Here is a 55981-nt window from a genome sequence, read left to right on the forward strand (position 1 = left end):
AACGATGCTGTCCAGCGCGGTTCCCATCGCCACCAGCATCGGCACGCCGAGCCCGGCGGCAAGGATTGCAACGTGTGAGGTCGGCCCGCCGTTTACGAGACAGATCGCAGCAAGCCGGTCTGGATCCAGCGCCATGAGCTGCGAGGGGAGCAGATCCTCGGCCACGAGCACGGCGTCTTCCGGTAGCGCGAAGCCTGTGGCATCGCCGCCAATTAGCGCAGCCAGCACCTGACGTTCGAGATCGCGCAAGTCGTCCACACGCTCGGCAAGGCGGGGATCGCCGGAGCGCAGCAGGAGATCGACCTGAGTGCCGATGGCAAGCCGCCAGGCCGCGCCAGCGCTCTCGCCCTTCACGATAGCCTCATGCGCCGCCGCCAGCAGGTCCTCGTCCTCCAGCATGACCGCATGGGCCGCGAGTATCGAGGCCGCATGGGCCGGTGCGCCTTCGCTTTCCCGCGCGATTCCTTCGCGCAGTTGAGCCAGCGTACCGTCCAGCAGGACGCGCTCGATGGCGGGATCGCCCGAGCCTTCGGCAACCTCCACCTGACCCAGCCGGTAATGGACGGCCCGGCCTACCGCCACGCCGGGCGCGGCAATGACACCTGCCAACATCCCGTTCGCGTCAAGTTCCGTAATCCGCCGCTGGACGGGCGAGGCAACCGCCGAGCGACCTGGCTGCGAGACGACCGGCTCGTCCCCATGTGCCAGCTCACCCATGCCGCTCGCAATCAGAGCCTCCAGCGCATCCAGCACTTCACCGGCCTCGGTGCCACGGGCATGGAGCGAGATACGGTCGCCATGCCTGATCCCCAGGGCCAGCACACCGACGGGGCTGCGCAGGCTGGCGGACTTGCCCGAAATCTCCATGCGCACCACGGCATCGAACGCGGTCGCGACCTGCCGCAGGCGCGCGGCCGGACGGGCATGAATACCATGGCGCAGCGGCACGGACATTTCGCGCACCCGTTCCTCTTCCAGCGATGCCGGTTCTTCGGTCACAGGGGTGTCGTCCACGTCCTGGCGGCGCAAAGTCATCAGCCTCTCGCCGACCTTGACCGGACCTGGCTCACGCTTGAAATCGAGCGTCCATTCCTCATTGGCCAGCAGGAGCACCGGTGTCATCGCGCTGGCCGCGCTCGTCACCACGGCGTCGAGATCGAAGCGCACCAGGGCGTCACCGGCCGCCACTTGCTGCCCCTGCGTCACAAGGGGCGTAAAACCGCGGCCGCCCATCGCCACGGTATCGACACCGAGATGCACCAGCAGCTCGGCCCCGCCTTCGAGACGCAAGGTAACGGCATGGCCGGTGGCGGCGAGAGAAGCTACGGTGCCGGCGCAAGGCGCATGAAGAACCGTGCCGGTCGGATCGATCGCCAGGCCGTCACCCAGCATTCCGCCCGCGAAGACCGGATCGGGAATCTCGGTGAGCGGCGCCAGCCAGCCGTCCAGCGGAGCCTGGATGACGATGACGGACTCCGAGGATGTCATGGGCGATTCGACAGTCGTTGAAGAAGGAAAGGAGGCAGTCATCGGATGGGCTTGTCTCCAAAGATCGGTATCAGAATACCCGTTCACCGGCGATCCAGGTCGCCTGCGGCGCCATCGCGCGGTCGAGCCTGACGAAATCCGCGCTGCGGCCGGCGGCGATCACGCCTCTTTCCGAAGCGAGGCCGAGGAATTCGGCGGGTTGCACACTGGCCATGTCGACCGCCTGTGCCACCGACAGTCCCGCCATCTCCACGGCGTTACGCACGGCGGCGGCCATGTCGAGCGAAGCGCCTGCCAAGGTTCCGTCCGCGCCCACGCATCGCCCGTCCGCAACGACGATCTCACGGCCGTCGAGCTCGAAACTGGTCTGGTCCGAACCTACGCAGGACATCGCGTCGGTCACCAGCACGAAACGATCGAGCGGTCGGCTCGCCAGCGCGACGCGCATGGCGGCGGGATGGACGTGATAGCCGTCGGCGATCAGACCGCACCAGGCCGACCGGTTTTCCAGCGCCGCGCCGACCATGCCGGGATTGCGATGATGCAATCCCGACATCGCGTTGAACAGATGCGTCACGCCGGTCACGCCCATGTCGAAAGCGGCGCGCGCCGTCTCGTAGTCGGCATCGGAGTGGCCCATCGCCAGCACGACCCCGGCATCGATCAGCGCTTTCGCCTGATCGGCATGGAGATACTCGGGCGCGATCGTGAAGAGCACCTTGCCTGCACGCGGTCGTACGAGCAGGTCGACCATCTCGTCGTCCAGCTTGCGCAAATGGTTTTCGGAGTGGATCCCGCGCCGCTTGGCGTTGAGCACCGGTCCTTCCACGTGGATGCCGATGCAACCGGGCACGCCCAGGGCAATCGCTTCGTCCGTGGCGTCGAGCCCGCGCGCTATCACGTCCGGCGTGGCGCTTATGAGCGTGGGCAACAGGCCCGTCGTGCCGAAACGCGCATGGGCGGAAGCGATCGTGGCGATGCCTTGTCGGGTCGGCGCATCGTTGAGCAGAACCCCGCCACCGCCGTTCACCTGAACGTCGATGAAGCCCGGGACCAGCAATCCGCCTTCGAGATCGACGACTTCGTCGGCCTCGTTTCCATGTTCCGAAACGCCTGCATGCGCCTGGACGATACGGCCCTGTTCCACGCACACCACGACATCGCGCGCCCAGGCGCGGTTGAGATAGACGTCGCCGTTGACGAAGGCGATTTCCATCAGAGGGTCTCGGTTACCTTGCGCAAGTGCGCTGGATTGTCCGGGTCGAAGCCGCGCGCAAGCGAAAGGGCATTCACTTGCGGATAGAAGGCCTGGATCATGAGCATCGGCTCCAGCGCGGCGTGACCGGCGAGAGCGGCGAGCGTCGTTTCTCCGAACGGCTGAAGGGCATCGAGAAGCGCAACATCGGCGCCGCGTCCCGCGAATTCGGCGGCAGCCCCGCGCACGCTATCGCCGCTGGCGTCCGAAGTCGCGAAGGCGACGATGGGAAAGCCCTCGTTGATGATCGTCATCGGGCCATGACGCACTTCCGCCGCGCTATAAGCCTCGGCGTGGAGCCCACAGGTTTCCTTGAGCTTCAGCGCGCCCTCCTGCGCAACCGCGAAACCGTATCCACGGGCGATCACGAAGAGGTTGTTCGCCTCGGCAAGCTGCCCGACGAGATCGAAAGGCGCTATCTTCGAAGTGGTTTCCAGCGCGTCGGGCAAGGCTTCCAGGGCAAGGTCGAACGCGGCATCCCCGGCCCAGTGGGCCACCAGGGCAGCGACCCCGGCCAGCGAAGCGATGAAGGACTTGGTCGCCGCCACCGATTTCTCGGGGCCGGCATGGAGCGGCAGAACCCAGTGCGCCAGATCGGCAAGCGGCGCCGTTTCGTCGTTGACCAGCGCAACGACGCGCGCGCCCGCGCGGCGATGTGCCTCGACCGCCGCCAACAGGTCGGGGCTGCGTCCACTTTGCGAGATCGCCACCACGAGCACGCGGCCGGGTTGCATCTCGGCACCGAAGACCGATGACACGCTGAGCGCGGACGACGATACCGGAATGCCTACAAGGGTCTCGATCAGATATTTGGCATAAGTCGCCGCATTGTCCGACGATCCGCGCGCGCAAGTGACGACGACGGAAGGCGGCTCCTCGCGCAACTCCTGCGCCAGACGCGTAAGAATCGCGCGGTTGTTCGTCAGGAAGCGGCGTACCGCCTGCCCTGCCTCGGCGGCTTCACGATCCATGAGCGAGGACTGTGTCGGGGCTGGCGGGGAACCCGCGGTTTCGGACTGCATTGCGGCAAAATCTCCTGCGCGTCGTACCGGTCGGCGGAAGCCGCCAAGAGGGACGAAGGCTTACCAATACTCACATAAGTTCTATATTGGTATCTTCCAAGTTCAGGCAATACGCAATCGCTTTCGAACGGAGCCACTGCCTTACAGCCACGTCAGGCTGCGAGTTTTCGGCCGAAAACCGATGCTACCTACGTCAGATGTGCGCCATAGCGGCCTTGAGACGGGCCACTTCCGCAGCGTCCGTCACCAGCCGCGCTCCTTTTTGGAAACCCAGTTCCTCCAGCCTCGCGCTTTCGCCCGCATCCGATGTGCCGCCGGCAACCCGGCACGAAGCGTGAAACTCCGCGATGCCGGTGGAGCGCAGCAAGGGAACAGCCTCGACGGATACGCCCGATCCCGCGAGAATGACAATTCGGCCTGCAGCGCGTTCGTGAAGATGCGCGAGCATGGCAGCGCCTTCAGGTGCGCGGGTCGCGCCGCCCGAAGTAAGGATCCGGTCGAAGCCCATCGCTACGGCTTGCTCCAACCCGCTCTCCATATCGTCAAGCAGATCGAAGACCCGGTGCAAGGTTACCGACAAGCGCTTACCGCGCGCGCTGCCGACCCGGCGGGCATGATCAAGCCAATCGGCCAAGACCCCATGGTCAAGCCCCTGCACGCCCCCTGCCCCGATGACGATGCCCGCGAGGCCGGATTCGGCAGCCAGATCGATATCGTCCCGCACCTGAGCGACTTCCGGCTCCGCATAGTGGAAGTCCCCCTCGCGAGGGCGGCAGAGCATGTGGACGGGTATCGGGGCTGCGGCGGCAAGCCGGACCAACGCCCGCGAAGGAGTCAAACCACCCAGCGCCAGAGCGCTGCAAAGCTCGATGCGGTCGCCGCCACCCGCAATAGCGGCAGCCAGACCGGCAGCATCTTCAACGCAAACTTCGAGCATTGAGCCCTCCCCTTTAGACGCCGCCTAAGGCCGACATACGATTCGTGATGCGCGAATTGGACATACTTTGGCTCTGTATGCCAGCCTACCACGGCTTTGACGCTACCTATCGCTTTGCAGGCGAGGCGTTTAAATCCCTGAAATCTTGAAAAATCCTTTTCCAAAAAGCCTTTTTGTCGGGTGGGGGAGAATTTATGGGATGGACATCAGGATCTATTTTGGTGACATTCCAACCCGAAATTGGAATGGCATTGGAATTATTACAGGAAGCCGTCGACGCGCATTCCACAGGGACAAAGACGGAAGCGCTCCGGGATCGGGTGTATGAGGCAAACAATGAATAAGTTCTCACGGGCCATGGCCACGACTGGCCGTCTGAACGCGTCGGCTTCCACAGACAGGTACCACCAACTTGGCGCGACCGCCTTCCACAACGACGGTTGCGCCTTCACCGCCACCGCTCTGTCCAGCTTCTAAGTCCCGTGAAAAAGCGTGCAGGTCCCCCTCCTCCTCCTATGATCTGCATGCACACGGGCCGGCGCCTGTCCCAGGGTTCCTGACCCTAAGGACAGGCGTCGTCCTTTTTCCAGAACAGCGCGTTATAGAGCAGGGGATGCCATTCATGACCGCCTTCAGCCGTCGCCGCCTGATGTCCGGCTCCTGCCGTGTCGCCCTGCTGGCCGCCGCACTGCCGGCCGGAACGTCACGGGCGCTTGCCAGCGAAGCCGCCGCGAAGGTCGATCCCTTTATCGGCACCGGCGGCGACGGCCACACGTTCCCCGGCGCCACCCTGCCTTTCGGCATGGTCCAGCTCAGCCCCGATACCGACACCGCGCGCTGGGACACCTGCTCGGGCTACCACCATGGCGATCCGTCGCTGCTCGGCTTTTCGCACACGCACCTGTCCGGCACCGGCATCGGCGACATGCTGGACGTGCTCGTCGTGCCCTGCCGGGGTGACGTGCGCCTGCAACCCGGACCGCTCGACCGCCCGGACGAAGGCTATCGCCTGCGCTACAGCGACGAAGCGGCCGAGCCCGGCTTCTACCGGGTCCAGCTCGAAAACGGGGTTGTCAGCGAACTTACCACGACATTGCGCACCGGTATCCAGCGGCACGTCTATCCGGCAGGTCATGGCCACCTGCTGATCGATCTGTCGCATCTCGTGCGCGACTCCTCGGACAAGCATCCGCTGATCGACGACGCGGAAATGACGCTGGACGCGGACGGCACGCTCACCGGCCAGCGACGCGTGTTCCGTTGGGCCAAGGGCCGCCACATCTATTTTGCAATGCAGTTCTCCCGTCCGCCCAGCCGGGTGGAATTCTTCGGCGACCATGACGCCCCGCAACCTTCCGGAAGCAACCAGGTCAAGGGCAGACGCGTGAAGGCGGCGATCCACTTCGACGATGCCGGAACCGCGCCGATCGTCGTACGCACCGCCGTCTCGGCCGTGGACGTCGCGGGGGCCCGTGCGAACCTCGCGGCGGAAGCGACGCACTTCGACTTCGACGACTATCGTCGGGCCGCGTCCCGCGCATGGGCTGACGAGATGTCACATGTCGCGGTGAGCGGCGGCAGTGTCGAACAGCGCACGATCATGGCAACCGCCCTCTATCATGCCGCGATCGGACCAACGCTGTTCTCGGACGTTGACGGCCGCACTATCGGGCTCGACCGCAAGGTACACCAGCTTCCCCCAGGCCAGAGAGCCTATAGCGCCTACTCGCTCTGGGATACTTACCGCGCCTTCCACCCGTTGCAGACGCTGATCCGGCCGGCGCGGGTAGAGGAGTTCGTCGCCGATCTCATTCGCCAGACCCAGCAGAGCCCCTATGGTCCGCCGGTCTGGCCGCTCCAGGGCGTGGAGACCGGCTGTATGATGGGCTGGCACTCCGTGCCCGTCCTGGCGGAAGCCATGGCCAAGGGCATTCCCGGCGACTACGCCGCGGCCTGGCCCAATATCCGCCGCCGCTCGTTCGACTTCACGATGCCCGTGCTCGACAATTCGCGGGGAATCCCGGAATACGATGCCAAGGGCTATGTTCCGGCCGACAAGGTGTTCGAGAGCGTCAGCCGGACGCTGGAATATGCCTACGACGACTATGCCGCCGCCCGGATCGCCACGGCGGCAGGCGCCGCGAACGACGCCGCACGGCTCAAGGCCCGTTCGGGGAACTGGAAGAACGTGTTCGACACGCGAACCGGCTTCGCTCGGCCGCGCCTTGACGACGGCTCCTGGACCGAGCCCTACGACCCCGTCGAACTGGGCCATTCGGACAAGTGGCGCGATTTCACCGAGAGCAACGGCTGGCAGGCGACCTTCCTCAACCAGCACGACGTTCACGGGCTGGCCGACGCGCTGGGCGGTCCGGCCGGTCTCGAGGCCAAGCTCGACGCATTGTTCAACGCGCCGTCGACGCTGCCGAAGAACGCACCGCCGGATATCAGCGGCATGGTGGGCCAATACGCGCACGGCAACGAGCCGTCTCACCACGTTGCCTATCTCTACGCCTGGACCGGCGCGCACTGGAAGACGCAGGCCATGGTTCGCCGCCTGCTCGCCCTGATGTATCGCGCCAGGCCGGCCGGCGTGATCGGCAACGACGATTGCGGGCAGATGAGCGCCTGGTACGTGCTCTCCGCGCTCGGCTTCTATCCGGTCGACCCGGTCAGCGGCATCTACATCCTCGGCAGTCCGCTGTTCGAGGAAGCGCGCGTGAAGCTCGGCAATGGACGCGAACTGATCGTCAGCGCGCCCGGCAATCGCTCCGACCGGCCCTACTACGGTCGTGTCGATTGGAACGGCAAGGCGCATAGCCGCTGCTGGATCAGCCACAAGGAACTCATGAAGGGTGGGAAACTGACCTTCCACATGCAGAACGTGCCAGAACCGTCATTCGGGCGCGATCCGCATGACCGGCCGCCGAGCCAGGGTTGAGGCTGGGCATGGCTGATCCGGAACCTTGCAGTGAGCGGCCGTCCAACAGGCTCTCCCTCCACGGCGCTTGGACAGAAGCCTGAAACGATACCAATTTGATACATCTTTCAGGGTCAATCGCAAAAATGTAATGCCAATTTGATTTTTGGGTTTGAACTTATTCAAGACCTATGACAGCTTTGTTGCATAGAGTCTCTGGGAGGAGGGCGGCTTCGGCTGTCACCTACCCAGCGATCGCACGGGCTTGGGACGATTGGGCATGGGAATTTCGCGCCGCGATACCTTGGGGTTTGCCTTAGCCGGCGCGGCTACCGCCGGTACGGCGCGCGCCGCCCCAGCTGCTGTAAAGAGCGCTGCAGCAAAAAGCATGGCCTCCGGCGCGCTCGTCGTCTCGACATGGGACTTCGGAGCAGCCGCTAATGCCGCCGCCTATAGCCGTTGGAAAGCCGGAGGCACGCTGATCGATGCCGTAGAGGCCGGCGCGAAAGTACCGGAGGCGGACCTTTCCAACCACTCCGTCGGCATGGGCGGCTATCCGGACCGGGACGGCCACGTCACGCTAGACGCCATCATCATGGACGACCGCGGCCATGCCGGCGCGGTGGCGGCTCTGGAGGGCTATGTCCATGCGATCTCGGTTGCACGGCGTGTCATGGAGCGGACTCCGCACACCATGCTGGTAGGCGAAGGCGCGGCGCAATTCGCCCGCGAACAGGGATTTTCTTCGCAGAACCTGCTGACTCCCGAAGCCGAAGCGGCCTGGAAGGAATGGCTTAAGAAGGCCGAATACAAGCCGGTCGCCAATATCGAGAACCAGCGTGGTTCTTCGCTAGACCATGACACGATTGGTATTCTCGCGCGGAGCCCGGACGGCCGCCTGGCAGGCGCCTGCACGACCTCCGGCATGGCTTTCAAACTGCGCGGCCGGGTGGGCGATTCGCCGCAGGCGGGATGCGGGCTCCTGGTCGAACCCGGCGTCGGCGCGGCGACGGCCACGGGGGTTGGCGAGGAAGTGACCCGCATCGCCGGCGCAGCCCGCGTGATCGGATCGATGCGCATGGGACTCTCGGCGATGGCTGCCTGCCGCGAAGCGGTCGAGCATATCGTCAGGTTGCGCGGGGACGCGGTCAAGGACGCCCAGGTCGCTTTCCTGGCGATCGACAAGCAAGGCCAGGTTGGCGCCTTCGCCATCCAGCCCGGCTTCACCTACGCAGTCACCGATGAAAGCGGACACACAGAGGTGCGCCCATCGCAAAGCCTACGCCGCGCCTGACGGCGCGGGTGGCACACGTCATTTACGCAGAAGGACATGCCGGCAACGATCGGCAAGATGAAGTCAACCAAAACACGCGGCTCGAAGGATTGCGGGCCGGCATCTTCAGGGAAGAAAAGGGGTTCTCGATGAGGAAGATTACCAGGATACTCTTGGCCACGACCTGCATTAGCGGTCTTGCCACACCGGCACTGGCGCAGGGCCAGACGCCGGGTGAAGCCGAAGCAGGCAGCGGCGGTTCGGCAGGTTCGATCGTCGTGACGGGTTCGCGCATCAATCGCCCGAACTCCACCGCCGCCGCACCGATCACCTCGGTCACCAACGACGCGATCCGCGCCCAGGCAGCGGTCAATATCGAGGAAGTGCTCAATCGCATTCCTCAGATCGCGCCGGACAGCCAGCAGAACTATTCGGATTCCGACGGCCGCCAGCGGATCAAGCTGCGCAACCTCGGCTTCGAACGCACCCTGACCCTGATCGACGGCAAGCGCGTGGGCACCATGAACGGCGTCGACGCCAACATGATCCCGACCTCGCTGATCAAGCGCGTCGACGTGCTGACCGGTGGTGCTTCCGCCGTCTACGGTTCGGATGCGGTCGCCGGCGTCGTCAATTTCGTCATGGATGACGATTTCGAAGGCATCCAGCTCAACGGCAACTACAACTTCTACCTGCACAAGAACAAGCGCACGCTGATCTCGGACGTCGCCAGCCAGTACGGCTTCGACCAGCCCGCGCGCGGAACCGCCATCGACGGCGGCCGTTCCGACATCTCGCTGACGGTCGGCAAGAAGCTGTTCGACGGCCGCTTCCACATCAGCGGCTACGTCAACTACCGCGAAGCGGCGCTGGTACCGTTCTCCTCACGCGAGACGGCGGGTTGCGAACTCATTCAAACCGTCAAGGACGGCCCGCTGGGCTGCACGACCTCGACCTACACGCCCAACGGCTACATTTCGCCCCGTTCGGGAGCAGCCGACGGCCAACAGTTCGTGAACAATCCGGACGGCTCCCGCACTCTCCTGCCTTATGGCGACGCCTATGCCGCCAATCCCTTTGACGGCTACTCCTTCCAACGCGCCAACAAGCGCTGGAATGCAGGCGGCTTCACGTCCTTCGAACTGTCCGACGCCGCCGAACTCTACGGCAGCGTCATGTGGTTCCGCGACCGCTCATCCAATCCCTATCCGGCGCGCGTGCTGAATGCCGAGACTTATGGCGAAGGCACGACGTATCTCGTCAACTGCAACAATCCCTTGATGTCGGCCTCGCAAGCGCAGACCATATGCGGTGCCGATGCAGGTACGGGCACTCTCGCCCCGCTCGACGTCCGCTACCGCTTCAACAATGCACGCCCCATCTCGGATTCGTACCTCAACCTGGGCCTGCGCGCGACCGCTGGCGTGCGCGGCCAGATCGCAGAGGGCTGGAGCTACGACGTGGGCGGCGTCTACGCCCGCAACCGCATGGACACGACCTGGGGGCGCCCCAACTACGACCGTGTCAACAACGCGCTCAACGTCGTCAGCGTCAACGGCCAGCTCCAATGCGCCGCCGGCTCGGCCGACGGCTGCGTTCCCTTCGACGCCTTCAGCGCCAACTCGGCCACCAACGGCCAAGCGCTGTTGGACTACCTGACAGAGTTCGGCACCAGCACCACGATCAACACCCTCTACAACGTAGTCGGCACCGTTCAGGGCGACCTCGGCACTTACGGCATCCAGTCGCCATGGGCCGATCAGGGCGTGGCGATCGCGATCGGCGCCGAGTTCCGCGAGGACAAGCTGAAGAGCTACGCCGACGACGTCTGGCGAAAGAATTGGGGCGGAACGAACAGCAACCTTTCGCAGAATGCCTGGGAAGGAAACGTAGAGCTTCAGGTCCCGATTATGGAGCACAAGCCCTTCGCTGAACTACTCCAGTTCAACGGTGCGTTCCGTTTGTCGAAGTACAGCTCCAACCCGGACACCTTCTCGACCTGGAAGGCCGAGGCGATCTGGTCGCCTATCTCGGACATCACCTTCCGCGGCTCGATCAACAAGGCCCAGCGCGCGCCGACCGTGGTGGAAGCCTTCCAGGGCTCCAACATCAGCTACGACCGGATCACGCCGACCTACAACGACATCTGCGCCCCCACCGTCAGCTACACGACCGGGGCCAATGGCCAGCAGGTTCCCGTCTACGGCGCTCCCGCCGCCTCGCGTGAAGTCTGCGCGGCAACCGGTCTGGCCGACAGCCTCTACGGCAGCCCGACCTTGGTCTGCCCCACCGACGTCGGTTGCACCGTTCGCTCGGGTGGCTACACGGTCAACCCGGAAACGGCTTACACCAAAACCTTTGGCGTCGTGCTCAAGCCCTCGTTCGTGCCCGGCCTGGTCGTCTCGGTCGATCGCTTCCTGATCGATCTTGATGACTCGATCGGCTACAACAACTACGATTACTTCTCGAACGGCTGTCTCCAGACCGGCAGCGAGTTCTTCTGCTCGATGTTCGTGCGCAATGCCGACGGCACGCTGTCCAGCAACCCCAGCACCAACCCGACCAGCGGCTACATTCGTGGCGGTACGACCAACTACTACAAGAGCAAGTCGCACGGCTGGGACTTCCAGGGCCAGTATTCGACCGGTCTCGGCAAGTACGGCACCCTGGCGCTGGACTTCGCCGGATCGCTCACGACGCTGGCGGGTGGGCAGGATTCGCCGATCCTCGCGCAGTACAACTGCGCCGGGTACTACGGCGGCACTTGCGGCCAGCTGATCCCCAAGTGGACGCATACCCTGCGCGCCACCTATACGACCGAGGATCGCTTCTTCAACGCCTCGTTCAACTGGCGCTATGTCGGTCCGCTGACCAATGTCAGCAACTCGAACGACCCGGCGTTGGGCGGCAATGCCAGCACCGAGCGCGAGACGTTCTACCGTATCGGCGGCCAGAACTACTTCGACCTCGCGCTGACGTTCCGCGTCGATGCGGCCTATTCGTTCCGCATTTCCGCGAACAACATCCTCGACAAGCGTCCGCCGCTGCTGCCGAACTCCTATGGCTACGGCCTGTCGCGCAGCAATACGCTTTCGGCGCGCTACGACTCCCTTGGCCGCCAGATCGCGGTCGGGGCGACCGTCAACTTCTGATCCTTTCCCCGGTGGGCTTTCGCCAAGGCGAGAGCCCACCGGGGAAAATCCTTTTACGGGAAAGCATCCGGCGGCAGCCCGCCGCAGCAGATGCGCGTCAGCGAACCGAAGGCGCAGTGAGCGCGGCTTCGGCCAGGAGCAAGGCCCCGACGACACCGGGCGGATCGATGCACAGCGGCGGGACGATGACATCGTCCAGGGACTGTGCGTTCTCGATGCCGGCGACATATCCGTTAAGCAGCTCAGCCGTGCGCGCCCGCACTGCCGGGAACAGCCGCTCCTGCTTCATCACACCGCCGCCCAGGATGATCCGTTGAGGCATGGTCGAGAGCAACAGGGTCATGCACAACTGGGCGAGATAATCCACCTGGATCGTCCAGAACGGATGATCGTCACCAAATTCGGTGGCAGGTGAACCCCACGCGGCCAGAACGGCGGGGCCAGATGCCAGCCCCTCCAGACAATCGCCATGAAACGGACACACCCCCGGAAATTCGCCGTGCAGCGGATGGCGCCGGACGAGAATATGTCCGATTTCCGGGTGTCCGGTGCCATGCACGGTGCGCCCGTCGTTGACCAGGCCGACGCCGACGCCGGTGCCGATCGTCACGTAAGCCAAGTGGCGAACGTCAGGCCCGGCCGCTCGCGCCTCTGCCAGTGCGGCGGCATTGACATCGGTATCGATCGTCAGAGGCACGTCGAGAAAAGCGCGAATGCGGCCCAGCATGTCGGTGCCTTGCCACCCCGGCTTGGGCGTTGCCAGAATTCGGCCGTAGGAGGGCGAAGCCGGGTCCACTGCAACCGGGCCGAAGCTGCCGACGCCCACCGCCGCGATATCCTGCGCGCGTCCCGCCATATGGAAGAATTCGGCGACCGCCGCGAAAGTCGCGTCCGGATCGCTGGTGGGTATGGTCTCCATCGCTACGATCCCCGATGCGGCAGATCCCACCGCACAGACGAACTTGGTTCCGCCCGCTTCGATCGCCCCAAACAACGCCATCCTGAACTCCTGCCATTTACAGGACAAACGTCCTGCCGCGCTTCACACGCTTCTGACTGGTTCTAGTTTGGTATTTCAGAAAAGGGAAGCAGGCCAATTGAGCGATGCGGCGGCTTCCCCTGCTCGCGAACAATCATCATCCGCGAACCGGCACTTGCTATGGCTCCTGCCGCGCACGAACCAGTTGGGGCGCATCCTTCACAAACGTGTCCAGAACGCCGTCAGCCACCTTCACCGGCCCGACAAACCGGGTGGCGCCGGGAATCGCTTCAATCGCGGCTGCCTGGCGGGCGAGCCTTTCCGCCTCGTTGAAAAAGCGAGGCGCAGCCGCGCTGGTTGCTCCGAGTTCCGCCTCCAGTCCGTGCACGCTGAGTTGCAGCGCCCGCGCCCACAACTGCGTCGCTTCGAGCCACGGTTTCGCTTCGGCGACGAACCCCGGCTCGACGACGCCGGCGCGGATGACGTCCGGCGCGGCTGCAAGCGCGTCGGCGGCCTGCGCAAGATCGCGCAAGGTCGCCTGCTGTTCCGCCGCGTCGCCATAGGCCAGGGCATCTCGCACCGCGTCAATCCTGGCTTTCAGGCGCGGCGCCTGAGGCTGCCAGGGCAAGTGACCGAACGTGGGTGCCAGGTGCTGCGTGTCGAAAAAGGCCAGCAAGGCCTGCGTAACCTGCTCGTTCCCGCCGGCCAGTTCACGCGCAGCCGCGCTCCACGTGCGCTGGGCATCATAGTCGGCGTCGTTCCAGGCGAAGGACAACAGTCCTGCCACGGCAGGGCGGCTGGACACCTCCTGGTTCATCGGGTTCGCCACGATACCGGTCAGTTGCTGGGAAAGCCCCGCTTGCCGATAGTCGTAAGGCGCCAACAGCAATCTGCCTTCGGACTCCTTGAAGTCGTTGACCGGATAGTTGTCCCACAGCAGCGTCTTGCGACCGAAAGCCCTGGTCGCGTCCTTGGCGTGGTTTACCGAGATGGAGGCCGGGACGACGTCCGTTCCCGTCCATTGCACCACCACGCGAGGGTCGAGCGCCTCGCGCAGGGCCGCCTTGTAGGGCGTTTCGGTGGTGTTGTAATATTCGGTCGGCACCATGATCAGCGAACCATGGCCGGATTTGGCCAGATCCTCCTGAATGGTGTTGAGAAGACCTGCCTGAGCCTGCGCGGCGGCCTTCTGGCCCGGTGCGCCGAACTTGGCCTCGTCGCTGGCGCAGTTCCACTTCGTGTATTCGATGTCGTCGAAAGCGACGTAGAAGCTTTGGACGTCGTTGCGCCGCAAGCTGGCGAACTTGCTCCGTATCGCTTCGACATCGGCCGGATCGCTGTAGCAGATCGACGGCCCCGGCGAGACGGCATAGACGAAGTTGATATGTTCCCGCCCGGCCAGGCGCGCCAGATTACCCAGAGCATCCAACGTTTCCGCAGGGTAGGGCTCGCGCCACTTGTCTCGCGCGAATACATCGTCTTTCGGGCTGTAGATGAAAGTGTTCGCCTTCATCGACGCCAGGAAACGGATGTGATTGGCACGTTCGGCCATCGTCCAGGGTTTTCCGTAGAAGCCTTCGATAGTGCCACGTACCGGCATCGAGGGATAATCGACTACCGTCAGCGAAGCGATGCTTCCGCTGCGGACGGTCTGCCGAAAGCTCTGCGCGGCGTGGAGCAACCCGGCGGCATCACGGCCCGCCAGGATTACAAGGCCCTTCATGCCCTCCCCCAGACTGCTACGCGCCGCCAGCACGTAGCTCTCGGGACGATCCGGCACCGAGGCCTGCGCCCTGGCCAGCGCATCCTTGACGACAGCCTCACTCGCCAACCCCGTGACAATCACAGTCTGGTTTTGATCGTGGGGGAGGGAATTCTTTCGAATGATCCGGCGAACGCCCGCCTTGGTCAGAGTCTGCTCCAGGCTTTCCGCCACCGCCGCGTCCACACCGTTCCTACGCACGAGCACGACGGTATCGCCGAGGTCGAACGCACCCCCTGTCAGGTCAAGCGCGTGCGGCGTGGGGAATATGCCAGGCGCCGTCGCCGCAACGGCCGGGACGGCCATAGCGGCAGCGAGCACAGCGGCCGTCTGACGAGCGAAAGCACGGGACGGACGTCGATTGCGCAAGACACACCTCCATTATCTAGGTACTATATTGGTACGGACCAATTGGAGGATTGTCGAGCCGTTATCGTCCGGCAAATTTGCGCTGCACCGGTCGATCAGGCGATAAGCTCTGAGACCGTACGGTTGGTTTCCATGGACAGTTGCCCCCAACGCTCGACCTGCACCCCCATGGCCTGCTGCACCGTCAGGCCAAGTCGCGCGATGGAATCGCCGTTGCCCGCCAGGTGATAGCCGGTGCGGACCGCGCCGCCCGCATTCCCCGCCACCATCACCGGGATGCCCTCGACCGCATGAGCCTTCGCGATCGAGCAATCCGAATGGGCAAGGACCAGGCAATTGTCCAGCAGCGTGCCGTCTCCCTCGGGAATGGCCGACAGGGCATCGAGGAATTCCTTCCAGGCCACCATGCTCTGCGTCGCGAAGTAGGAATGCTCCTTCTGGTAACCCAGTTGCGGATCCGTAGGCTCTTCATGCGTCAGGGTGTGATGCGTCGTCGTTTCGCCTTCCCGCCGCAGATTGGACGCGGTGTCGGAGAACAGGACGTTGAAGACATGCGTCTGATTGACTTGCAGCGCCTTGGCGAGAAGGTCTGCCATGATCCGGTGGGTCTCCATCACCTGCCCCATCTCCGAGCCTTTTCCTTCACCTGCCGGAGCGGCGGGACGGGAAAAGTCCTTCACCGGCGCGGGCGGCTGAAGTTGCAGGTCCAGCTGCTGCTCGATCTGGCGGATCGAGGTGAAGTATTCGTCCAGGCGCTGCCGGTCGCCCGCGCCGACGGTGCGCATCAGCTTCCGGCGATCCTCCGTAACAGCGGAAAGCACGCTGCGCCGCGCCATGATCCTGGTATCGGGCTCGAATGCCAGCGTATTCGGGTCTTGGAAGCCGGCGCCGAATATACGGCGATAGAGCGCCGCCGGGGACGTCTCGCTGGGGTTGGGAGAGCCCGCCGCATGATAGGAGTAGGAATTCTTCAGCCCGCAGGTCGACACTTCAAGCGAGCGGAAGCGGGAATTGCCGCCGATTTTCTGCGCGATCAGAACGTCGAGAGTGGGTGCCTTCACGTTCTCGTTCGGCACCGGGATGCCGGTCCGCAGACCCAGGCAGCCGGTGATATGCGGCTTGTTGGCAACGCCGTCCAGCTTCACGTCGAAACCGCTGAACAGCGCCAGCTTGTCGCGATAGGGCTCCAACGGCGCCAGGTCCGCGGGCATCGCATAGCCGCTGCCGACAGTCGTCGGGATCCACTTCTCCGGGATGAAACCGCACCCCCATACCCAGGTCCCGAAGCGAACGGGAAGCCGCTGACCCGTAGCGGCGAGCGCGGTGCCGTTCGAATCCAGGAAGCAATCCAGGAGGGGCAGCGAGACACCCACCGCAGCGCCGCCGATGGCGCCGCGCAGAATGGTTCTGCGTGAAATGAAGCTCATAGCCTGTCTCCAGCACTGGCGCGGGTGTTGGCGCGCACAAGGTTTCCCGATGGGCTCGAAGGTGTTGCCGCGAAGAAGTTTGCGCTCGTGACGATCCGGCGCATGAGGTCCGGCACCCGGTAATCGTCGGCGGTGAACCGGCCGATCAGCCAGTCCAGATAATAGCGCTCACGCCAGGTGATATCGCGCCCGACGGCGGACTTGTACATCCGCTCCGCGATGCAGCGCGGCACCTCCGGGTGGTCGTGCAGCGCGTCGGCCAGGCCGTCCGTCGTATTGAAACCGGTGCCGTCGAGAGAGCCGCTGGTGTCGATCAGGGCGCCGTTCTCCCGGCGCCGGAAAGTGCCGAGGCCGTCGTAGTTCTCCAGCGTCAGCCCGAGCGGATCCATGACCTTGTGGCAGCCCGCGCAGGAAGGATCGGTCGCGTGCTGGAAGATGCGGTCGCGCGCGGTGACATTGGCTTTGTGGGCCGTAGCCTCGATCGCGGTGAAATTGACGTTGGCCGGCGGGTCCGGGACGTCCTGGCACAGGAAGACCTGGCGCAAGGCATAGCCGCGCAGCGTGGGAGAGGTCCGGCCCGGGTGCGAATGAAGCGCCAGGAACGAGACGTGGGACTGGATACCGGCGCGATGGGCATCGGGCGCGAAAGTTGCCGGCACCCACCCCCGCCGCTGCGGAACCGGCGTGCGATAGACGATGCCAAGGCTGCGGGTGAGAAAGGTGTCGCGCGTGGTGAACAGATCGCGATAGTCGCCGCGCTTCGTGATCAGGTGCTCCACCACCGTGCGCAGGGTCTGCTCCTGCGCATCCTCGGCCAGAGCGGAATTGAACGCCGGATAGATCGCCGGATCCTTGGACAAGTCGCCGAAGCGATCGAATTGCATCATGTCGGCGAAGAACGCGCGAACGGCGCCTTCATAGCGGGGCGAGGCCATCAGCCGGTCCGCCTGCCGTTCCACACCGGCGGAATCGTAGAGTTCGCCCTGCTCGGCCGCGCGAAGCAGCTCGTCGTCGGGTGTGGAATTGGTCAGGAAGAAACTCATCCGCGAGGCTTTGGAGTAGGCATCCAGTTCGCCCGGTGCTCCGCCCCGACCAGGCTGCATGGTTTCGATCCGGAACAGGAAATCGGGCGAAACCAGCATGGTATAGAGGCTCAGTTCCAGCCCCCTGTGGAAGTCGCCGAGCTGCGTCGCCGCGCGCCGGGCAAGCCCCACGAACTTGTCCGCCTCCTGCCGCGTCAGCGCACGGCGGAACAGCAGGCGCCCCTTCTGGGTCAGGAACTGCCGGGCACAGGGCGCATCGAACTGACGCGGGTCGGCCGGGCCGCACGCAAGAAAGCGCTTGCGCTGCGACTTGCCTAGAACGGTGGCGGCAATGCCCTGAGCCGAGGCATCGTACTGCTCTATCGCGAAGGGCGACATGCCCGCCGTACCGGTGCCGACCGCGATCAGCCCCTCCGATCGGACCGCCTTTTCGAAGCGACCGTTGATAGGCACCTTGGCGCCGAAGACGTCCTCGATGCTGGCGCGATACTGCGTCTCCGTCAGCCTGCGCATCATGGGCGGCCCACCAACAGGAGCGGGTTCGCCCGGCTCCATGAGTTCGGCACCGGCCAGAACCACGACCAGGGCGATCAGCCCGCCGACGAAAACCGGAAAACGGAAACGTCGAAGCCGTGAAAGAGCGGCACTAGTCATTGCGCACCATCTTTTCGCGTAGGGGAGGATCGACCACGAAAGCCGGCCGGGCTTCGAAGCGGTACTGGGTGGAAATGGAGCTGAAGGCACCGGTCTTCGAGTCCGGGTGCCCATCGGCCATGCGGTGGAGAGACTGCCATATCCCGGCGCAAGTATGGCCGAGCACGCGGGCCGCCCCGTTCGCGGAGGCGACCGCCCTCGCCAGCGTCGGCTGCCCTTTCGCATCCCTGCCGTTGCGAAAGCCGAACTGATAATCGTAGAGCTCTACCACCGGCGTGTAGCCTGCCAGATAGCCCTTGAGGACGCCTTCCGGCGACAGCTTCGCCTCTATGCGCGCATCGCGCAGCGGGCGCTCCATATACATGCCGTTCACGACATGATGAAACCGCACGTCGACCGGTTCCGTCGTCAACACACCGTCCCGGATGCGCCCGCGCGTGGAGGCGCGGAACCTGGCATCGGGATCGACGGCGTAAGTCGCATATTCCAGCGCCTCTCGCGTGGGACTGAGCTGCAAGGGATCGGCATTGGCATGGATGCCGACGCGTACGTCGTCGTCATTGCGAAGGTCGTCCACGCCGTCCAGCTTCACGAGGACGCCCCAGGAGCCGGTGAGCATTTCCACCTTGAAGCCGTTGGACTGGCCAGCGCTCTGATAGGAACGGTTGCAGCCCACCGCTCGCCAGAACTGGTTGTCCACGCCCCTCCTGCCGTCCACGCCGACGAAATCGAGCCGCCCGCTGCGCGCATCGGCTGGAGATCGCGAGACCTTGCCGTCAAGGTCGATGCCGTCTGCCCGCGCAGAGGCGTTGGTCAGCAGGCGGGCATGCGTATCGATCGGCGCAAGTTCGGGGTGAAGGCAATAATTGCTCCCATCCGGCGCGGCAGAGAGCGTCTTCCCGCCTTCTTCCAACCGCTTTCCGTAAGATTCATCATCCTCGCCCGAACGCCGCTTACCCGCGGGACTGGCCGCGAATATCTGGGAAACGTCCATGGACATGCCTTGCGGGCAGGCCGGCGTGTCCTGCCCATCCGGGCCGAGCGCATAGGCAATATCGGTCAGAACGAAACCAGCCGTGCCATCGCGCAGGAATGATCCGCTCTTCGCCGTCAAACGCTCCGGCGGACGCAGCACGTAAGCGACCACGCCAAGGACCGCGACGGTTCCCGCAGCGGCCAGCAGCCAACCCTTGCTCAGGCGGCGTGACGCCATCAGCGCATTCTCCCATAACGAACCGTTGCTTTCGATTCCTTACACCCCTGAAAGTAACAGGGTTGAAAGAAACGGCAAGTGCCGATATCAACCCGTCTGAAAGCTCGTCACGTTCAGGAAGCATGGCTTGGTATGGCTCGCCCGTTATCGGTTACGGACTCCCAGATACTGGATGCGACGAACGCGGCGCTGGTCGAACTCGGCACGCACGGGCTTAGCATTTCGGAGGTCGCCCGCCGCGTCGGCCTTTCTCGCGCGGCCATCAGCCAGCGGTTCGGCACGCTGGATGATCTGAAGCGCCTGCTGATGAAACGGCTGCTCAGGGAATTCGAGGAACGGCTTGCGGCAGTTAGGATCGAAACCGGCGCGCCCGGCCTGATCCGCATTGCCGAGCTGGTGGGCAACATGATCGGTGCGCGCGAACAGTTCAGCAACTTCATGTTCCGCTACAGCATCAACATCAACGATCCGATCCTGATCGGCCTGGAAGAGCAACGCGGAGAGATTCTACGCGCGCTCATAGCGAAAACGATGCCCCCGACTGCGATCGAGACGACCGCCGCAGTGGATGCCTTCATGGCGCACCTCACCGGATCTATCATGAACTGGCAGGCCAGCCGCCATCCGGAAGCGACCGCATTTCTGAAGGAGCGAACCGTGAACTGGATAAGGCTGGCCGGTATTCCCCTGGAAGATTCCTATTGATGACGGCGACAGGCACACCGCCTTCGCGCCGGATCAAGCCGTGGCTGCTCTGGCTTGTTCTGGTCCTTGCCGTCGCGGCGGCAGCCTTTGCGGCCTATTTCTTTCGACCGATCGCTCAAGCCGCTCCGCCCCCGTTGCAAGCGCAAGGCGGCAGCGTCGCGGCGGGCCGGTATCTGGCGCAAATCGGCAATTGCGCCGCCTGTCACACAGCGCCCGGCGGAGCAGCTCATGCCGGCGGCGTGAAGTTCAAGACGGCGTTTGGAACGCTTTACTCCACCAACATCACGCCGGACCGAGAGACCGGCATCGGCCGATGGACCTACGGGCAATTCCACGCCGCGATGAAGCATGGCACCAGGCCTGACGGGTCACACCTCTACCCCGCCTTCCCCTACGCATCGTTTGCGAAGATGCGGGACGAAGACATCGCCTCCCTCTACCTGTATTTTCGCTCGCTGCCGCCGGTCGTCCAGCGCAACCGCGACAACGAAATGCATTTCCCTTTCGGCAACCGCGCCCTGCTGCATTTCTGGAAGCGCCTTTATCACAAGGACGCCGCGTTCACGCCCTCCCCCCAGCATTCGGCGGAGTGGAATCGCGGCGCCTATCTGGTGGAAGCCGTGGCACACTGCGGCGCCTGTCATACCCCCCGCAACATGCTGGGCGGTTCCGATGAAAGCCGCGCCCTGCATGGAGGCGCCTATGTCGATCAGGTCGCGAGCGGTGAGTACCGCCAGTGGGCTGCCGCCGATCTGACGCCGGGACAGCACGGCCTCAAGGATTGGACCGCCTCCGACATTCGCGATTACCTGCTTTCCGGGCGGAGCCGGCGCGCCGTCGTCCATGGGCCGATGACGGAAGTACTCGCCTCCACCCGCCACCTGTCGAAAGCCGACGCGAACTCGATCGCAGCATACTTGCGCGGTATCGACGCCGCCCCCGCGCGGTGGGACTTTTCGGCGTTGCGATCGCGCGTCGATGAGGGCGAGATCGTATACACCGTGCATTGTGGCACCTGTCACTTGCCCGATGGCAAAGGCGATCGCATCCTCGGTGTGCCGCTCATACGCAATCCGATCGTGCAGGCGAAAGATCCGTCCTCGCTGATCAATGTCATTCTCTATGGCCCGGACTTGCCGCCGCCGCCCTTCAACAGCGGCCGTGCGAACATGAAGCCGTTCGGCAAGCGCCTTTCCGACGAGGATGTGGCGGCTCTGGCCACGTACCTGCGCAGCACGTTCGGCAACAATGCGCCTCAAGTTTCTCCCGACCAGGTGCGACGGCAGCGATAGCGGAACAACGCGCTGATCGGAAGATCAATCGGGCTGGGAGGAAACCGGCGGAATTTGCGGGCAAGCTGCCTTCAGTTCGGCGTGGCCTGTCGCTGCACGTTCGCGGGAACATGGCATGTAACCATAGCCGATCGCGGCAGGCCTGGCAAACCACCCGCCCTGCCGGTTGTACGTCGTTCCAAATCGGCTACCACAGAGGCAATCGGTATTCTGAAACTTGGGTTATGGCAGAAGTGCAGGACAAGGTGCGGCAATCAGCGGCGGCGAAGGCGGGGCAGAAACCGAGCCGTAAAAGAGGGCGTCCTGCCGCCGCCGACTCCATGAAGATCACCCAGGACATCCTGACCGAAGCCACGAGAATGTTTCTGGAACTGGGGTATGAAAGCACCTCGATGGATGCCGTGGCGACCAACCTCAATATTCCCCGTACCACACTCTACAAGCGCTTTTCGGACAAGGCGGATCTGCTTCAATCCGTGATCGATGCGAAGATCGCATCATGGTCCGAACTCAACACCAGGCGCGATCCGGCGCTGTCGCACGATCTTCTCGAGCAGTTGACCAGCTACGTCGAGGCAATGCTGCTCTGGGGAACCAACCCCGAAGTTCGCGCCATTACCAAGCTTGCCGGCAATCTGGCAGGCGCGTTGGGATCCGGTTTCCTTGGTCACAACCAGAAAGGCTACCGCAACCTGCATGCGCTCATCGCCACTTCGGTGCGCGAGTATGGCCCCGCCCAAGGGTTCAAGATGCGCGATCCGGAGGGAGCGGCGGACCTGGTAATGGCCGTGACGGGGGGAACGATCGCCATGCGGCCCGAAGCGAAGCCGTTCGATGAGGATGAGGCGAGAACTGCCGCCGCCTCTCTTGTGGAGCGCATCGTTCGAGGGGCCGAGGCTTGGTGACCCCTGCCCCGAACGATGATCGCCTAACCGAAAATGCAATCGGAGCAACTGCTCAAATCAGCGCGAACCGAACGAGAAACGAACATTGAGGCCGAACTCGCGGGGCGGCGTCATGGTGATGCCGGTGTAGGTGCTTGTGGTCGTCGCAGCCGTTGGACCGGTGAGGATGGGGCCGTTCGGCCCGAACCCGCCGAAGCCGAGCTGTTGATAGCTGGTCGAAAGCGGACTGGTACGAGAGAGCGCCTTTTCGACTTCGAACAGGTTCTTGGCGTAAAGCGACACCTCCCACATCCCCTTTGGATCGCGAATGCCGGCATAGAGATTGACTAAGGCATAATCGCCGACATCGTCGTAGATATTGGTAGGATCGCTCTGGGATTTGCCGTTGTAGGTAACGAGGCCGCGAAGATAGCCGTCGAGCCTGCCGGAAATCGGCAAGCTGTACTCGCTCTGGAGCGTAGCCGAGAATGGAGCCTGAAGAGCGGAACGCTGGGAGACTTGGCAGGTCGCCAGGTTGTCCGCGCCGACGGCGGCCTGAAGTTCGACAAGTGATGGGGCCGACAGGACGTTGTCGGGTACGCCGTCACCGTCGAGGTCGTTGCAAGGAACTGTTCCGTTCTTGATCTTCCCGAGCGAGTAGCTGGCGATCAAACCCATGGTCCAGCGATCGGAAATATCGAACGAAAGATCGCCTTCCACGCCGTTCACTTCGACGGGTACTGCGCCCACGAAATTGAACTGGCCCACCTCCTGGCGCAGGCCCGTGACCTGACCCGCACTGTTCCGGTCGGCTACGGTGTTGACGTAATAGACGCCATTGGAGACGCGATAGGGATAGTTCTTGAACTTCTGATGGTAGCCGGTGAGATTGAAACGCATGCGTCCACCCATGAGCGTGCTCTTGAACCCGATCTCATAGGACTTCGACGTCTCCGCCGGCAGGTTGGTGAAACTCTTCTCGACGGGCGAAGGCAGGATATTGAAATCGCCCACCACATTGATGCCTGGGCGCCATGAACTGCCGGTGCTGGCATAGACCATCAGGTCCGGCGAGATATTCTGCTTGATGGATGCCGTGTAAATCCACTTCTTGGCATCCTGCCCCTCGGTCGAGACGGTATTGCCGCCCACGACCAGCGTATTTTCCGAGTTGTAGTCGATATGCCTCAACCCGCCGGATATCTCGGTGGAATCGGTCACATGAACGGTCAGGTTGCCGAAGACCGATTGTTCGTGACTGCCGCCGAAGCGGCCGATCGGTGTCGTAACCGCCGTCGCGAGACCGCCGCCGAACAGGAGCGGCAGCCGTACCGCCGTGCTGCGCAGGAGATCGGTGGGCGCGTCGTTCTTCTGGTCGAAGAAGCCGACAACGTAGTCGACCATCCCGAACAGGCGTTCCTCGTTCTGCAAGCGCACTTCATGCGACGTGGACTTCGTGCGGGTGTGGGTTTCCTGGAAGATCGTATCGCCGGGGAAGACGACGGCCGGGTCCAGGCTGGTATGCGCATGGACGTTCTGACTATAGTGCTGGCCCTGGTAGATCAGGGTCTGCCCCACCAGATTGGCTTCCGCATGCCAATTGTAGATATTGTAGACCTGCTTGATCCGGCGCGGCTCGACCTGATTTGAAAGACGGTCGCTCGTATCGATATAGACCGGACTCGGCACGGCATCGGGATTGACCTCGCTGAACGAAGCGACCTGATCGTACCCAACCGCATTGCGCTGCATATGCTGGTAGACGCCTTCCAGCTTCAGCCAGTCGGTTGGCTGAACAAGCCCGCTGACGCGCCCGGCACGCGTGCGGGCGAACGGATCGCGGCCACCGTAGCTGGTATCGAGAGGCCGGACGCGGTTGTCCTCGTTCTCATCCCAGACGCCCGCAACGCGGATCGCTGCAATGCCCTCGATGACGGGCAGGTTAAGCGCAGCCTTGATGTTTTGCGTGCCGATATCGTTGGCCGTCATGTCCACCGTTCCGCCAACGGTATAGAGATCAGCCTTACGGGTGGCGACTGTGATCGATCCCGATGGCGAAGCGCGTCCGCGCAGCGTGCCCTGGGGGCCGCGCTGGACTTCGATCTGCCCGATATCGAACATCTGCTGAAGAACGATGCCCGCGACGATCGGCGCGTCGTTCATGTAGAACTCGACAGTGGAGTTGAAGCCGCTGGCATTGACGTCGAAGTTGACGCCGCGCATCTTGGCGCTGCCGCCGACGCCGTTTGATTCCGTCGTCAGTTCCAGTCCGGGCACAAGGGTCTGCACTTCCTTGAAATCGCGAAAATTCAGCTTCGCGATCTCTTCGGATGTCACCGTATCAATGACTGCGGGCACATCCTGCACGTCCTCGTCGCGGCGGCGGGCCTGGACGATGATGACGTTTGCCAGGTTTTCAGCGGCCGGGGCCGATTGAGCCCAGGCAGGCGTTGCCACGGCGAAAAAGCTGGTGGACGCCAGCAGCAGGTTGCATCCTGTCTTGATCATATTCCCTCCCGTTTCTTGTTTTCTTCCATTCGCTCGCAGCGACTACCCGCTTCGGCTTCGGACCGAACGCAACCGTTCCTCGCAATGCGGCAGTGTCGATGATTCCATCGCCCTCGTCCCGATCCGAGCCCGGCTTGACATGCCGCCCCCGCCACTTAAAACAACACACTGTTGCTATATAGGCAAGGCGCAATATCGGCCCGATCCTATCGTCAGGGCGATGATCACCGCCGCCGAACGAGCAGAAGAGGATGACGAATTTGGACGCGCCACTTTATCCTCCCGCGAAGGCCTACGATCCGCCGCGCAGCTGGCCCGGATACTCAGTTCGCGAGAGACTCCGATCGCCATTTTGCAGTCGAACCCGGCTGCCTGGGAGATCGTCAACAAGCATATTCCGGGGATGGATCGGCGCATCGGCAACGAAATGATCAAACCGCATCTCGGCAACTTCTCGCTCGAATCGCTGCTCGTTTTCGGTGTGGTGCAGCGGGAGCCCCTGGCAAGGATCGATGCCGAACTGGCCAAACTGGGAGAGGTCCAGTGAGCCTAGAATTCGATACCGACCGGCGCCAGGCGCTCATTATCGCAGGAGCCGGTGCAATGCTTCCCATGGCTGGCGTAGCTGCGGCAAGATCCTCGACGCTCGCAAAACACGCGAGCTGGCCTTTACGAGACATTCCGTTCGATGATGGCTGGAAATTCCATCGCGGCGGCGGGGACGATTTCGAACAGGCAGGTTTTGATGACAGTTCCTGGCCTATCGTCGATCTGCCGCACGACTGGAGCGTCGAGGACGTACCAGGTGGGGTGGAGCCCTCGCAGATCGGCCCGTTCGATGAGCGCGCGATCGGTAAGGGCGCCACCGGCTTCACCCTTGGCGGCGAAGGCTGGTATCGTAAGCGCTTCCGCGTTGCTGACTACGCGCCGGATTCCAGGATCGAACTGGCTTTCGACGGAATCTATCTCGAAAGCGAGGTGTTCCTGAACGGGCGGGCGGTCGCCGGCAACGTGCATGGCTACATCCCGTTTACTGTCGATCTTACGCCCTATCTCGATCGCAAGGGCGACAACATCGTGGCGGTTCGCGTTCGCAACCAAGGGCGCAACACCCGATGGTATGCGGGTTCCGGCATCTATCGGCCGGTCACGCTCGATGTATTGCCCAGCCGATGCCGCATCGCGCGCTGGGGCGTTGCGGCCTGGACTCGTCGGTTCGCTGACGGCCATGCGGAGATCGATCTGACGACCGCGCTCAGCGGAGATACGGCAGGTCATGAGATCGTCACCCGCCTGATCGATGGCGACGGCCGCACCGCCGCCCAAGGTCGGGTCGCCGCTTCCGGTGTAGTGCGCCAGACCCTCACGCTGCAAGGCCCCCGGCTGTGGTCGCCCGATCATCCGAACCTCTATCGGCTCGAAACCGAGCTGCGCCGCGACGACAAGGTCGTCGACAAGCTGGAACAACCCTTCGGTGTGCGCATCGTGACCTTCGATCCTGCGCGGGGGATGGCGATCAACGGCGAGGTCATCAAGCTGCGGGGCGGTTGTGTGCATCATGACAACGGGCTGCTGGGCGCCTGCGCGTTTCGCGATGCCGACGAGCGGCGGATTCGCCTGCTCAAGCAGCGGGGCTTCAACGCCATCCGCAGCTCCCACAATCCGGCTTCGCGCAGCCTCAGGGAAACCTGCGATCGTTTGGGCATGCTTATGATCGAGGAGGCCTTCGATGCCTGGCACGAACACAAGGAGCCGCAGGACTTCTCGATCCATTTCCGGGAGCATTGGGAAAACGTGATCGCGGGCATGGTCCTGCCTGCCCGCAACAACGCCTCGGTGATCATGTGGAGCATCGGCAATGAAATCCCTCTCCGAGCCAGCGACGAAGGCGTGGAATGGGAATGGAAGCTCGCCAATGCAGTGAAGGCACTCGATCCGACCCGGCCGGTGACCGCAGGCCTCAACGGTGTCCTGGGGCAGGAGATGATCGCCGGAGCCGACACCGCGCGTTCCGGTCTTGCCGGAAAGGTCGACAACGCTTCCACTATTTTCCTCGATGTTCCGGGATACAACTACCGGCTCGATGAGATCGAACGCGAGCATTCCAGTCATCCCGAGCGGGTCGTCTACGCATCCGAGACGTTCGCGCGCGAGGTCTTCGATTACGCCGCGCTCATGGACCGCGCGCCCTATTTCCTTGGCGAGTTCCTGTGGACGGCTATGGACTACATCGGCGAAGCGGGCCTCGGCGCAACGGCATTCCTGAAGAATGGCAGCCCGCCCTACTACTTCGCGGCCTGGCCCTGGATAAATGCGTGGTGCGGCGATCTGGACCTGATCGGTTGTCAGAAAGCCTCTTCCCTCGCTCGCGATGTCGCGTGGGGCCTCTCGCCGGTTACCATGACCGTGCAGCGGCCCGCGCCCGAGGGAACGTTCCCCTGGACCGCGAACTGGGGATGGCCCGACGAATTGGCGAGCTGGAACTGGGAAGGCCATGAAGGCAAAGCCCTCAAGGTGCGGATCTACACGCCCGGAGATAAAGTCCAGGCGCTGCTCAACGGTCAGGTTGTCGGTGAGAAAGTGCTGACAGCCGGCGACAAGATGACTGCGGAACTGCCAGTGCCCTACGCAGCCGGCACTCTCGAGGCCGTCGCCTGGAAAAACGGCAAGGTCATAGGCCGCACGCAATTGGAGACCGTTGGCGAGGCAGCCTCCTTGCGGGTGTCGGTCGAGCCATTGTCCGGCCGCCGCGGCCGCGATGCGCTGGCCTACCTCAACATCGCGGTGGTGGATGCCAGGGGACGGGTTCTGCCCGACGATATGCGGCCGGTGACCCTTGCTTTGGCAGGCTCCGGTGAACTTGCCGCCTTCGGAAGCGCAAACCCGCAGGCCGTGGGTTCGCTGAAAGCCAACCACACCCGGACCTTCCGGGGACGTGCCCTTGCGATCCTGCGGGGACGAGGCAAGGGGACGCTTCGGATCACAGCCAATTCACCGGGACTTCGCGCTGACGATGCGAAGATCGCCTTCGAATAGGCCGCCAAGGCGGTGCCTTCAGCTTGCGCCTCCGATAGCGCCCGGGGTGAGTACCAGCGCCAGGATCACCAAGGCGGTGCAGACGTAAGCCCATGCCCCCATTCCGGCCCAGGCGATACGGCCTGCCGTCTGCTGGTGCTTTCCGGCTTTTTCCAGGCGTTTGGCGTAGATGATCACACCGGTCACCGACATTCCCGTCAGGATCGTGCCAAACAGAAACCAGATGATCTTGGTGGCCAACCCGCCGAAGGTGCCGAAGTGAAGCGGATCCGCCATTTCCGAAATCCGCTGGTGCACGTCCAGATCCGTGCCATCCAAAGCACCAAGCAGCTGGCCGTCGGCCGGATCGATCGCCAGGCCGTTGGCGCGGTCGCGGACCAGCCAGGCGCGGTCCTGCCCCAGCAGCACCACGCCGCTGTCTTCGGTGAAGCGAATTTCGCGAATGTCGAGGCCCGGCCGATTGGCCTGCGCCGCCGCGATAAGCCGGTCGAGCGCTGCTCCGGTCGGCGGCGGCAGGACGGTCTCGACTTTCGCCAGCTTCGGAACCGAGGCATTCCCGCCAAGCGTCTCCACCAGATACCAAAGTCCCGTCAGCGCGATCAGGGCGACGAACCACAGGCTCCACAGTCCGCCAAGCCGGTGAAGATCGCCGCTCAGCCTGCGCGCATCCCCTCCCCTTGGCAGTCGGAAGAACCCGCGCCACCACTTCTTGTAGGTGACAATGCCCGTCACCAGCGAGGCGAGCAGCAGCAGTGCTAGCGAACTCACCAGCGGGATGCCGATCTTCGTCGGCAGCATCAGATGGCGATGCGCCTGCCGCAGGAAACGATGGACGTTGGCCCAGCCGTGAACGCCAGTCACTTCCCCGCTCCAGGGATCGATATAGACGCGGCGAGGTGCACCCTTCCCCATATCCACCCATGCTTCCGCGGTAAACCAGGGGTCGATCGGCGCGTAGAGGGTCGTCAACCGCCCGTGCGGCTCGGCCTTGGCCACGGCAGCCGCCAGTGTGCCCCAGCTCGCGCGCGGCCCCTCCTGCGGTGACGCTCGCATCGCGGGCGTCACCAACCAGTCGATCTCGTGCGCGAAAACGGCGAGCGTTCCCGTGGCCAGCACGAAAGTCATGAAGATCGCCAGCTTCAGACCGGCCCAGGAATGGACCCGCCACCAGAGCGAACGCCCCTTTTCGCCGCCGATCTTCTTGTTCCGCGCCTTGGCCGCCATCAGAACTGGAAGCGAAGCTCGGCAAGGAACGTGCGGGGTTCGCCCGGGAAGTGCCCGCTCTGTGCGGAGAAACCCGATGCCGCATAAACCTTGTCGAAGATGTTATCCACGCGCAGCAGCAGCTCGGCGAAGCCCAGCCCCTTGGTGATCGAAGCGTCGAAAATGGTGTAGGGCTTCACGGTCTGGCCGGAAAGGCTGATCCGACGCGAGACGTGCTCGCCGCCGAAGGCAAAGGCCGTGTCGATCGCCGGAACCTGGTAGCGGGTCCAGAAGCCCACCTTGTGCTTGGGGGCATTGGCGAAGCGATTGCCCACGGCATTGGTGATCGCCTGCCCTTCGGCCGTGCCGGTGATCTTGGTGTCGTTGTAGCCGTAGTTCACCAGGAGCACCCAGTCTGGCGTTATGTCCGTCGTCAGGTCGATTTCGAAGCCCTTGCTCGTCACCTCGCCGATAGGCGCGAGCTGGTCCACGCCGTTGACGGGTTCCTGCGTGGGATCGACCTGCAGGATGTTCTTGCGCACGATGCGATAGACGGCGGCGTTCGCCTGGATGCGTCCATCAAGCAGTTGCGTCTTCACGCCGCCCTCGATCTGGTTCCCGGTGACCGGGGCGAAGGGGCCGCCTGCGTCGCTGTTCTGATCGGCGGCAGCCTGCGGCTCGAAGCTTTCCGACCAACTGGCGTAAAGCGACACGTCCGCACGCGGCTTGAAGATCGCGCCGCCCCGCCAGGTCAGGTCGTTGTCCGAGTAGTCGGAGCGCCCGGAAACCCTCCCGCCGGTGCTGGTCGTCACACCGTCGTCGAACTTGTCGTAGCGCACGCCTGCCACCAGCAGCAGCGCATCGGTCACGCTGATCTGGTCCTGGAGATAGGCGCCCTTGCGCTTGGTGCGGGTGTCGGTGGTGGTGAACGGCAGCAGTGCCGCGCGCGCCGCATCCCCGGCCCCGCTGCCATAGACCGGATTGCTGAGGCTGAGCGAGGTCACGCCCGTGCGCAGGATGCGCGAATGCAGCAGGCTTTTTTCGTCATACCAGTCCGCCCCGGTCTGGAACTTGTGCTCCATGCCCAGCACGTTCACCCGCGCCGTCATGTTGGCCATGAACGACAGGCCACGGACAGGGCGGATCTGATCACGGAACTCGCGGCGCACCAGATCGGGATTGGCGGGATCGAGGCCGCGCGGCTCGTGGTACTGCTGCTTTTCGGTGGCCTTGAAGTAGCGCGCGCCCACGTCGAAAGTGACGCGGTCACCGATCGTGGTCGCATAGCGCGCCTGGTATGCCTGCGAGCGCAAGTCGAGGAAATCGGTCTTTTCGTTGGCATTCCAGCGGATGCTGGTCAGGAAATTGCCATCGTCATCGACCAGGACGCCGCGCAGGCGGTTTGCCTGAAGCTCGCTGTCGTAGATGGTCGCCTGCAACGTCAGCTTGCCGCCTTCGTTGGTCTTGATGGATATCCCGCCATCGCCGATGCGCGACTTGTTCTGCGTGTTGCGGCGATAGGGATCCATCGATTCATAGAAACCACCGAGCCGGTAGGTGATCACCCCCTCGCGGTCGACGGGACCGGTCGCTTCCGCCGAAAGGCCGATGCGATCGTAGGTGCCGCCGGTGACGACCGCGCGCAGTCCGGTCTTGTCCGAAGGCGTCTTGGAAACGTAGTTGATGATGCCGCCCGGCGATCCGGGACCGAAGAACAGGCCTGCCGGCCCCTTGAGCACCTCGACCCGCTCAATGTTGAACAGCTGCGGTACCGAAAAGCCGATGAAGGGATTGCCGCGCTGGCCGTCATAGAAGGACTGGTCCTGACGGAACCCACGGAACGTGACGCCGGCATAGCTGAAGAAGCTGACGCCCGAGATGTTGCGATAGATGTCCGTTGCGTCTCGCGCGCCCTGGTCGGCAAAGAGGTCGGCGTTGATCACCTGCACCGCCTGGGGAATGTTCATCGGGTCTTCCGCGACTTTGCCCACGGTAGCCTGCTCGACGCGGTAGAGACGCTGGGCACGACCGGTGACGATGATCTCCGTGGCGACGCCGGGATTTTCGGCCGGAACAGCCTCCTGCCCGAACGCTGGGAGAGCGATGACGGACGCCGACACGGCCAACGCCGCCTTGACAAATCGCAAGATGTATCTTCCCTGTTACCGCAATGCGAATCATTCGCAATATTGCGAGCGGCAATACCGGCAAGGGATGTCGACGCAAGTGCTATCGCGATGCAATGACGAAACTTTGCGGACGGGAGGACGCGCCCCGACCGCAACCGGGCTGCCCGTCTTGTCGGCATATACGTGCCATTCTGGAGAAAACGGGAGATATCAGACTAACGATATGCGGAAACCTTGTTGCAATATTGCTATTGCGTATCACTCTCATCTTTCGTAGCGCCCTGTCCGAAATTTGAGGGGAAAGACTTTGAAGCCATTTCGTCACCGCCTGACGGTCACCGTCGCTTCCATCGCAATCACCTGCACGATGTCCGGCCTTGCCCACGCGGCCGGATCCGACGAGCCAGGCGCCGACGACGAAACCCGGGACGACCGCACCATCGTCGTGACCGGCCAGCTCGCCGCCGCACCGGTCGCGGCAAAGGCCGACATCCCGATGCTGGAAAACATCCAGCCCATTTCGGTCCTTCCCGAAGAACTGCTCAGGGATCAGGGCGTGCGCCGCATCTCCGAGGCGCTTTACAATGTTGCGGGCGTTTCGCGCTCCAATAACTACGGCTTCTTCGACGGCTTCAACATTCGCGGCTTCAACGCCAGTTCCGGCGCGACTTATCTCGACGGTCTGCTGGACGACACCGGCTACGGCACGTCGGAAATGACGGCGCTGGGCCGTGTCGAGGTGGTGAAGGGACCGGCCTCCGGCCTGTTCGGACAGGGCCCGATTTCCGGCATCGTCAACCTCGTGAGCAAGCGACCGGAAAAGGAGACGTTCCGGGATATGGGCATCGCCGGGGGCTCCTACAATTCCAAGGAGCTGACGGTCGATGCAAACCTGCCGCTCAACGCCAGCGGAACGCTGCTCGCGCGCCTCACCGGCGTGATCCGCGACCAGGACTTCTTCGTCCATGCCTCTGGCCAGAAGCGCTTCTTCGTTGCTCCCGCTCTCACCTGGGCCCCGGATGCCGATACCACGCTGACCGTGCTTGGCCGCTATGTGGATGACCATATCAATCCCTGGTCGCCGACCACCGCCTATGGCACAGCGCTGCCCAATCCGAACGGGCCGGTCGATATCAAGCTGTCGATCAACGATGTCGAGTACCCGGCCGTGCAGGACAACGACTACTGGAACCTCGGCTATGTCTTCGACCACAAGTTCAGCGACGCGATAGCCATCCACCAGTCGCTGCGCTATCAGGACTTCCGCAATACTTGGGACAACTGGCTGTTCGTGACCGGCATATCGTCCGACTATCGCCGTGTCCGCCGCGCCTTCTACGGTCCTTATGCAGAGAACGGCCACTACTTCAGGGTCGATACCAATGCCAGCGCCCGCTTCGATACCGGACCCCTGAACCACTACGTGCTGGCCGGTCTCGATTACGGGCGCCGCGCCGCCAGCAACGTCAATCTCTACGATTCCAGCATGCCTTACGAACTGGATCTCTACGATCCGGTCTACGGCACGCTCAGCACCCATAACCCGGCCGTCCCGGCCACCACTTACGCCAGCCGTACCCGGCAACGCGGCTTCTACCTTCAGGATCACATCAAGCTTGGCGATCTCCTCACGGTGACGCTGGGCGGACGATGGGACAAGGCGACCAGCACCGTGACCAACAACGGCATCGCCAATCCCAAGGTGAGCGACAATGCCTTCAGCCCCCGCGCAGGTGCGACCGTGGCGCTGACCGACTGGATTTCGCTTTACGCCAACTACGCCAAGTCCTTCAATCCGCAGGGCACCTATCGCGCCGCCGACGGATCGAACCTGCCGCCGGAGCGCGGCGTCAACTACGAAGGCGGTGTCAAGCTGGCGCGCAAGGACGGCTCGCTGACCGGCATGTTCACGGTGTTCCAATTGACCCGCACCAACGTGGCGACGGCCGACGCGGTCATTCCCAACGTCTACGTCCTGACCGGCGAGCAGCGCACCCGCGGCGTCGAGGCAGAGGGCGGATGGCGCCCTCTGCCCGGCGTGGAACTCACCGCTGCGTTCACCTACCTAGATGCCAAGGTTACCGCGGACAACCGCCTGCAAGTCGGCTCGCGCCTCGGATCGATCCCCCGCTATATCGCCAATCTGTGGGCCCGCTACACCATTCAGGACGGCGCCCTTGCCAACCTGGGCGCCGGGTTCGGCGTGCATCACGAAGGCGACCGCATGGCCAGCACCGCCTCGGCCGTTCCCGGAGCGACCGCGCCGTTCCGGCTCAAGGCGTACACGCTGGTGGACGGAGCGCTGTTCTATGACTTCGGCGAATGGTCCGTCCAGGCCAACATGCGCAACATCCTGAACAAGCGCTATTTCCCGACGGGATCGCTCACTCGCACCACGCCCGGCGAGCCGCGCACCTTCCTCGTCAGCCTCTCCAGGCGGTTCTGAGCGGCGCTTCGTCAGGCACGTATGGCATGCGAATAGAAGGTCAGTGGATAGAGGCGCAGGTTCAGCCGACAGAGCACGGCGCCGCATCGCGAAATCGCCGCCGATAGCTCGGGCGTGCTGGGTGGTCGGCAGCGCGGCGCCGTAATCCGTTGGCTCATGGCCAGCCATGCCAGCAGAACGATTTCGTCGGTCCCTGGAAAGCGGGCATCGGGCGACAGGACAGCGTATCCTTCGCGCGCGGCGACAGCCCGTAAGCTCCTGAACTGGGAACGACATGGTGGTGGCGCCGCAGATGACGCGGCGACCACGCAGGATATCGAAGCCGAATTCGCCTACGGCATGCATTGCCTTATCGTCGGGCTGCTGAGCGCGTAGGACTTGATCAGTCCGAACGCCGATGCCCCGGACAATGCGAAAAATTCCGGCTCAGACGGCAGCTGAGTAGATCGGGCGGCCCGGCACCGGCATCTCCGTACGATAAACGGTGCCGGTGCTCGATTCCGTGAAATAGAGCCAGCGGTTTTCGGGCCCTCCGTAGGCTGCATTGGTGGTGTAGCGCCCCTCGGGCACGTCGATCCGCAGCATCGGTTCGCCCCGGTTGCTGAACAGCCAGACGGCGCCGAAGCCGACGTGGCAGACCACAAGGTTGTCATCTTCGTCGATAGTCAGCCCATCGGGGCCGGAGCCGCCGGACATCTGGATGTAAGTGCCGACTTTGCTCACCACCTCGCCATCGTTCACCAAGGGACAGCGCCAGACCGCGTTGGCACGGGTCACCGCCAGGAACAGCGCGGTTTCCGCCTTGTTGAGCACGAGGCCGTTGGGGCTGGGAATGCCGTCCAGCAACAGTTCCAACCGGCCCGTCCCCGCCCGCACGCGGAACAGGCGGCCATTGGGGTTCTGCCAGCCGGACTGGCCCTGATCGGTGAAATAGATGTCGCCGTTGCGGGAGATCGTCAGGTCGTTGCAGCCCAGGAACGGCTCCAGCAGATAGCGATCGAACCACACCTCCGACTTGCCGCTGGCCGGATCGCAGATCACCATGCCCTTGTGATGATCCGCGACCAGCAACCGCCCGTCGGACAGGAACTTCATGCCGTTGGGCTGCCCGTCATATTCGAAAGCCACTTCGCAAGTCCCATCGGAAGCGATGCGGAACAGGCGGCCCCAGGGAATGTCCGTCACCCACAAGTTGCCCGCCGCATCGAAAACCGGCCCTTCCAGAAACACCGGCGCCGGCGCGCCATGAAGCTGCACGCGGGCCCATTCGCTGCTCTCGCCGAAACGGCGAAACCTGTCGGGGATGCGGCAGAAGACTTCCGCCGAGACGGCGGGCGGCGCAGCAAACATCTTTCTCTCCTCATTCTGCCCCATTCCATGGGTGCGGCCCCTGAATACGACATCGCCCCGACGACATTCGATACCCGCCTGACGCCCCGCAGACCTATTGCCTATTGACCGCTCTGGAAAGAGCCTTCAACACCCGCTTAGCCAGAAACGTATACATAAATGCCATGGAGAGGTATCACCCCGATGAGTTCACGCGAACTCGTATGCATTATCGACCCCATTCATCCCCTCGGCGTGGAGCGGATGACGGAGAGGCACGACATCATCGCTCCGGCGAACTGGCGGGACGATCCGCGCCTTGCCGAAACGAGCGTCATCGTGATCCGCACAAGCCTGCTTGGATCAGACGTATTCGGCCTTATGCCGCGTTTGAAGGCAATCGTGAAGCACGGTGCCGGGGTGGACAATATCGACATTCCGGCCGCCACCGCCCGGGAGGTGATGGTCGCCAACACGCCAGGCGGCAACAACTCCACCGCCGTCGCCGAAGGGGCGGTCTCGATGATGCTGGCGCTGCTGCGCCGAACCCGAGAAATGGATACATTAGTACGTGACGGTCGCTGGAATGAACGCTGGGGCGTCCGCCTTGGCGACCTCACCGGAGCGCGCGTGGGACTGATCGGCTTCGGCCGCATCGCCCGCTGTGTCGCCACGATCTGCGGGGCGGGGTTCGGCGCCGAAGTGGCTGCTTTCGATCCGTTGGTCCCGGACGCGGACATGCGCGCCGCCGGGGTGGAACCGCTGCCTCTTGCGGAGATACTCAAGCGTGACGTGATCTCGATCCACACGCCGCTCACCGAACGGACGCAAGGACTGATCGACACGGTGGAGCTGGGCCTGATGGCGCCGCACGCGATCCTGGTGAACTGCTCGCGCGGGGGCATCGTCAACGAGGCGGCGCTGGCCGACGCGTTGAAGGCAGGCCAGATCGCCGGCGCCGGTATCGATGTGTTCGAAGCTGAGCCCCCCTCTCCCGACAATCCTCTGTTCGCGCTGCCGAACTGCCTGCTCTCTCCCCACGTCGCCGGCGTTACCGAGGCCGGGATGCGCGACATGGCGCTGAACGTGGCGCGGATCGTCGATCTAGTCAGCCGTAGCGAGAGGCCGGACACCTTGCTCAATCCGGAGATTTTCGCATGACCGCCCCCCCGACCGCCCCGCTGAAATCGGTGATCTACCGCCGCATCCCCCGTCCGGACCCCGCCCTTGTCGCCCGCGCCGCCAGGTTCGGCGTTGCCGACCTGCACGAAGGGCTGGGCGAGATCGCCGGGCGCATGGGCCTGATGAGCCCGGCCATGGTGCCGATCGCCCTCGGCCAGAAGCTCTGCGGCCCGGCCGTCACCGCCTGGAACTTCCCCGGCGACAATCTTGCCATCCACGCCGCTCTGTGGGTGGCGGAAGCTGGCGATGTGCTGGTGCTCACCAATGGCGGCGGCCATCAGGGCGCACTTTGGGGCGACGTGGCCTGCACTTACGCAAAGCGGAAAGGGCTGGCCGGCACCGTTGTCCATGGGGCGATGCGCGACGTCGATGCGATCCGTGATCTTGGCTACCCGGTCTGGTCGACCGCCGTCTCCGTGGAGCATCCCAAGAAGCGCGGCCCCGCAGCCGTCAACGTGCCGGTGGTGGCCGATGGCGTTCGGGTGGAGCCCGGCGATCTGGTGGTCGGCGATGCCGATGGCGTGCTGGTGATCCCGCGCGCCCTGATCGAGCAGACCGTCGCCAAGGCCGAAACGCGCGCCGCTGCCGAAGTCGAATTCCGCCGCCGCATCGGTGAAGGCGAAGTGCTGTTCGAAATCCTGGGGATGGACCGGATCGTCGCCGACCTGGGGATCGAGATCCACGATCGCAGCTACGACGAAAGCGATAACTAGAGCTGTGCCTGGGGAGGCCGGGGTCGACCGAAGTCGGAAGGTGACTTTCGACTTCGGTCGCATCCTCCTTCCGGTGCAACAGGACCAGCCGGCTCAGCCACGAACGCAGGGAGAAGTGCAATGACGGCAAAGCAGATGCATCTGGTCAGCTTTCAGATCCATTCGCCGATCAATCACACCGTGCTCAGTTGGGCCGCGCCCGGCGACAACCGGCTCGACGCCATGGCAGACCTGAAGGCATGGCAGGATCTTGTCCGCACACTGGAGCGCGGCAAGTTCGACGGCCTGTTCTTCGCCGACACCCCCGGTGTGTTCGACCGCTATCGCGACAGCCATGAGGATGCGGTGAAGTACGGCATCTGCTGGCCGAACCACGATCCGGTGGTGCTGCTATCCGCCCTCGCCGCCGCCACCGAGTATCTCGGCCTTGCGGCCACGATGTCGACCAGTTCGTATCGCCCATGGTCGATCGTGCGCCAGCTTTCGACGCTGGATTACCTTTCCGGCGGACGGGTGGGCTGGAACATCGTCACTGGCCACTTGCGCGGCGAACACCGCGCGCTGGGCCTTGAACAGCTGGAGCACGACCGCCGCTACGAAGCCGCCGACGAATACATGGATATATGCTACCGCCTGTGGGATTCGATCGGCGAAGGCGCCGTGCTGGCGGACCGCGAGGCGGGGGTCTATGCCGATCCCTCGAAAGTGCAGTTCGTCGATTTCCAGGGCGAATTCCACAAGTGCCAGACGGTCGGCCCCGTCCTCCCATCGCCCCAGAAGCGGCCCGTGCTGTTCCAGGCGGGCACGTCCGGACGAGGCCTCCGTTTCGGGATCGAGCATGGCGATGTGGTCTTCGCGATCCAGCCCAATCTGCCCGGCATGCAGCGCTATATGGGGCAACTGCGCGAAACCTCCGCCAACCTGGGCCGGAAGGCTCCCGGCGTGCTGTTCGGGGTGCAGCCGATCCTGGGCGGCACCGAGGAGGAAGCCCAGCGCCATCTGGACGACCTGATCGAACGACTGCCGCTCGACGGCTGTCTGGCGCGCCTTTCGGGGACCATGGGCGTCGACTTCTCCGGCATCGAGCTGGATCAGCCGATGCAGGAGCAGGCAACCCAGGCTTCGCAGGGGCTGATGAATGCATTTACTTCGGTGCTGGGAGACCGGCCCTTCACCTTGCGCGAAGTGGCGGTGAAATGGGGCCTTGCGGTCGGCATGCCGCAGATCGTCGGCACCCCGGAGCAAGTGGCGGACAAGCTGGAGCAGATCTGGCGCGAAACCGGCTGCCACGGCTACAACCTGACGCCCACGGTCATGGCATCGTCCGTCACCAACTTCGTCGATGAAGTGGTGCCGATCCTCCAGAAGCGCGGCGTGTTCAGGACCGAGTACGAAGGCGCTACTTTCGCGGCGAACCTCGGCCTCACCTGATGGCGATAGAGCACAGGGCCCACAATATCGCCCAGCTTCGCGCCCTCGCCCGGCGGCGGCTGCCGCGCGCGATCTGGGAATTCATGGAACGCGGGACCGAGGACGACTTGCTGATCGGCCGCAATCCGGCGGCGCTGCAATCGCTCCACCTCGTGCCGCGCGCGCTGCGGGACGTTTCTGCGCGCTCAGCCGAGATCACGCTGTTCGGCCGCCGCCAGCCCCTGCCGCTGGTGATCGCGCCTACCGGCATTGCCGATCTGATGTGGCATCACGGCGAACGCGCCATCGCCTCCGCCGCCGCCGCTGCGGGCATTCCCTTCACACAGACGACCAGTTCCACCACCAGCTTTGCGAACATCGCCAAAGTCGCAACTGCCGGGCACTGGATGCAGATGTACTTGTGGGAACGGCGAGACCTTTCCTGGCAGGTTTTGGATGCCGCGCGCGAAAACGGCGCGGACGTGCTGGTGCTGACCATCGACACCCCCGTCTGGCCCTTGCGCGAGTTCAACCGCCGCGCGGGCATGTCCAACCCGATCCGCCCCAATGCCCGCCTCGTCGGCGATTTCCTGCGCCGTCCGCGCTGGCTGGCGGGGGTCATGGGCCGCTACATGCTGGCTGGGGGATTGCCGCAGTTCGCCAACTACCCGGCCGAAGTGGGCGGAAAAGTCACCGGCAAAGTGGCGCGGGTCGCCAATTCAGCCTCGGTCGATTGGAAGGACGTGGACGAATTGCGCCGCCGCTGGCCGGGCAAGCTGGTGGTAAAAGGCCTGCTCCACCCGGACGATGCCCGGCGCGCCCTCGACCATGGAGTGGACGGCATTGCCGTCTCCAACCACGGCGGACGAAACTTCGATTCCTCTCCGCCCGCCATCCACGCGCTTCCCGCAATCGTCGATGCCGTCGCAGGCCGGACGACCGTCCTGTTCGACAGCGGCGTGCGGCGCGGAGCCGACGTGCTGAAGGCGATCGCGCTGGGCGCGGATGCCGTGATGATCGGCCGCGCTACGCTCTACGGCTGCGCCGCCGGCGGAGAGGCGGGTGCCGCGCATGCCCTTCAACTGCTGGCTAACGAGATCAATGTGGCGATGGCCATGCTGGGGATTACCCGGCTGGGCGAATTGGACCGCACTTTCCTCCTGCCCGTGGGGGAGGCTATGCAGATGCGGACATGACCACGCCGACGCCCTCATCTGCCGCCAGCCAGCGCATTGCCGATATTCTGGCCGAGCGCATCCTGGCCGGCGATCTTGCGCCCGGCGCGCGGATCAAACAGGACGAACTGGCCGTCGAACTGGACACGAGCCGCATTCCCGTGCGCGACGCGCTGCGGATGCTGGAGGCACGCGGGCTGGTGGTCATGCGCCCCAATGCCGGCGCCCGCGTCGCCAGCATGACGATGCGCGACCTTGAGATTTCCTACGAAATCCGCGAGCGGATAGAGCCTCTGCTGCTTGCCGAAAGCATGCCGCGCCTGACGGAGGCGGACTTTGCCGACCTGAAGGCAGTGATGGAGCGCAACGAGCAAGTCACCGACGTGGACGAGGCGATCGCGCTGGGCCGGGAATTCCACTGGATCACCTATCGCCGGCACGAGGCGCCCCTGCTGGCCCAGATGGTGGAGCGGGTATGGGACACGACGCAGAGCTATCGCCGCGCCTTTCTGACCAAGACCCTGCCCAGCGGTGACCGGACCCACGACGTCGAGCACCAGCTTCTGTTCGACGCCATCATCAAGGGCGAGATCGAGACGGCGCAGGCCGTCCTGGTCATGCACATCCGCCGCACCCGGATCGCGCTGCAAAGATCAGGCAAGACCAACGCGGCCAAGCCCTAAGGGACCATTTCGGGGGTTACGGCGTGGCCTTCGGGCCGGGCGCTATTTGCCCGCGCCGGCCGTCAGCCTTCATCCGTGCAGGAGAAGATCCCCGATCGAGGCATCGAAATGGCCGGTCATGGCGGCTGCCGCGCCTTCCGGATTGCGGTCCGCGATGGCCTGGGCGATACGGTGATGAAGGATAAGGATCGCCGCCTTTTCCTCTTCGGTCTGCCGGGTCTCCCAGGCACGCGGGACGGCGAACTCCATCTGCGGCTCGAACGAGCGGACGATCTGCATGAACAGGAAATTGCCCGAAGCCGCTGCGATGATCTGATGGAAGGCAGTGTCGAAGGCGGTGATCTGCTCCATGTCGCCATTGGCGCGTGCCATGGATTCGGAAAGTGCCAGGATCTGATCGGCCTGGAAGTCGCTGCGCTTTTCGGCGGCGAGTGCGGCAATGCGGACTTCCACCGTCCGTCGCACGTCCCACACCTCGGCCACGCTGATCTGCGAGGTCGCCACGGCATGGTCCAGCGAAGTGCCAATCACCGAACCGTCGATCGCCCCCACCCGAGGACGACGGCCGTTGCCCACATCGATAAGCCGCAAGGCCGCCAGCGCTCCGAAAGCCTCGCGCATGACCGCGCGGCTGACCCCGAGATCGGCGGCGAACTGCCCCTCGCCAGGTAGCGTATCGCCCACTTTCAGGTCGTTCGAACGGATATGGCCTCTGACGGCCTGCACCGCCTGCTCGACCAGCGAACCGCCTCCTTCCACCGTCCGCCGCTCCATCGATCGTATCGTCACGCGGCCATTCTCCCTGCGCGGTAGAAAGTCGGCGCCTGCCCGAACTTGCGGGCGAAGGCGCGGGTGAAACTCGCATTGTTGAGATAGCCGCAGCGATACCCGATCGATGAGACCGGAAGGTCGGTGGAGAGCAACATCTGCCCGGCCCTGCACAATCGCTGCTCGGCAATGGCATCGGCGACACTGCAATCGAACAGCTTGCGGAAACCGCGCGTGAGCTTGGCGCGGTTCAGGCCCGAAGCACGCGCGATTATGTCGAGCGTCAACTTTTCGGACCAGCGCTCGTCGATGATTCGGCGTGCAGCGAGCAAGCGCCGCGTATCGGCACTGGAGAGCAAACGGCGCTGGCTGACCGGCGCCAGTTCACCCCGTCCCTGCGCCTGCAGGATATCGCAGAGCAATTCGATGCTCTTGGCAAGACGGTAGGGCGTGCCGGCCGTTTCGGGCAAGTTGCAATCACGAATGGCCAGGGCGATCGTGCGCAGGGCGGGAGGAAGCCGATGAACCGCTCCGTCCTCGGGCAAAGCCGCACCGCCCAGGATGCGCTCGCACGCTTCGCGGGAAACCAGGAGGACAAGCCGTTCCTGCATGTCGGCTTCGAGTGCCGCGCCGTCTGGCCGGGCATGATAACGCAGGGTCGCCGGAAGTCCTCCCGCGTCGAAGACGACCACGAAGGCAACCGGCGCGACAGGTACGGCAAGTTCGCGCAAGGATGGCCCTGCCCCCCGGCCGACCAGACTGATCATTTCCGGCGATACCTCGATCGCGGTCATAAGGGTGCCCTTGTTCATCGCCCCCTCCTCTCCTGGTTGCAGGATAACCTATCTGACAGCTTATTCAACAGCTATCATATAGGTTGCGCCGTAGCGGAAAGTGGCGCCCGGCGCATGGCTTGAATGAACGCCACGACCGATACCAGGCCTACGATAGTCCCAACGATCGCCAAGCCCTGCCCGAGATGGCTCTCCCCGCCGAGCACGCCGCTGACCCAGGCGACGAGCGAGGGCGCCATGCCGAAACCGACCAGCCCGGCAAGCGCGATGAAGGCACCGATGCACAGGCCACGCAGCTCGTTGGGAATCAGCACGGTCAAGGCCACGGAGGTGACCAGCCCCGTGATCGTTCCGCACAGCATCAGCAGGCCGACCGCAAACGCAAAGAGCGGGATGCTCGGCGCGATCGGAAACAGCGCTGCCGGCACGCCCCCCGCCGCCGCCAGGACGGCCCCGATCAGCAGTCCGCCCCGGCGCCCGGTCTTCTGGCCGAGATCCGCCGCCAGTCCGCCGAGGATCGCCCCCAACACGCCCGCCGAGAAAATCAGCGCCCCCATCCATCCCGCAAAGGTTTCCGGCGCCAGTCCGTAGCTGCGCGACAGGACGGGCGAGGCCCAGATGCTCGCGGCGGCATCGGCCATGACCACGCTGACCTGTCCGATGAAAAGCGGGATCAGGAAAGCGCGCCTTGCCCAGAGTTCGGACACGACGGTCCGGAACGGGGCATGGATGCTCGCCTCGACCTCGCGGCGCTCGGGTTCGCGAAGCGCGAGCAGCGGCAGGATCAGGCAAAGGCTGATCGCGGCGAGAAGAACATGGGTTCCACGCCACGGGGACAGGCCAAGAGTGAAAGCGACATTTACCGAGGCAGGGGCATGGATCATGGCGCCCAGCAGCCACCCCGCCAGCGCGAAAGCGCCCGCCTGCCCCAGGCACTTGCCCATTGTAACCACCAGCATAGCGCGCCCCCGCTGCTCGGGCGCGCAAAGATCGGCGGTCAGCGAGAGCGCACAAGTCAGCGCCCCGGTCGTGCCGATGCCCGCCATCATCCGCGCAAGGAACAGCACCGGCAGGGTCTGCGCAAAGGCGGTGAGCAGGGTTCCGGCGGTCCAGACCAGCCCGAGCGCCAGCAAGAGGCGAACACGGTTGCGACGGTCTACGAGCACGCCGATGGGGATCGAGAACACCACCAGCGGCAAGGCGGCCGAAACGCCCTGCACCAGGCCCAGCGCATAATCGCTCAGCCCCATTTCCGCCTTGGCGCCTTCCTGCACCATGCTGAAGGAGCCCATCATCGTGAACCCGCCGGCCATGGCAAGCGCGAGAATGAGCAGCGGCATCAGCCGACTACGAAACGAGGGCACCGAACGCGGGCGTTCGAGAATAAGGCTGGTCATGCGTAGGATCCTGATGTGATGCCCGGTTGCCCCGGCGGGCAAGGACGACCGGCCGTTTCCGCCCCAACGAAGGAAGTTTTCTGCGTGATTTCAGGCAGAAAACGCGAAAATCTTGCCCGGATTGAACAAGTCCTGCGGATCGAGCGCGCGCTTGATGAGGCGCATCATCTCCACCGCGTCGCCCAGTTCGGCAAGCAGCCAGTCCTGCTTGCCAAGCCCGATCCCGTGCTCGCCCGTGCAGGTGCCGTCCATCGCCAGCGCCCGTTCGACGAGCCGGGCGTTGATGGCCTCCACCTCCTCCATCTCCGCCGGCGCATTCGGGTCCATCGAGAACACCACATGGAAATTCCCATCGCCGACATGGCCCAGGATCGTGCCGGGCACGCTCGCGGCTTCGAGGTCGCGCTTGGTCTGGGTGATGCATTCGGCCAGGCGGCTGATCGGCACGCAGACGTCCGTCGCCCAACCGACCGCGCCGGGACGCATGTTGACTGCGGCGTAATAAGCCTCGTGCCGCGCCTTCCAGAGCTTCGAACGCTCTTCGGGCAAGTTCGACCAGCGGAACGCGCTACCGCCATTCATGTCGGCTATCTCGCGCACGGTCTCGACCTGCTCCTCGACATAGCGGCTCGACCCGTGGAATTCGAAGAACAGCGTGGTCAGTTCCGGATAGTCGAGCTTCGACCAGCGGTTGACCGCCCTCATCTGCACATCGTCCAGGATCTCCACCCGCGCTAACGGCACGCCGAGCTGGATCGACTGGACGACGGTGTCGACAGCGCCCTCCAGCGTTTCGAAGCTGCATACGGCAGAGGAGATCGCCTCGGGAATGGCGTGGAGCCGCAAGGTCACCTCGGTGATGATGCCCAGCGTGCCTTCGCTGCCGATCATCAGTCGGGTGAGGTCATAGCCCGCTGCCGATTTGCGTGCTCGCCGCGAGGTTCGGATGTCGCGCCCGTCCGGCGTGACCACGCGCAGCGACAGGATCGCCTCACGCATGGTGCCGTAGCGCACGGCATTGGTGCCCGAGGCGCGCGTCGCCGCCATGCCGCCGATCGTGGCATTGGCGCCGGGATCGATGGGGAAGAACAGGCCCTGGTCGCGCAAGTGCTCGTTCAGTTGCTCGCGCCTTACGCCGGCCTGCACGGTGCAGTCGAAATCCTCGGCATTGACGGCAAGGATCGCGTCCATCTGGCCGAGGTCCACCGTGACGCCGCCGCAGACCGGCAAGGCATTGCCTTCGATCGACGTGCCCGCGCCATAGGCCACGATCGGCACCCCGGCAGCGGTACAGAGCTTCACCAGCGCGACGACATCTTCGGTGGAGCGGGCGAAGACCACTGCATCCGGCAGCGCGGGCTCGAAGTGCGCCTCGCTCTGCCCGTGCTGGCTGCGGACGGCTTCGCCGGTCGCCACGCGTTCGCCGAAGGCGGTGTGGAGACTGTCGAGGAAACCTTCCGGCAAGGGCTTGCGGGGCGGATGGGGAGGAGAAGCGCCCATCGGATCAGAACCGGAAGCTTGCGCGCACGCCGTAGCGCCGCAGATCGCCGATGATGCCGAGATCCGATGCGGGCAGCCCCGCCAGTGCCAGCGTGGTCTTCTCGATGTAGGAGTCGAAATACTTCTTGTTGAACAGGTTGTTGCCGAACACGGCCAGCTCTATCCCGTTTTCCAGGCGGTAGGTGATCGAGCCGTTGACCAGGACATAGCTTTTGAGGATCGTCGCCGTCGTCTCGTTGAGGCTGGCGGCGGAGCGGCTGCCCTTGCCGTTGACACTGGCGTTGAACGTCAGGCTGTCGGACCCGAGCGGCACGACATAGTCGCTGGAAAGGTTGAACATCCAGTCCGGCTGGAAGGTAAGGCGATCGGTCGCCAGCGTGCGGCCGGTGACGGCGGTGTATTGGGAAGAGTCCGTGAGGCGCGCATGCATGTAGGTGGCGCCGCCCGAGAGCGTCCATTGCTCCACGGGTCGGTAGCTGAATTCCAGCTCCGCGCCGTAGCTTTCGACGTCACCCGAATTGAGATCGACGGTGACGAGGCCGCCGGTGGATGACGGCGCGATCGAATTGAGGCCGATGTAATCGCTGTAGTCGTTGTAGAAGATGTCACCCGAAAGCGTGAAGCTGCGATCGGCCGAGACATACTTCGTGCCCACTTCGTACGTCCAGGCGGAGTCGCCCTTGTACTTGCGGACGGGTGCAGTGACCGCGTTGAACCCGCCGCCGCGATAGCCCCGCGCCACCGAAGCGTAAGTCATCAGTTCCGGCGTCCAGTGCCGCGTAACCGAAATGCGAGGCTCCACCTGGTTCGACTTGAGGCCGACACTCCCCGCGCCGCCCGCGTTGATCGCGCCGCTGGCAGATCGGTCCTCGTGATCGTAGCGCAGACCCAGCGCGACTTCCCAGTCCGGATTGGGCTTCCAGAACACCGTGCCGAAAACGGCGTAAGTATCGGCCTTGGTCCGGTTGCTGGCGTTGTTGGTGATGCCGAAGGGTACGATCAGCGTCGATTGGTTCGACCGGGTATCCTCACGGCTGTAGAACAGGCCGAACAGGGTGGAGAGCTGGTCGTTCAGCTTGGTATCGAAGCGCAGTTCCAGGGTCTTGGTGCGCAGGCTGTCGCTGGAGGCCTGGCGCACGATGTTGAGCGGGCCGAAGTCGCCGTCGGTATCGGGCGCGCTGCTGTTGCGCGCGTCATAGGCGGCCTGGAGCGTCACGGTTGTGGCGATGGCCTCGATCGGGGTCTCCACCTTGGCGTTCACGCCGCGATACCGATAAGTGGTGGTGCCCAAGGTGTTGAACTGGTTGCTGCGCGAATAGTCGGTGGGCCCGGTGACGCGGGCGTAGGGGACATTCGTGCCCTTCACCCAGTCGTAGTAGCCGTTGACCACCAGCGTCAGATCCTCGGTGGGCGTGGCGCGGATCGTGGCGCTGACGGAGTCCGTGTTGAACTTGTTCGACTTGCCGCCGATCGTCGTATTGTTGATGAACCCGTCCTGCTGGCGGTGCGAGGCGCCGACGCGAACCGCCAGCTTGTCGGTCACGATCGGTGCAGAGACCGAGCCAGAGACCAGCCAGGAATCGTCCGGCCCGGCATAGCTCGCCTGCCCGCGCGCTTCGAATTCGTTGCCGGGCTGGCGCGTGATGACGTTGATGGCGCCGCCCAGCGTGTTCTTGCCGTAGAGCGTTCCCTGCGGCCCGCGCAGCACTTCGATACGCTCCACGTCGAGCAGCGGGTTGTTGAGATAGGCGGTGTTCGGGCGGTAGATACCGTCCACGAACAGGCCGACGCCGGGCTGGACCGACTGCACCAGCGTGACGCCGACACCGCGGATCGAGACGAAGGCGCGCCCGGCGCCGTCACTGCTGATATTGAGACCCGGCGTCAGCACGGCAGCCTCGCGCACCGAATTGATGTTCCGCCTGGCCAGGGTGTCGCCGGAGACTGCCGTCACGGCAACCGGCACATCGAGGAGCGTCTCGGTACGCTTGCGGGCGGTGACGACGATTTCGGGAGCGGCATTTTCGGACGCCGAAACCGGCACGCGATCCTGCTGAGCAACGGCCGGTGAAGCGGCCAAAGCCAGGCACGATACCCCGACAGACAGGCAAATCCTGAGACGCATAGATCCTCCCTCGCTACCGCTTGCCGAGGTCCGTGCCTGGCAAGTCGGCCAATCAACCTATAAGACAGGTCTAACCTATCGGAAAGGTTCTTGGGGAGTCTCTTCGAGTATGCCGATCGGCGCAAACAATTGGCTGATTGGCATTCGGAACGATACTTACCAGCAGGTGTAGCCGCCATCGGCCAGCACGATGCTGCCGGTCATCAGGCTGGCGGCATCCGAAGCGAGGAAGGCCACGACCGAAGCCACTTCCTCCGGTTCGCCCAACCGGGCCATGGGCGTGGAATCGATCCAGCGCCGGTACATTGCGCCCTGCTTGTCCGCGAATTCGTTGAGCGGCGTGCGGATATAGGTGGGCGCAACCGCATTCACCCTTACGCCCCGGTCCGCCCATTCCGCGGCGAGACTGCGGGTAAGCTGATGGACGGCTGCCTTGGACGCGTTGTAATAGCTCTGCGCCTGGGGCCGGTTGACGATGAAGCCACTCATCGAGCCCACATTCACGACGCTGCCTCTACCGGCCTCCAGCATATGGCGCCCGAAGGCGCGCGCGCACCAGAACGTGCCGTTGAGGTTGACGTCGATCACATTGAGCCAGTGCTCGTCCGCCACCTCCTCGGCAGGCGTCTCGCTGCGCGCGATCCCGGCATTGTTCACGAACACGTCGATCGCCCCGAGTTCGTCGGCCACCTGCCTGACGCGGGCTGAGTCGGTGACATCCATGACGCGTCCGTCGCAGTCATGGCCCTTGCTGCGCATTGCGTTGCGCGCGGCCTCGACGGCGTCTTGCGACAGGTCTGCGATGATGACGCGACCGCCCATCTCGGCCAGGGCCTCGACACAGGCGAGCCCGATGCCGCTCGCTCCGCCGGTGACGAGCGCGCGGCGGCCGTCCAGCTTCAATCGGTCCAAATACATGACAAGTCCTTCAGGGTAGGAACGGCGCGATCGGAAACGGCGGTTCCTGGATCGCTTCGCCGCGCTCCAGCTGGAAAACGGCGCGATTGTCGCGGGTGAATTCGGGCCACGGCAGGCTGCCGTCGCGAGCGAAGTCCACCCAGATACGGTGGACGCGATCGGCCAGTTCCTGCGGCGGCGCCTTCCCGCAAAGGCCCTCGGGACCGGTCGTGGTCGCCAGTGAGTCGAAGACGAACGGCAATTCCATGGCATGGGCCGCGCCCAGCCCGCCGAACAAGGGCGAGCACCACTCGAACTCGTACATATGCGTGCGCCCTTTGTGCTCCTCGGCAAAACGCCGAGCGGGCCAACGGAACACAAGATCATGCGCGGCATCGGTAAAGGCGTGGCCGGGCTTCATGCCTTTCCTGCCCATCCCATAAGCCTTGAGCAGCTTGCGCGCACGCGGATGGACGCGGTGGATCACGTAAGTCGCCAGCAGCCGCCCGATCTTCTCGCGCAGGCCGGTCGGCACGAAATAGAGGTTCATCTCCTCGGCATTGGTGCCGATCAGCAGATCGATCTCCGCCCCGGCGCCTGCCTTGAGCGCATCGAGCGGTTTCATCGGCAGGACATCGTCGCCATGCACCGGCACGAAACGGCTGATGCCGAAAACCGGCTCATGCCCTTCGGCATCGCGCAAATCGATCCTGGTCGTGGGCAGGCCGATCTTCTCCACCGCGTCCAGGAGTTCCGGGCCGGGCTCGACGCTGCGATATCCCGCAGCGTCCGGCGTGATCCGCAGCAGCTTCGCCAGCTTGCGGACCAGCCTTTGCGCCACGTCGATGTCCCGCGTCATGCGGCCGTGCCCGCTCTGGACGATGGCGCGGCGGAACAGGCCCTTGGCCAGCGGCGAGGCGATCAGGTCGGCAATCGCCATGGCCCCGGCGGACTCTCCGAAGACCGTCACATTGCCCGGATCGCCGCCGAACGCCACGGCGTTGCAGCGTATCCATTCGAGCGCGAACAGCATGTCGCGCAGGCCGAGATTGGTGGGAACGCCCGGAATCGGCAGAAAACCATCCACGCCCAGACGGTAGTTGATCGCAATGAAAACGATGCCGTCGCGCGCGAAGCTGCCGCCATCCTGAACCGGCGCGTCCTTGCTGCCGACGACGAAACCGCCGCCATGGATGAACACCATGACCGGACGGCGGCTGCCATCGCCGAGAGCCTGCGTCGGCGCACAGATGTCTAGCGTCAGATAGTCGTCACCTGGCCGCCAACCATGTCCCACCAGCGCGGCAGCGTCGAGGCCGGGTACCGCCTTGACCGTTTGAGGCGCATTCGGTCCGGAATCGAGCGCATCGCGAACGCCGTCCCAGGGCGTCGGATCCTGCGGCTCGGCAAAGCGGGCGCTCCCTACGGGCGGGGCCGCATAGGGAATGCCTCGGTATCGAACGACCTCTCCTTCAACGATGCCCCGTATCGCTCCCGCAGTCGTTCGGACGATCACCCTTTCGCACTCCCTTGCCGCTACCTTCTTTCCAACGAGGATAGCGGCTTGAGGTTCGCAGCCCATGTGCTTTGCTATGCAGATCGGCGCAATTCGATTGCCGTCCGACGCCTTCAGCCTACAGGAGCAAGCGCGGCCCGCTCCACCAGCATCAGCGCGTCGAGGGCGATGGCGCCCTGGCCGAGAGGGTGCAGGATCACCGGGTTGAGGTCGATCTCCGCAAGCGAAGGCTCCGCGGCCAGGATCGCGCCCACTTGCGAGACCAGCCGCGCGAGCGCCGGAACGTCCAGCGCGGGCGTGCCGCGATAGCCCGCGAGCAGCGGCGCACTTTTCAGCTGCATCAGTTCCGCCTCGATCTGCTCCACCGGCATGTCCGGCGTGAACAGGCGCACGTCCTGAAGGATTTCCGCAGTGACGCCGCCGAACCCCGCCAGAACCACCGGCCCCCAATCGGGGTCGTTTCGACCGCCGACGATCATCTCTAGTCCACGCGCGCCCATCTTCTCGATAAGAACGCCATCCAGCACGAGTGCGGCATCGTAGGCGCCGACATTGGCGTGGATCCGCTCCCAGGCCTCGGCAACCGCAGCGGCATCGGCAAGGTTCAGGATCACGCCGCCCGCGTCGCTCTTGTGCCCCAGAGCCGCGGCCTGCGCCTTCATGGCCACAGGATAGCCCAAGGCTTCGGCTGCGGAAACCGCCGCATCGGCACTATCCGCGAAACGGCCGGCAGGAAAGCTGAAGCCCAGCGGCCCGAGGAGTTCCTTCGAGCGATGTTCCGCAACGACGCCGTGATGGTCGGCAAGGCCAGGCACCGGCAAAGCGGCCGTGTCCGCAGTCGCGAGATCACGGCTCGCCAGCGCGCCGAGCCGGGCCATGGCACGGAACGCGCGTTCGGTGCTGGGGAAGCAGGGAATACCCTTCTCTCGTAGGGCCGCAATGTGCTCGGGCGGGATCGGCGCGCCTTCGTCGAGCCCGGCGAAGACCATCGGCTTGTCGATCGTCCGGTCTTTCAGCGCCGCCATGATGGCAGGCACCTTGATCGCGCAAGTCACCGGATCGGTCTGGATGATGCCCGCGATCACCCCGCCTACCCGCGGATCGTCTAGCAAGGCGGCCAGGGTATTCGTGTAGATCTCGGGCTGGCTGAGGCCCTGCGCGGTGATGTCCAGCGGATTGCTGACCGGGACGAAGGGCGGAAGCGCGGCGCGCAGGGCAGGCGAATCCGCATCGTTCAGCGGAGCCAGGACGATGCCCTGTTCCTCGGCCAGATCCAGGGTCAATGCCTTGAATGCGCCGGATTCGCCAAGCACCGCCAGGCTCTCCTGCGCGAGCGCGGGCGCGCGCAGCAGGATCTCGGTGATGTCGCCAAGTTCCTCCAGCGTTTCCGCGAAGACGACGCCGGCCCGCTCCACCTTGCGGCGCATGAGCTTGTAGTCGCCGGCCATGGCCCCGGTATGGGTGGCAGCCGATTCCCGGGCAGCGCTGGACTTGCCCGGGTGCAGCAGCACCACCTGCTTGCCCGCCGCCCGCGCGCGGCGCGCGGCGGCCAGGAAGCGCGCCGGACGGCGGAACTGCTCCACGATCATGGCGATGACCCGGGTGTTCTCTTCATCGACCAGCCAGTCGACATAGTCCTCCACGCCGCTCGCCGCTTCGTTTCCGGTCGAAACCGAATAGCTGATCGCCAGGTCGCGCGCCTGGAACGTAGTGCAGAGCACCGCCGCCATCGCCCCCGATTGCGAGACTACCGCCACCGCGCGGCGGCCCTCGGGCGCTATCGTATCGGTTTCCACGAAAGTCAGCGGAATGCCGTCCACGTGGTTGACGAGGCCAAGACAGTTCGGCCCCTCGATCACCATGCCGTGCTCGGCGGCAATCCGGGCGATCTCCGCCTGCTGGGCCTTGCCCTCTTCTCCCCCTTCGGCAAAGCCCGCCGAGAAGATGATCGCGGCCCCGCACTTGCGCGCGGCAAGCCCCCTTACCGCATCCAGCACGCCCGCCTGCGGAATCGCCAGCACGGCAACGTCCACGCCGCCGGGAAGATCGTCCACCGAGGCGAGGCACTTGCGAAAGCCGATCGCATCACGTTTGGGGTTGATGGGATAGACCTCGCCCGCGAACTCGTTGCGGTCGAGATTGCCGAGCACCGAGGCGCCAAGCGCCCCGGGCTTGTCGCTGGCGCCCACCACTGCGACCGAGCGCGGCCGCAGCAGGCGCGCGACGGCGTCCCTGGCAAGGGTTGTATCGTTCATCGCTGCCTCTCCCAAGGTCGGGCGCTCAACGCGCCTTGTTCAGATCGTAGGCGCCGAGACCGGGCTTGTAGGTCTTGTCGTCGATGAACTGGCGCGTGGCTTCCTTGCGGCCTTCCGCATCGTAGAAATTCGCTGCTTCCTGCGTGCGGACGAGGTAGTCCATCGAATTGTCGAACGTCATTTCGCTGACACGGCGGATAGCCCACTTGGTGCCGCGCAGCGCGACCGGGTTCTTGCCGAGCAGCACGGTGGCCACTTCGGTGACGCGTTCCCTGAGCTTGTCCGCAGGCACCGCCTCGTTGACGAGGCCCCATTCGGCAGCCTTCCGGCCGTCGATATTCTCGCCCATCATCGCGTGATACATCGCGTTGCGGAAGCCGGTCAGCTCGACGATGATCTTGCTGGCACCGCCGCCGGGCAGAATGCCCCAATTGATCTCGGAAAGGCCGAATTGCGCGTCTTCCGCCGCCACGGCCAGATCGCAGCCGAACAGCGGGCCATAGGCGCCGCCGAAGCACCAGCCGTTGATCATGGCGATCGTCGGCTTTTCATACCAGCGCAGGCGCTCCCACCAGCCATACGCCTCGCGCTGCGCCTTGCGGACGTGGCCAAGGCCCTTTTCCTCGTTCTCGCGGAAGTATTCCTTGAGGTCCATGCCCGCCGAGAATGCGGTGCCTTCGCCGGTCAGCACCAGAACGCCCACGTCCTCGCGGAACTCCAGTTCGTCGAGCACTTCCTTCATGCGCCGGTTGAGGCTGGGGCTCATGCAGTTGCGCTTCTCGGGCCGATTGAACGAAACCCAGGCGATACGATTTTCCACGGTATACGAGACGGTATCGTGTTCAGTGCGCTCTTGCATGGCTATCCTCTTTCCTTGATTGCTGTAATTCATAACAAACGAATTGTTATCGTCAATAGCATAATCATGTGAGGAACCATGACCGATCTTCTGGGGCAATTGCCCGGCTATGCGCTTCGCCGCGCCGCCAATGCCGTGATGGGTGAACTGGGAGACATCCTGGCCGATCAGGGCTTTCGCGTCACCGAGGCTGCGGTGCTGCTGCTGGTGCAGGATCGCTCGGACCTGACGAGCAGCCAGATCGGCAAGACGCTGGACATCCAGCGCGCCAACATGGTTCCCCTTCTCAACCGGCTGGAAGCGGCAGGCTGGATCCATCGCGAGCCGCTCGACGGCAAGTCGCTGGCGATCGTCCTCACCGCCGAGGGAAGCGAAAAAGTTGCCGAACTTGCCGAAGGTATCAAGGCGTTCGAGCAAAAGCTGTTAGAACGCGTACCCGCAGAGCATCGCGACCATCTGCTGCCGGCGCTGAATGCGATCTGGCGCTGAGATGCTGTTTGGAAAATGCCCAAGAGGGCATTTTATTGCGGCACCAGCCGCGAAATTCGCCTTCAGCGAATTTCCAAACGGACTCTAAGCAGCTTCAAGGGGCCGCCGGCTGCTCTCCACCAGTTGACGGAAGGGCAACTTCGATCTCGACGCGGCGGTTCTTCGAGCGGCCCTCCGGATCGTCGCTACCATCGAGCTTGCGGTTGGGCGCGATCGGACGGGCTTCGCCAAGGGCAATGACGGTCATGCGTTCCGCCTTCACGCCCTTGCCTGCCAGGTAGTCGCGCGCCGCTTCGGCGCGGCGACGAGACGCAGCGAGATTTTCCGCGTCGGAGCCACGGGAATCGCTGTGCCCCCAGATGGTGATCGGGCCTCCGGCCTGAAACGTCGGATTTTCGAGCAAGGCATCGATCAGCCCCTGTCCGGCAGCGTCGGGCTTCGCGCCTTTCGCCGGGTAGGGAACGACCAGATGGAACGGTTCGAGAGGCGGAGCCTCGCTCGTCCCCACATCGACATCCGCACGGATGATCGACTTCTTCGGTTCCTGCACCGGCTCATCCGGCGCCTCGCTGGCCACTGCTTCGGGCGCCGCAGTCTCGCTCACGGCCGCCTGATCCGTCTTTTCGCTGTCCCCCGGCGTTTGCCGACAGCCGCCGAGTGCTGCCAGCAGGATCAAGGATGCCGTAATCGGCGCGCTGTTGTTCATGCTATCGCCTCCCTGTTCTCGGAATCGTTGCGGCCGGGCTCCGGCTCCAGGCGTCGGGGCGGGCCGTAGGAAATGACGGTGTCGCCCGGCTGGGGCATCGGGCGCGAGGCGTGGGTGAAGAACAGGATCCTGCCCTCCTTGCGAAGCACGAACAGCATGTCGGCCTCGTCCGGCAGCGTCGCCTGCGCGTCTGCGAAATCGAACTGTTCGCTGATGCGGGTCTTGCGGAAAGTCCAACCAGCGCGTTCGTGCTCGGCAATTTCCTGCACCCCGATGCCGGAGGCGAACATCGCGCGTCCGCGCAGCGCCTCGGGCAGGCTGCGATGGTCCTCGTCATCCCCCATGCCGCCCAGCTGATAAACGGCATCCCTGCCGATATCCGGAGCGAATTCGTTGCAAACGAGCGCATTGTAAGCCTCGTTGTCGGTGGTGGCCACGAGAACCTGGAACTGCGCCAGATCGAGGCGCTCCTCGGTCGATTCCGCCAGGATCTCACCATGATAGGTGGCAATGCCGGCCTGCCGGGCCACGGAAAGGCGCTGCCAGCTGGTGTCGGCGATCATCACCGGCACGTCCAGTTGCCGCAGCTGATTGGCGAGGGACAGGCTCCACGAAGTGCTGCCCACGATCAGCAGGCCCTTCTTGCGGGCACCCGTGACTTTCAGCAAGCGCGCGACATAGCGGATGCTGAACCCATGCGCGACGATCGTGGCGACGACGACCGAGAAGGACAACGTCACGAGAATGCTGCCGTCGCCGTAGCCGAGTTGATCGAGCCGAAGCGCGAACAGGCCCGACATCGCCACCGCAACGACGCCGCGCGGCGCGATCCAAGCCACCAGCAGGCGCTCGTTCCAGGGGATCTTGCTGAAGGCCAGGCTAAGCAGCACCGTCGCCGGGCGCACCAGGAACAGCAGCGCCAGAAGGTAGGCGATGAAGCGCCATTCGAACTGGCGCAGCACGCTGAAGTCGAGCGATGCGGAAAGCAGTACGAACACGCCGGAGATCAGCAGAACGGTGACGTTCTCCTTGAACGGGTGGATGTCCCGTAGCGAATCCAGGCGCATGTTGGCGATGGCAACGCCCATCACGGTCACGGCCAGAAGGCCGGTTTCCTGCTGGATCAGGTTCGAAACCACGAAAGTGCTGATAACCGCGACAAGGAGAACCGGGGCCTTGAGGTATTCCGGAACGTGGCCGCGCGGGAAGGCCCAGGCGATCGCGCGCGCCGCGCCATAGCCGATGAGGCCGGCGACGACCGCGGCCGCCAGGAGCGCCGCTACCACCGAGAGCAAGGTGCCGCCGTCACCCACGCGGCGCAGATATTCGTAAGTGATGACGGCGCAGAGCGCACCGAAGGGGTCGTTGACGATGGCTTCCCACTTGAGGATCGCCCGTGGTCGAGGGGCGATATTGCTTTGGCGTAGCAGGGGAATGACCACCGTGGGGCCCGTTACTACCAGGATGCCCGCGAACAGAATTGCGACCGGCCATACCAGCCCGGCGATATAGTAGCAGGCCAGCGTGCCGAGCACCCAGCCCAGGGGAATGCCCACGACCATCAGGCGCGTCACCGCCCCTTCGGTCTTCCTGAGCTCGCGAAAATTGAGGCTGAGCCCTCCTTCGAAAAGGATGAGCGCAACCGCCACGGAGATCATCGGCTCCAGCAGATCTCCAAAGGTATGTTCGGGAACCACGAGGCCGGTGACGGGGCCTGCAATGACACCGGCTGCGAGCATGAGGGCGATGGCTGGCCAGCCGGTACGCCACGCGATCCATTGCGCGCCGGTACCCAGAATGCCGATCAGCGCGAAGACAAGGGCTTGCTGCTGCATAACGAAGGGGCATAACCATCTCGAACCCGGAAGGTAACCGTCCGGGCCGAATTTTCCCAAATTTGCATGCCTGGCTCTCGGGAATTGGCCGCCGGAGCGGGTGGACATGCCCTGCGAAGGGCGGCAATAGGGCAGCGCCCCCTCGCCGCCGCCCAAGGGAAGTCTTGCTGCGTGATCACCCCTAGCCGCCTGTTGCCACGTCGTGTCCGCGTGGCGCTGCGCCGTCATGGGCCGGAGGCGCTGGTCTGGCGGCGCCGGGTCGCCATCGTCGGCGGTGCCATCCTGGTCGGCCTGGTGGCGCTGGTTTTCGCGGAACTTGCGGACGAGGCCACCGCCCTGTTCCGCCGCTTCGCGGGCCGCTGGTGGTGGGCGCCCCTGATAGCGACACCGGCGGGATTTGCCGCGATCGCCTGGCTCACCCTGCGCTTCGCTCCGCTGGCGAAAGGATCGGGTATACCGCAGGTGATGGCAGCGACGAGGAACCCGGAAGGCTCGCTTTCAACCCTGGTTTCGCTGCGCGTGGCGCTGGCCAAGTTCTTCCTGACGATCGGTGGCCTTCTTGTCGGTGCCTCGGTCGGGCGCGAGGGGCCGACGGTCCAGATCGCCGCAGCCATCATGGGCCGCATGCATCGCATGCTTCGCGTCCCCTTG

At 64.2% G+C, this 55981-nt stretch carries 40 protein-coding genes; 16 read left to right on the forward strand and 24 right to left on the reverse strand.

The genetic code is table 11. The features are described from left to right. The 4 genes from RT424_RS09885 to RT424_RS09900 form a co-directional block, all read right to left on the reverse strand. On the reverse strand, positions 1-1488 hold a 1488-nt coding region (locus RT424_RS09885; protein WP_313437077.1), incomplete at its 3' end, for a glucose PTS transporter subunit IIA. A gap of 70 nt (positions 1489-1558) precedes the next feature. Beyond that, positions 1559-2707 carry an N-acetylglucosamine-6-phosphate deacetylase gene (nagA, locus tag RT424_RS09890; protein WP_409521466.1) on the reverse strand — a complete coding sequence of 383 codons (1149 nt, stop codon included), beginning with the start codon at positions 2705-2707 and terminating at the stop codon, positions 1559-1561. Continuing rightward, complete coding sequence (locus tag RT424_RS09895) at positions 2704-3765, reverse strand: SIS domain-containing protein (protein WP_313437082.1); 1062 nt, start codon at positions 3763-3765, stop codon at positions 2704-2706. Before RT424_RS09895 ends, nagA begins: the two co-directional genes overlap by 4 nt. Positions 3766-3958: 193 nt before the next feature. After that, positions 3959-4702: a copper homeostasis protein CutC gene (locus RT424_RS09900; protein WP_313437085.1), complete on the reverse strand. Its 744-nt coding sequence runs from the start codon at positions 4700-4702 to the stop codon at positions 3959-3961. Between the two features lie 622 nt (positions 4703-5324). On the opposite strand from RT424_RS09900, the gene RT424_RS09905 reads away from it, so the two are divergent. From RT424_RS09905 to RT424_RS09915, 3 genes are all read left to right on the forward strand, one after another. Next, positions 5325-7643 carry a GH92 family glycosyl hydrolase gene (locus RT424_RS09905; RefSeq protein WP_313437088.1) on the forward strand — a complete coding sequence of 773 codons (2319 nt, stop codon included), beginning with the start codon at positions 5325-5327 and terminating at the stop codon, positions 7641-7643. Between the two features lie 367 nt (positions 7644-8010). Beyond that, positions 8011-8916 carry a N(4)-(beta-N-acetylglucosaminyl)-L-asparaginase gene (locus RT424_RS09910; protein ID WP_313437091.1) on the forward strand — a complete coding sequence of 302 codons (906 nt, stop codon included), beginning with the start codon at positions 8011-8013 and terminating at the stop codon, positions 8914-8916. A 128-nt stretch (positions 8917-9044) separates the two neighbouring features. Beyond that, positions 9045-12047, forward strand: a complete 3003-nt coding sequence (locus RT424_RS09915; protein WP_313437094.1) for a TonB-dependent receptor domain-containing protein — start codon at positions 9045-9047, stop codon at positions 12045-12047. Positions 12048-12144: 97 nt separating this feature from the next. Here RT424_RS09915 and RT424_RS09920 read toward each other — a convergent pair whose 3' ends face one another. From RT424_RS09920 to RT424_RS09940, 5 genes are all read right to left on the reverse strand, one after another. Beyond that, the gene (locus RT424_RS09920) at positions 12145-13047 is read right to left on the reverse strand and encodes an ROK family protein (protein ID WP_313437097.1); all 903 of its coding nucleotides are present in this window, start codon (positions 13045-13047) and stop codon (positions 12145-12147) included. A gap of 157 nt (positions 13048-13204) precedes the next feature. Further along, positions 13205-15094, reverse strand: a complete 1890-nt coding sequence (locus RT424_RS09925; RefSeq protein ID WP_313437100.1) for a beta-N-acetylglucosaminidase domain-containing protein — start codon at positions 15092-15094, stop codon at positions 13205-13207. Positions 15095-15252: 158 nt separating this feature from the next. After that, positions 15253-16584 carry a DUF1552 domain-containing protein gene (locus tag RT424_RS09930; protein ID WP_313437103.1) on the reverse strand — a complete coding sequence of 444 codons (1332 nt, stop codon included), beginning with the start codon at positions 16582-16584 and terminating at the stop codon, positions 15253-15255. Next, entirely contained in the window at positions 16581-18281 is a 1701-nt protein-coding gene (locus RT424_RS09935; RefSeq protein ID WP_313437106.1) for a DUF1592 domain-containing protein, read from the reverse strand. The genes RT424_RS09930 and RT424_RS09935 overlap by 4 nt, the downstream gene beginning before the upstream one ends. After that, on the reverse strand, positions 18274-19494 hold the full coding sequence (locus RT424_RS09940) for a hypothetical protein (RefSeq protein ID WP_313437108.1): 1221 nt from the start codon (positions 19492-19494) through the stop codon (positions 18274-18276). Before RT424_RS09940 ends, RT424_RS09935 begins: the two co-directional genes overlap by 8 nt. Before the next feature lie 132 nt (positions 19495-19626). Between RT424_RS09940 and RT424_RS09945 the strand changes: the two genes are divergently transcribed. From RT424_RS09945 to RT424_RS09955, 3 genes are all read left to right on the forward strand, one after another. Beyond that, entirely contained in the window at positions 19627-20199 is a 573-nt protein-coding gene (locus RT424_RS09945; RefSeq protein ID WP_313437111.1) for a TetR/AcrR family transcriptional regulator, read from the forward strand. Continuing rightward, positions 20199-21491 carry a cytochrome c gene (locus RT424_RS09950; protein WP_313437114.1) on the forward strand — a complete coding sequence of 431 codons (1293 nt, stop codon included), beginning with the start codon at positions 20199-20201 and terminating at the stop codon, positions 21489-21491. Before RT424_RS09945 ends, RT424_RS09950 begins: the two co-directional genes overlap by 1 nt. Positions 21492-21601: 110 nt before the next feature. Continuing rightward, entirely contained in the window at positions 21602-22396 is a 795-nt protein-coding gene (locus tag RT424_RS09955) for a TetR/AcrR family transcriptional regulator (RefSeq protein ID WP_313437116.1), read from the forward strand. Between the two features lie 57 nt (positions 22397-22453). Here RT424_RS09955 and RT424_RS09960 read toward each other — a convergent pair whose 3' ends face one another. Continuing rightward, positions 22454-24883, reverse strand: a complete 2430-nt coding sequence (locus RT424_RS09960; RefSeq protein WP_313437119.1) for a TonB-dependent receptor — start codon at positions 24881-24883, stop codon at positions 22454-22456. Between the two features lie 220 nt (positions 24884-25103). On the opposite strand from RT424_RS09960, the gene RT424_RS09965 reads away from it, so the two are divergent. Next, entirely contained in the window at positions 25104-25430 is a 327-nt protein-coding gene (locus RT424_RS09965; RefSeq protein WP_313437121.1) for a hypothetical protein, read from the forward strand. Between the two features lie 56 nt (positions 25431-25486). Beyond that, positions 25487-27919 carry a glycoside hydrolase family 2 TIM barrel-domain containing protein gene (locus RT424_RS09970; protein ID WP_313437124.1) on the forward strand — a complete coding sequence of 811 codons (2433 nt, stop codon included), beginning with the start codon at positions 25487-25489 and terminating at the stop codon, positions 27917-27919. An 18-nt stretch (positions 27920-27937) separates the two neighbouring features. Here the strand turns inward: RT424_RS09970 and RT424_RS09975 are convergent, their stop codons facing one another. Both RT424_RS09975 and RT424_RS09980 read right to left on the reverse strand, forming a co-directional pair. Beyond that, positions 27938-29143, reverse strand: coding sequence for a PepSY-associated TM helix domain-containing protein (locus tag RT424_RS09975; protein ID WP_313437127.1), 1206 nt, complete (start codon positions 29141-29143; stop codon positions 27938-27940). Continuing rightward, complete coding sequence (locus RT424_RS09980) at positions 29143-31242, reverse strand: TonB-dependent receptor (protein ID WP_313437130.1); 2100 nt, start codon at positions 31240-31242, stop codon at positions 29143-29145. The genes RT424_RS09975 and RT424_RS09980 overlap by 1 nt, the downstream gene beginning before the upstream one ends. 316 nt (positions 31243-31558) lie before the next feature. Between RT424_RS09980 and RT424_RS09985 the strand changes: the two genes are divergently transcribed. Continuing rightward, positions 31559-33697, forward strand: a complete 2139-nt coding sequence (locus RT424_RS09985) for a TonB-dependent siderophore receptor (protein WP_313437133.1) — start codon at positions 31559-31561, stop codon at positions 33695-33697. A gap of 426 nt (positions 33698-34123) precedes the next feature. On the opposite strand, the gene RT424_RS09990 is transcribed toward RT424_RS09985, so the two are convergent. Continuing rightward, entirely contained in the window at positions 34124-35047 is a 924-nt protein-coding gene (locus tag RT424_RS09990; RefSeq protein WP_313437135.1) for an SMP-30/gluconolactonase/LRE family protein, read from the reverse strand. A gap of 183 nt (positions 35048-35230) precedes the next feature. Here RT424_RS09990 and RT424_RS09995 point away from each other — a divergent pair, with 183 nt between their 5' ends. The 5 genes from RT424_RS09995 to RT424_RS10015 all read left to right on the forward strand — a co-directional run bounded on the left by RT424_RS09995 (position 35231) and on the right by RT424_RS10015 (position 40189). Next, positions 35231-36187 carry a hydroxyacid dehydrogenase gene (locus RT424_RS09995; RefSeq protein WP_313437137.1) on the forward strand — a complete coding sequence of 319 codons (957 nt, stop codon included), beginning with the start codon at positions 35231-35233 and terminating at the stop codon, positions 36185-36187. Beyond that, entirely contained in the window at positions 36184-36921 is a 738-nt protein-coding gene (locus RT424_RS10000; protein WP_313437140.1) for a 4-carboxy-4-hydroxy-2-oxoadipate aldolase/oxaloacetate decarboxylase, read from the forward strand. Before RT424_RS09995 ends, RT424_RS10000 begins: the two co-directional genes overlap by 4 nt. A gap of 120 nt (positions 36922-37041) precedes the next feature. Next, positions 37042-38352 carry an NtaA/DmoA family FMN-dependent monooxygenase gene (locus RT424_RS10005; protein WP_313437143.1) on the forward strand — a complete coding sequence of 437 codons (1311 nt, stop codon included), beginning with the start codon at positions 37042-37044 and terminating at the stop codon, positions 38350-38352. Then, positions 38352-39527 carry an alpha-hydroxy acid oxidase gene (locus tag RT424_RS10010; RefSeq protein ID WP_313437146.1) on the forward strand — a complete coding sequence of 392 codons (1176 nt, stop codon included), beginning with the start codon at positions 38352-38354 and terminating at the stop codon, positions 39525-39527. The genes RT424_RS10005 and RT424_RS10010 overlap by 1 nt, the downstream gene beginning before the upstream one ends. Beyond that, positions 39524-40189 (forward strand): GntR family transcriptional regulator, encoded by a 666-nt coding sequence (locus tag RT424_RS10015; protein WP_313437149.1) that lies wholly within the window; start codon positions 39524-39526, stop codon positions 40187-40189. Before RT424_RS10010 ends, RT424_RS10015 begins: the two co-directional genes overlap by 4 nt. Before the next feature lie 69 nt (positions 40190-40258). Here RT424_RS10015 and RT424_RS10020 read toward each other — a convergent pair whose 3' ends face one another. From RT424_RS10020 to RT424_RS10060, 9 genes are all read right to left on the reverse strand, one after another. Beyond that, positions 40259-40978: a FadR/GntR family transcriptional regulator gene (locus RT424_RS10020; RefSeq protein WP_313437151.1), complete on the reverse strand. Its 720-nt coding sequence runs from the start codon at positions 40976-40978 to the stop codon at positions 40259-40261. Beyond that, on the reverse strand, positions 40975-41769 hold the full coding sequence (locus tag RT424_RS10025) for an AraC family transcriptional regulator (protein WP_313437154.1): 795 nt from the start codon (positions 41767-41769) through the stop codon (positions 40975-40977). Before RT424_RS10025 ends, RT424_RS10020 begins: the two co-directional genes overlap by 4 nt. A 56-nt stretch (positions 41770-41825) precedes the next feature. Next, positions 41826-43148 carry an MFS transporter gene (locus RT424_RS10030; protein ID WP_313437157.1) on the reverse strand — a complete coding sequence of 441 codons (1323 nt, stop codon included), beginning with the start codon at positions 43146-43148 and terminating at the stop codon, positions 41826-41828. A 90-nt stretch (positions 43149-43238) separates the two neighbouring features. Further along, positions 43239-44648, reverse strand: a complete 1410-nt coding sequence (locus RT424_RS10035) for an FAD-linked oxidase C-terminal domain-containing protein (protein WP_313437159.1) — start codon at positions 44646-44648, stop codon at positions 43239-43241. Positions 44649-44652: 4 nt separating this feature from the next. After that, a complete protein-coding gene (locus tag RT424_RS10040; protein ID WP_313437161.1) occupies positions 44653-46773 on the reverse strand; it encodes a TonB-dependent receptor in 2121 nt (706 codons plus the stop codon). Positions 46774-46929: 156 nt separating this feature from the next. Continuing rightward, positions 46930-47691 carry a glucose 1-dehydrogenase gene (locus RT424_RS10045; RefSeq protein WP_313437163.1) on the reverse strand — a complete coding sequence of 254 codons (762 nt, stop codon included), beginning with the start codon at positions 47689-47691 and terminating at the stop codon, positions 46930-46932. Positions 47692-47701: 10 nt separating this feature from the next. Beyond that, complete coding sequence (locus RT424_RS10050; RefSeq protein WP_313437166.1) at positions 47702-49186, reverse strand: carboxylesterase/lipase family protein; 1485 nt, start codon at positions 49184-49186, stop codon at positions 47702-47704. Between the two features lie 113 nt (positions 49187-49299). Continuing rightward, positions 49300-51441, reverse strand: a complete 2142-nt coding sequence (locus RT424_RS10055; protein ID WP_313437169.1) for an acetate--CoA ligase family protein — start codon at positions 51439-51441, stop codon at positions 49300-49302. Between the two features lie 25 nt (positions 51442-51466). After that, complete coding sequence (locus RT424_RS10060) at positions 51467-52300, reverse strand: p-hydroxycinnamoyl CoA hydratase/lyase (protein WP_313437172.1); 834 nt, start codon at positions 52298-52300, stop codon at positions 51467-51469. A 78-nt stretch (positions 52301-52378) separates the two neighbouring features. Between RT424_RS10060 and RT424_RS10065 the strand changes: the two genes are divergently transcribed. Next, positions 52379-52789, forward strand: a complete 411-nt coding sequence (locus RT424_RS10065; protein ID WP_313437175.1) for a MarR family transcriptional regulator — start codon at positions 52379-52381, stop codon at positions 52787-52789. Between the two features lie 94 nt (positions 52790-52883). Here RT424_RS10065 and RT424_RS10070 read toward each other — a convergent pair whose 3' ends face one another. Together RT424_RS10070 and RT424_RS10075 are read right to left on the reverse strand one after the other, a co-directional pair. Then, positions 52884-53495, reverse strand: a complete 612-nt coding sequence (locus RT424_RS10070; RefSeq protein ID WP_313437177.1) for an OmpA family protein — start codon at positions 53493-53495, stop codon at positions 52884-52886. Continuing rightward, on the reverse strand, positions 53492-55330 hold the full coding sequence (locus tag RT424_RS10075) for a sodium:proton antiporter (RefSeq protein WP_313437179.1): 1839 nt from the start codon (positions 55328-55330) through the stop codon (positions 53492-53494). The genes RT424_RS10070 and RT424_RS10075 overlap by 4 nt, the downstream gene beginning before the upstream one ends. A gap of 171 nt (positions 55331-55501) precedes the next feature. Between RT424_RS10075 and RT424_RS10080 the strand changes: the two genes are divergently transcribed. Further along, positions 55502-55981: chloride channel protein (locus tag RT424_RS10080; protein ID WP_313437181.1), on the forward strand; the 480-nt coding region annotated here is incomplete at its 3' end.

The sequence above is a fragment of the Novosphingobium sp. genome (assembly GCF_032093395.1).
Taxonomy (GTDB): Bacteria; Pseudomonadota; Alphaproteobacteria; order Sphingomonadales; family Sphingomonadaceae; genus Novosphingobium.

What these genes read in the sequence shown, in the direction of transcription:
- RT424_RS09925 (WP_313437100.1), bottom strand. Translation starts at nt 15,094, where the DNA reads ATGGCCGTCCCGGCCGTTGCGGCGACGGCGCCTGGCATATTCCCCACG.
- RT424_RS09945 (WP_313437111.1), top strand. Translation starts at nt 19,627, where the DNA reads ATGGCTCGCCCGTTATCGGTTACGGACTCCCAGATACTGGATGCGACG.
- RT424_RS09940 (WP_313437108.1), bottom strand. Translation starts at nt 19,494, where the DNA reads ATGGCGTCACGCCGCCTGAGCAAGGGTTGGCTGCTGGCCGCTGCGGGA.
- RT424_RS10060 (WP_313437172.1), bottom strand. Translation starts at nt 52,300, where the DNA reads ATGCAAGAGCGCACTGAACACGATACCGTCTCGTATACCGTGGAAAAT.
- RT424_RS10075 (WP_313437179.1), bottom strand. Translation starts at nt 55,330, where the DNA reads ATGCAGCAGCAAGCCCTTGTCTTCGCGCTGATCGGCATTCTGGGTACC.
- RT424_RS09920 (WP_313437097.1), bottom strand. Translation starts at nt 13,047, where the DNA reads ATGGCGTTGTTTGGGGCGATCGAAGCGGGCGGAACCAAGTTCGTCTGT.
- RT424_RS10045 (WP_313437163.1), bottom strand. Translation starts at nt 47,691, where the DNA reads ATGTATTTGGACCGATTGAAGCTGGACGGCCGCCGCGCGCTCGTCACC.
- RT424_RS09935 (WP_313437106.1), bottom strand. Translation starts at nt 18,281, where the DNA reads ATGACTAGTGCCGCTCTTTCACGGCTTCGACGTTTCCGTTTTCCGGTT.
- RT424_RS09965 (WP_313437121.1), top strand. Translation starts at nt 25,104, where the DNA reads ATGATCACCGCCGCCGAACGAGCAGAAGAGGATGACGAATTTGGACGC.
- RT424_RS09990 (WP_313437135.1), bottom strand. Translation starts at nt 35,047, where the DNA reads ATGTTTGCTGCGCCGCCCGCCGTCTCGGCGGAAGTCTTCTGCCGCATC.
- RT424_RS09915 (WP_313437094.1), top strand. Translation starts at nt 9,045, where the DNA reads ATGAGGAAGATTACCAGGATACTCTTGGCCACGACCTGCATTAGCGGT.
- RT424_RS09995 (WP_313437137.1), top strand. Translation starts at nt 35,231, where the DNA reads ATGAGTTCACGCGAACTCGTATGCATTATCGACCCCATTCATCCCCTC.
- RT424_RS10065 (WP_313437175.1), top strand. Translation starts at nt 52,379, where the DNA reads ATGACCGATCTTCTGGGGCAATTGCCCGGCTATGCGCTTCGCCGCGCC.
- RT424_RS10000 (WP_313437140.1), top strand. Translation starts at nt 36,184, where the DNA reads ATGACCGCCCCCCCGACCGCCCCGCTGAAATCGGTGATCTACCGCCGC.
- RT424_RS10015 (WP_313437149.1), top strand. Translation starts at nt 39,524, where the DNA reads ATGACCACGCCGACGCCCTCATCTGCCGCCAGCCAGCGCATTGCCGAT.
- RT424_RS09930 (WP_313437103.1), bottom strand. Translation starts at nt 16,584, where the DNA reads ATGAGCTTCATTTCACGCAGAACCATTCTGCGCGGCGCCATCGGCGGC.
- RT424_RS10035 (WP_313437159.1), bottom strand. Translation starts at nt 44,648, where the DNA reads ATGGGCGCTTCTCCTCCCCATCCGCCCCGCAAGCCCTTGCCGGAAGGT.
- RT424_RS09970 (WP_313437124.1), top strand. Translation starts at nt 25,487, where the DNA reads ATGCTTCCCATGGCTGGCGTAGCTGCGGCAAGATCCTCGACGCTCGCA.
- RT424_RS09950 (WP_313437114.1), top strand. Translation starts at nt 20,199, where the DNA reads ATGACGGCGACAGGCACACCGCCTTCGCGCCGGATCAAGCCGTGGCTG.
- RT424_RS09910 (WP_313437091.1), top strand. Translation starts at nt 8,011, where the DNA reads ATGGCCTCCGGCGCGCTCGTCGTCTCGACATGGGACTTCGGAGCAGCC.
- RT424_RS10005 (WP_313437143.1), top strand. Translation starts at nt 37,042, where the DNA reads ATGACGGCAAAGCAGATGCATCTGGTCAGCTTTCAGATCCATTCGCCG.
- RT424_RS09905 (WP_313437088.1), top strand. Translation starts at nt 5,325, where the DNA reads ATGACCGCCTTCAGCCGTCGCCGCCTGATGTCCGGCTCCTGCCGTGTC.
- RT424_RS09895 (WP_313437082.1), bottom strand. Translation starts at nt 3,765, where the DNA reads ATGCAGTCCGAAACCGCGGGTTCCCCGCCAGCCCCGACACAGTCCTCG.
- RT424_RS10070 (WP_313437177.1), bottom strand. Translation starts at nt 53,495, where the DNA reads ATGAACAACAGCGCGCCGATTACGGCATCCTTGATCCTGCTGGCAGCA.
- RT424_RS09960 (WP_313437119.1), bottom strand. Translation starts at nt 24,883, where the DNA reads ATGATCAAGACAGGATGCAACCTGCTGCTGGCGTCCACCAGCTTTTTC.
- RT424_RS09975 (WP_313437127.1), bottom strand. Translation starts at nt 29,143, where the DNA reads ATGGCGGCCAAGGCGCGGAACAAGAAGATCGGCGGCGAAAAGGGGCGT.
- RT424_RS10010 (WP_313437146.1), top strand. Translation starts at nt 38,352, where the DNA reads ATGGCGATAGAGCACAGGGCCCACAATATCGCCCAGCTTCGCGCCCTC.
- RT424_RS10030 (WP_313437157.1), bottom strand. Translation starts at nt 43,148, where the DNA reads ATGACCAGCCTTATTCTCGAACGCCCGCGTTCGGTGCCCTCGTTTCGT.
- RT424_RS10040 (WP_313437161.1), bottom strand. Translation starts at nt 46,773, where the DNA reads ATGCGTCTCAGGATTTGCCTGTCTGTCGGGGTATCGTGCCTGGCTTTG.
- RT424_RS09955 (WP_313437116.1), top strand. Translation starts at nt 21,602, where the DNA reads ATGGCATGTAACCATAGCCGATCGCGGCAGGCCTGGCAAACCACCCGC.
- RT424_RS10055 (WP_313437169.1), bottom strand. Translation starts at nt 51,441, where the DNA reads ATGAACGATACAACCCTTGCCAGGGACGCCGTCGCGCGCCTGCTGCGG.
- RT424_RS09900 (WP_313437085.1), bottom strand. Translation starts at nt 4,702, where the DNA reads ATGCTCGAAGTTTGCGTTGAAGATGCTGCCGGTCTGGCTGCCGCTATT.
- RT424_RS10025 (WP_313437154.1), bottom strand. Translation starts at nt 41,769, where the DNA reads ATGAACAAGGGCACCCTTATGACCGCGATCGAGGTATCGCCGGAAATG.